At 60.7% G+C, this 43643-nt stretch carries 39 protein-coding genes (1 of these 39 cut by a window edge); 32 read left to right on the plus strand and 7 right to left on the minus strand.

The genetic code is table 11. The annotated features are described in order from the left end of the window. The 3 genes from FBX99_RS09305 to FBX99_RS09315 all read right to left on the minus strand — a co-directional run. Window positions 1-980 carry the 5' portion of an aminotransferase class V-fold PLP-dependent enzyme gene (locus tag FBX99_RS09305; RefSeq protein ID WP_144923380.1) on the minus strand. The gene continues 226 nt to the left of window position 1, outside the view, so only the first 980 of its 1206 coding nucleotides appear in the window; the start codon lies at window positions 978-980; its stop codon lies off the left edge, out of view. A gap of 73 nt (window positions 981-1053) precedes the next feature. Next, window positions 1054-2088, minus strand: a complete 1035-nt coding sequence (gene dapD / locus FBX99_RS09310; protein WP_047702245.1) for a 2,3,4,5-tetrahydropyridine-2,6-dicarboxylate N-succinyltransferase — start codon at window positions 2086-2088, stop codon at window positions 1054-1056. A gap of 33 nt (window positions 2089-2121) precedes the next feature. Further along, window positions 2122-2484, minus strand: coding sequence for an ArsC family reductase (locus tag FBX99_RS09315; RefSeq protein WP_256662461.1), 363 nt, complete (start codon window positions 2482-2484; stop codon window positions 2122-2124). A 452-nt stretch (window positions 2485-2936) separates the two neighbouring features. Here FBX99_RS09315 and FBX99_RS09320 point away from each other — a divergent pair, with 452 nt between their 5' ends. Then, entirely contained in the window at window positions 2937-3296 is a 360-nt protein-coding gene (locus FBX99_RS09320; RefSeq protein WP_144923389.1) for a DUF6124 family protein, read from the plus strand. A 203-nt stretch (window positions 3297-3499) separates the two neighbouring features. Here the strand turns inward: FBX99_RS09320 and dapC are convergent, their stop codons facing one another. From dapC to map, 3 genes are all read right to left on the minus strand, one after another. Then, window positions 3500-4699, minus strand: a complete 1200-nt coding sequence (gene dapC, locus FBX99_RS09330; RefSeq protein WP_144923395.1) for a succinyldiaminopimelate transaminase — start codon at window positions 4697-4699, stop codon at window positions 3500-3502. A gap of 135 nt (window positions 4700-4834) precedes the next feature. Then, entirely contained in the window at window positions 4835-7537 is a 2703-nt protein-coding gene (locus FBX99_RS09340) for a [protein-PII] uridylyltransferase (protein WP_145131305.1), read from the minus strand. Window positions 7538-7584: 47 nt separating this feature from the next. Further along, window positions 7585-8367 (minus strand): type I methionyl aminopeptidase, encoded by a 783-nt coding sequence (gene map, locus FBX99_RS09345; protein ID WP_047702012.1) that lies wholly within the window; start codon window positions 8365-8367, stop codon window positions 7585-7587. A gap of 446 nt (window positions 8368-8813) precedes the next feature. On the opposite strand from map, the gene rpsB reads away from it, so the two are divergent. The 23 genes from rpsB (at window position 8814) to ispD (ending at window position 35141) form a co-directional block, all read left to right on the plus strand. Next, window positions 8814-9551 carry a 30S ribosomal protein S2 gene (gene rpsB / locus FBX99_RS09350; RefSeq protein ID WP_033034560.1) on the plus strand — a complete coding sequence of 246 codons (738 nt, stop codon included), beginning with the start codon at window positions 8814-8816 and terminating at the stop codon, window positions 9549-9551. A 195-nt stretch (window positions 9552-9746) separates the two neighbouring features. Then, on the plus strand, window positions 9747-10613 hold the full coding sequence (gene tsf / locus FBX99_RS09355; RefSeq protein ID WP_144923405.1) for a translation elongation factor Ts: 867 nt from the start codon (window positions 9747-9749) through the stop codon (window positions 10611-10613). Between the two features lie 213 nt (window positions 10614-10826). Further along, window positions 10827-11570 (plus strand): UMP kinase, encoded by a 744-nt coding sequence (gene pyrH / locus FBX99_RS09360; RefSeq protein ID WP_003198235.1) that lies wholly within the window; start codon window positions 10827-10829, stop codon window positions 11568-11570. After that, the gene (gene frr, locus FBX99_RS09365) at window positions 11567-12124 is read left to right on the plus strand and encodes a ribosome recycling factor (RefSeq protein WP_144923407.1); all 558 of its coding nucleotides are present in this window, start codon (window positions 11567-11569) and stop codon (window positions 12122-12124) included. Before pyrH ends, frr begins: the two co-directional genes overlap by 4 nt. Before the next feature lie 13 nt (window positions 12125-12137). Then, the gene (gene uppS / locus FBX99_RS09370; RefSeq protein ID WP_144923410.1) at window positions 12138-12893 is read left to right on the plus strand and encodes a polyprenyl diphosphate synthase; all 756 of its coding nucleotides are present in this window, start codon (window positions 12138-12140) and stop codon (window positions 12891-12893) included. After that, on the plus strand, window positions 12893-13699 hold the full coding sequence (locus tag FBX99_RS09375) for a phosphatidate cytidylyltransferase (protein ID WP_144923413.1): 807 nt from the start codon (window positions 12893-12895) through the stop codon (window positions 13697-13699). Before uppS ends, FBX99_RS09375 begins: the two co-directional genes overlap by 1 nt. Further along, window positions 13696-14886: a 1-deoxy-D-xylulose-5-phosphate reductoisomerase gene (gene ispC, locus FBX99_RS09380; protein ID WP_145131306.1), complete on the plus strand. Its 1191-nt coding sequence runs from the start codon at window positions 13696-13698 to the stop codon at window positions 14884-14886. Before FBX99_RS09375 ends, ispC begins: the two co-directional genes overlap by 4 nt. A gap of 52 nt (window positions 14887-14938) precedes the next feature. After that, the gene (gene rseP, locus FBX99_RS09385) at window positions 14939-16291 is read left to right on the plus strand and encodes a sigma E protease regulator RseP (RefSeq protein WP_145131308.1); all 1353 of its coding nucleotides are present in this window, start codon (window positions 14939-14941) and stop codon (window positions 16289-16291) included. 74 nt (window positions 16292-16365) lie between these two features. After that, complete coding sequence (gene bamA / locus FBX99_RS09390) at window positions 16366-18741, plus strand: outer membrane protein assembly factor BamA (protein ID WP_145131311.1); 2376 nt, start codon at window positions 16366-16368, stop codon at window positions 18739-18741. Between the two features lie 45 nt (window positions 18742-18786). After that, window positions 18787-19290, plus strand: a complete 504-nt coding sequence (locus FBX99_RS09395) for an OmpH family outer membrane protein (protein ID WP_024779019.1) — start codon at window positions 18787-18789, stop codon at window positions 19288-19290. A 3-nt stretch (window positions 19291-19293) separates the two neighbouring features. Next, window positions 19294-20349: a UDP-3-O-(3-hydroxymyristoyl)glucosamine N-acyltransferase gene (lpxD, locus tag FBX99_RS09400; RefSeq protein WP_145131312.1), complete on the plus strand. Its 1056-nt coding sequence runs from the start codon at window positions 19294-19296 to the stop codon at window positions 20347-20349. Window positions 20350-20455: 106 nt separating this feature from the next. Beyond that, window positions 20456-20896 carry a 3-hydroxyacyl-ACP dehydratase FabZ gene (gene fabZ / locus FBX99_RS09405; protein WP_139647365.1) on the plus strand — a complete coding sequence of 147 codons (441 nt, stop codon included), beginning with the start codon at window positions 20456-20458 and terminating at the stop codon, window positions 20894-20896. Then, complete coding sequence (lpxA, locus tag FBX99_RS09410; protein WP_144923428.1) at window positions 20893-21669, plus strand: acyl-ACP--UDP-N-acetylglucosamine O-acyltransferase; 777 nt, start codon at window positions 20893-20895, stop codon at window positions 21667-21669. The genes fabZ and lpxA overlap by 4 nt, the downstream gene beginning before the upstream one ends. Window positions 21670-21671: 2 nt before the next feature. After that, window positions 21672-22802, plus strand: coding sequence for a lipid-A-disaccharide synthase (lpxB, locus tag FBX99_RS09415; protein WP_144923431.1), 1131 nt, complete (start codon window positions 21672-21674; stop codon window positions 22800-22802). Then, entirely contained in the window at window positions 22799-23458 is a 660-nt protein-coding gene (gene rnhB, locus FBX99_RS09420) for a ribonuclease HII (RefSeq protein ID WP_144923434.1), read from the plus strand. Before lpxB ends, rnhB begins: the two co-directional genes overlap by 4 nt. 241 nt (window positions 23459-23699) lie before the next feature. Then, the gene (dnaE, locus tag FBX99_RS09430) at window positions 23700-27221 is read left to right on the plus strand and encodes a DNA polymerase III subunit alpha (protein WP_144923436.1); all 3522 of its coding nucleotides are present in this window, start codon (window positions 23700-23702) and stop codon (window positions 27219-27221) included. 150 nt (window positions 27222-27371) lie between these two features. After that, window positions 27372-28319: an acetyl-CoA carboxylase carboxyltransferase subunit alpha gene (locus FBX99_RS09435; protein WP_144923440.1), complete on the plus strand. Its 948-nt coding sequence runs from the start codon at window positions 27372-27374 to the stop codon at window positions 28317-28319. A 152-nt stretch (window positions 28320-28471) separates the two neighbouring features. After that, window positions 28472-29797 carry a tRNA lysidine(34) synthetase TilS gene (gene tilS / locus FBX99_RS09440; RefSeq protein ID WP_145131314.1) on the plus strand — a complete coding sequence of 442 codons (1326 nt, stop codon included), beginning with the start codon at window positions 28472-28474 and terminating at the stop codon, window positions 29795-29797. Window positions 29798-30071: 274 nt separating this feature from the next. Next, entirely contained in the window at window positions 30072-31703 is a 1632-nt protein-coding gene (locus FBX99_RS09445; protein WP_144923446.1) for a CTP synthase, read from the plus strand. Window positions 31704-31707: 4 nt separating this feature from the next. Next, window positions 31708-32553, plus strand: a complete 846-nt coding sequence (gene kdsA / locus FBX99_RS09450) for a 3-deoxy-8-phosphooctulonate synthase (RefSeq protein WP_053152762.1) — start codon at window positions 31708-31710, stop codon at window positions 32551-32553. A 144-nt stretch (window positions 32554-32697) separates the two neighbouring features. Beyond that, window positions 32698-33987 (plus strand): phosphopyruvate hydratase, encoded by a 1290-nt coding sequence (gene eno / locus FBX99_RS09455; RefSeq protein ID WP_144923449.1) that lies wholly within the window; start codon window positions 32698-32700, stop codon window positions 33985-33987. A 171-nt stretch (window positions 33988-34158) separates the two neighbouring features. Further along, complete coding sequence (ftsB, locus tag FBX99_RS09460; protein ID WP_024779031.1) at window positions 34159-34437, plus strand: cell division protein FtsB; 279 nt, start codon at window positions 34159-34161, stop codon at window positions 34435-34437. Then, on the plus strand, window positions 34434-35141 hold the full coding sequence (gene ispD / locus FBX99_RS09465; RefSeq protein ID WP_144923452.1) for a 2-C-methyl-D-erythritol 4-phosphate cytidylyltransferase: 708 nt from the start codon (window positions 34434-34436) through the stop codon (window positions 35139-35141). Before ftsB ends, ispD begins: the two co-directional genes overlap by 4 nt. Window positions 35142-35297: 156 nt before the next feature. Here the strand turns inward: ispD and FBX99_RS09470 are convergent, their stop codons facing one another. Next, window positions 35298-36194, minus strand: a complete 897-nt coding sequence (locus FBX99_RS09470; protein WP_144923455.1) for a LysR substrate-binding domain-containing protein — start codon at window positions 36192-36194, stop codon at window positions 35298-35300. Window positions 36195-36301: 107 nt separating this feature from the next. Between FBX99_RS09470 and FBX99_RS09475 the strand changes: the two genes are divergently transcribed. From FBX99_RS09475 to rpoS, 8 genes are all read left to right on the plus strand, one after another. After that, complete coding sequence (locus tag FBX99_RS09475) at window positions 36302-37414, plus strand: S-(hydroxymethyl)glutathione dehydrogenase/class III alcohol dehydrogenase (protein WP_024779034.1); 1113 nt, start codon at window positions 36302-36304, stop codon at window positions 37412-37414. A 93-nt stretch (window positions 37415-37507) separates the two neighbouring features. Then, a complete protein-coding gene (gene fghA, locus FBX99_RS09480; protein ID WP_144923457.1) occupies window positions 37508-38353 on the plus strand; it encodes an S-formylglutathione hydrolase in 846 nt (281 codons plus the stop codon). A 43-nt stretch (window positions 38354-38396) separates the two neighbouring features. After that, window positions 38397-38870, plus strand: coding sequence for a 2-C-methyl-D-erythritol 2,4-cyclodiphosphate synthase (gene ispF, locus FBX99_RS09485; protein WP_144923460.1), 474 nt, complete (start codon window positions 38397-38399; stop codon window positions 38868-38870). Then, a complete protein-coding gene (gene truD, locus FBX99_RS09490; protein WP_144923463.1) occupies window positions 38867-39925 on the plus strand; it encodes a tRNA pseudouridine(13) synthase TruD in 1059 nt (352 codons plus the stop codon). The genes ispF and truD overlap by 4 nt, the downstream gene beginning before the upstream one ends. After that, window positions 39913-40662, plus strand: coding sequence for a 5'/3'-nucleotidase SurE (surE, locus tag FBX99_RS09495; RefSeq protein ID WP_144923466.1), 750 nt, complete (start codon window positions 39913-39915; stop codon window positions 40660-40662). Before truD ends, surE begins: the two co-directional genes overlap by 13 nt. 38 nt (window positions 40663-40700) lie before the next feature. After that, window positions 40701-41336, plus strand: a complete 636-nt coding sequence (locus FBX99_RS09500) for a protein-L-isoaspartate(D-aspartate) O-methyltransferase (protein WP_162843647.1) — start codon at window positions 40701-40703, stop codon at window positions 41334-41336. A gap of 211 nt (window positions 41337-41547) precedes the next feature. After that, a complete protein-coding gene (locus FBX99_RS09505) occupies window positions 41548-42393 on the plus strand; it encodes a peptidoglycan DD-metalloendopeptidase family protein (RefSeq protein ID WP_055127616.1) in 846 nt (281 codons plus the stop codon). 106 nt (window positions 42394-42499) lie between these two features. Next, window positions 42500-43507, plus strand: a complete 1008-nt coding sequence (gene rpoS / locus FBX99_RS09510; protein ID WP_041022899.1) for an RNA polymerase sigma factor RpoS — start codon at window positions 42500-42502, stop codon at window positions 43505-43507. The last annotated feature ends 136 nt before the right edge of the window (window positions 43508-43643 follow it).

The following is a 43643-nucleotide window of genomic DNA, read 5'->3' on the forward strand; positions in this document are numbered from 1 at the left end:
AGCCGTGGATTGCCCACCAGGCGCACGCCGTTGCGCGCCAGCAGGCCGTGGAGCAGGTAGTCGTGCAACGCGCGCTCATGGTCAATGACATCTTGTGCGTCGAGGCCGGACAGATAATCCAGGGTCGCCCCCAGGCCGATCACGCTGGCGATGGGCGGTGTGCCGGCTTCGAAACCCAGGGGGGCGGGGCGGAACGTGGCGCGGTGGTAGTCGGCCTGTTGCACCATTTCGCCGCCGAACTGCCAATGACGCAGCTCGCCAAGGGCTTCGTTGCGGCCGAACAGCGCACCCAGCCCTTCGGGCCCATAGAGCTTGTGGCTAGAAAATACGTAGAAATCACAGCCCAGGGCCTGCACATCGTGACGTCCGTGGACCACACCCTGGGCACCGTCGATGACCGTCAGGGCGCCTTGGGCCTTGGCCAGGGCCAAGAGCGGCGGCAAGGGTTGCCAGGTGCCCAGCACGTTGGACAGCTGGCTCACCGCCAGCAAGCGTGTACGCGGGCCAATCAGGTCGGCGGCGGCGTCGAGGTTGATGACGCCGTGGGTGTCGAGCGGCAACACCACCAGCGTCAACGAGCGGCGCTCGGCTAGTTGCTGCCAGGGCAGCAGGTTGGCGTGGTGCTCCAGGGCGCTGATGACGATTTCATCGCCTGGATTGAATAAATGTTCCAGCCCGTAGGCCAGGAGGTTCAGCGCCGAAGTGGCGCCGTGGGTAAACACGATCTGCCCGCATTCCCCCGCATTGAGCCATTGCGACACCTTGAGGCGACTGTCTTCGAACGCCTGGGTGGCATGGGCGCCCGGCAGGTGTTGCGCGCGGTGCACGTTGGCCGCGCCGTTGGTGTAGTAATGCGCCAGGGCATCCAGCAGGGCCTGGGGTTTTTGCGTGGTAGCGGCGTTGTCCAGGTAGGTCTGGCCTTGCCGTTGCAGGGCGGCGATGGCCGGGAAATCGGCACGCCAGGGGGATTGGATCAACATGCTTTCGGGCCCTGCCGGGTTACGCCGGACGCTGTGGGAGCGGGCTTGCTCCCACAGGTGACGGTGAAGCGGCTTAGTTATGCGCGTGCAGTGCTTCGTTCAGCTCGATGGCCGACTTGTGGGTCTTGCATTCCACCGCGCCGGTTTCGGAGTTGCGACGGAACAGCAGGTCAGGCTGGCCGGCCAGGTCGCGGGCCTTGACCACTTTGACCAGCTGGTTGTTTTCATCCAGCAACGCCACCTTGGTACCGGCGGTCACGTACAGGCCCGATTCCACGGTGTTGCGGTCGCCCAATGGAATACCGATACCGGCGTTGGCACCGATCAGGCAGCCTTCGCCGACCTTGATCACGATGTTGCCACCACCCGACAGGGTGCCCATGGTGGAGCAACCGCCGCCCAGGTCCGAGCCCTTGCCGACGAACACGCCCGCCGAGACACGCCCTTCGATCATGCCCGGGCCTTCGGTGCCGGCGTTGAAGTTGACGAAACCTTCGTGCATCACGGTGGTGCCTTCGCCCACGTAGGCGCCCAGGCGGATCCGTGCGGCATCGGCGATACGCACGCCGGCCGGAACCACGTAGTCAGTCATTTTCGGGAACTTGTCCACCGAGAACACTTCCAGCAACTCGCCACGCAGGCGGGCTTCGAGCTGGTGCTCGGCCAGTTCGCTGAGGTCGATCGCGCCCTGGCTGGTCCAGGCCACGTTCGGCAGCAACGGGAAAATGCCGGCCAGGTTCAGGCCATGGGGCTTGACCAGGCGATGGGACAGCAGGTGCAGCTTGAGGTAGGCCTCGGGGGTGGAGCTCAGTTGCGCATCTTCAGCCAGCAGGGTGGCGACCAGCGGCTTGTGGCTTTCGGCCAGGCGGGTCAGCAACGCGGCTTGTGCGGCATCGACACCCTTGAGGGCTTCAGCCAGTTGCGAAGCCTGGGCGGTGGTGAAGGTGATGGCCTGGTTGCCTTCGCTGTAGCCCAGGATCGGCGCGATGGCCTTGACGATATCGGCCGACGGGTTGAGCAGTGGCTGTGCGTAGAACACTTCCAGCCAGGCGCCTTGACGGTTTTGAGTGCCGACACCGAAGGCCAGGCTGAACAGGGTAGTGGACATGAACATTACCTCAACAAAATGGACTGGGCAGGCTTACTTGATTTCTGCCGCATAGATATCTGGCTTGAAGCCAATCAGGGTTCGGTCACCGAGATCGAGCACCGGGCGCTTGATCATCGAGGGTTGGGCGAGCATCAGTTCGATGGCTTTCGACTGGTCGAGATCGGCTTTGCGTTCGTCGTCGAGCTTGCGAAAGGTCGTACCGGCCCTATTCAACACCACTTGCCAGCCATGCTCGTTGCACCATTGGGTCAGGTGCTCACGGTCGATGCCGGCAATTTTATAGTCGTGAAAATCGTAGTGCACAGCGTGTTCATCGAGCCAGGTACGCGCCTTTTTCATGGTGTCGCAGGCTTTGATGCCGAAAAGGTGCAACGTTTTGCTTGAATCGGTCAAGGAACTGCCCCCTTTGCAGGTGCCGGAAATAAAAGGTGAAGGATTATGCCATGACCGGACGGTTTCGGCTGCGGCCTTCCAAATGCCATTTAAGGTTTGGTGGCGGTGTTGCAGAGCTAAATCCCCTCGCCACAGGAAGTGCGGTCTGACAGACGCACCGAAGTTTCCGACAAGTTTTTAAGGTTGTCCGTCGGAAGCGAGGGCTCTAGCCTCTGGGGGTCGCTGCCAATTCAGCGACCGGACGTGAGAATCCGATCTCCTCTAGGCGTGCAGGCGCCGACCATATAAAGTGCAGGCGCTTTTCGTCTGCGCATTGTTATGGCGGCTGTGCGCGGGCATGCTTCGGCATGGCCGGGTTCCTAGAGACTCGGATTCTCACCCCGCGTATGGCTGCCACCCTCCGGTCCGTGAGAAGACTCGGTGGCGGCTCCCAATTCTCTAGGAGCAATAACATGATCAAAGAAACGCCGAATCCCCCAAAACCAGCCTCCACGTTCCCCTACGGCGACTACGCCCCTGAAAAGCTGCAAGAAGCCGCTGATCGCGCGTTGGATCTTTACCTCAAGCCTGACGACTGCGAGTCTGCCCCCAAGCCCTCAGTACAGTTATTCACTGTGGCTGACGGTGTCGACACCGAAGTGTTACTGGCCAATCTCAGCGAAACCCTGGCGTCTGCCAATGCAATGCTCAATGACCTTGCCTTCGATCAGGACGGCTCGCGACGACATGTAGCATTGGGAGTGGCCCAGATGATTGAGTTGGGGATGTTGTTGGCGAACAAGTGCCTGGACCGGGTAGAGCTTCGGACTTGATGCAATAGATACCGACCACCCGGCCCACACTGATCGTTCCCACGCTCCGCGTGGGAATGCCGCCAGGGACGCTCCGCGTTCCGCTTCTGGAAAGTGACGCAGAGCGTCACGGGATGCATGCCCACGCGGAGCGTGGGAACGATCAATCCCGTTAGAGCAAGCTCTCTCGCCACAGAACTTCAGTGTTCAACCGAAACGGTCCATCACCCGCGCCGCTGAATGAACGCCCGAATCCGCTCCGCCGCTTCCACACATTCCGCCAGCGGTGCGACCAGGGCCATGCGTACGCGCCCGGCGCCAGGGTTGACGCCATCCACTTCTCGGGACAGGTAGGAACCCGGCACCACGGTCACGTGTTCCTGTTCGAACAGGTCCCGGCAGAAGGCTGCGTCGTCGCCCGCCACGTTCGGCCACAGGTAGAAGCTGCCGTCGGGGCGTTGAACGTCCAGCACCGGGCTGAGGATGTCCAGCACGGCGTCGAACTTCTCTCGGTACAGCGTCCGGTTGGCCCGTACATGTTCCTCGTCGTTCCATGCGGCGATGCTCGCCAGTTGGGTCTGCACCGGCATCGCGCAGCCGTGGTAAGTGCGGTACAGCAGGAAACCTTTGAGGATGTCCGCGTCGCCGGCCACGAAACCGGAGCGCAGGCCTGGCAGGTTGGAGCGCTTGGACAGGCTGTGGAACACCACGCAGCGCTTGAAATCCTGGCGGCCGAGTTCGACGCAAGCGCTGAGCAGGCCCGGGGGCGGGGTCTGTTCGTCGAAGTACAGTTCGCTGTAGCACTCGTCGGCGGCGATCACGAAATCGTACTCGTCGGCCAGGGCGATGAGTTTCTTCAGCACGTCCACCGGAATCAATGCGCCGGTCGGGTTGCCAGGGGAGCACAGGAACAGGATCTGACAGCGTTTCCAGATGTCCGGTGAAACGGCGTCGAAGTCCGGGTTGAAGCCGTTTTCGTCCAGGCACGGCAGGTAGTGCGGCTTGGCCCCGGCCAGGAACGCGGCGCCTTCGTAGATCTGGTAGAACGGATTCGGGCTGACTACCAAGGCATCGTCGCCACGGTTGACCACGGTCTGGGTGAAGGCGAACAGCGCTTCACGGGTGCCGTTGACCGGTAGCACATGGCGCGCCGGGTCGAGCCAGCCGTTCGGTACATTGAAACGACGTTCGCACCAGCCAGTAATGGCTTCGCGCAAGGTTGGAATGCCCAGGGTGGTTGGATAAACGGCCATCTGATCCAGGTTGGCGGCCAGAGCCTCGGCGACGAAGCTGGGTGAGCGGTGCTTGGGTTCGCCGATGGACAACGCAATCGGCAGCTTGTCCGGGTTGGGCGTGACGCTGCCCAGCAGGGCGCGAAGCTTTTCGAACGGGTAGGGCTGCAACTGGTTCAGGGCGTTGTTCATTGGGGCCTCTTCAATATGGGGCACTGTCCTGTGGGAGCGGGCTTGCTCGCGAAAGCGGTGTATCAGCTATAGAGAGGTCGACTGACACTCCGCTTTCGCGAGCAAGCCCGCTCCCACAAAAGGAAGTTTGTGGGTTCAGATGTTGATGCGTGTCAGGCTGGCATCGGGTTCCTGGTTGACGCTCAAATGCTGGACGATCGCGTCCTGCAGGCGACTGCACAGCAGGGGATCGGACAACGGCTGGTTATGGGCGTCGGTGATAAAGAAGACGTCTTCCACCCGCTCGCCAAGGGTAGCGATCTTGGCGTTCTGCAACGACAAGTCGAACTCCAGGAAAATATGACCGACCCGTGCCAGCAAGCCGGGGCGGTCCGGGGCGCTGAGTTCCAGCACCGTGATCTGGCGCTGGGCATCGTTGTGGATCGTCACCTGCGGGGCGAACGCGAAGTGCTTGAGCTGGCGTGGCACCCGCCGCTGGATGATGGTCGGGTAGTCCGCCGGGTTGCGCAAGGCTTCGGTGAGGCCGTCGCGAATCTGCTTGATCCGTGCAGGGTTATCGCCAATCGAATCGCCGTCGGTGTCGAGCACGATATAGGTGTCGAGGGTGAACTGGCTGCTGGACGTGATGATCCGCGCATCGTGGATGTTGAGGTTGAGCTGGTCCATCGCGGCCACGGTCACGGCGAAGAAGTCATGTTGGTCCGGCGCGTAGATGAAGATCTGCGTGCCGCCTTCGAACTCGCGCTGCGTGGTTTCCTTGATCAACACCAGCGGCCCGCCATCGGCCGGTTGCTGCAGGATCGCGTCGCTGTGCCAGGCCACGTCGCCAGCGGTGTGGCGCAGGAAATAATCGTCGCCCAGTTGCGACCAGAGCTGCTCGACGTCGTCCGGGTCGGTGCCACCGCGCACCAGGATATCCAGGGCAGCGCTTTGGGTGCGACGGATCTGCTCTTCGCGGTCCACCGGGTTTTCCAGGCCCCGGCGCAAGGCCCGCTTGGTCTCGGTGTAAAGCTGGCGCAACAGGCTGGCCCGCCAGGAGTTCCACAAGGTCGGATTGGTGGCGTTGATGTCGGCCACCGTCAGCACATAGAGGTAATCCAGGCGCGTTTCATCGCCGACGATCTGGGCGAAATCGTGGATCACCTGCGGGTCGGACAGGTCCTTGCGCTGGGCGGTGGTCGACATCACCAGGTGGTTCTGCACCAGCCAGACGATCAGCCGGCTGTCCCACAGGGGCAATTGATGGCGCTGACAGAACGCCTCGGCATCCACCGCGCCGATTTCGGAGTGGTCACCGTGGCGGCCCTTGCCAATGTCGTGGTACAGCCCAGCCATGTAGATCAGCTCGGGCTTGGGCAGCTTGCCCATGAGCTTGCTGGCCAGCGGGAATTTCTCCGACACCTGGGTGTACTGCAACTTACGCAGGTGCTTGATCAGGTTCAGGGTATGGGCATCGACCGTATAGATGTGGAACAGGTCATGCTGCATCTGCCCGACGATAAAGCCGAACTCCGGCAGGTAGCGCCCGAGGATCCCGTAACGGTTCATGCGTCGCAGGTTGCGGTGCACGCCGATCTTGCACTTGAACAGCTCGATGAACAGGCTGGTGTTGCGGATGTCGTGGCGGAAGTCTTCATCGATCAGGTGACGGTTTTCCCGCAGCAGGCGAATGGTATCGGCGCGTACACCCTTGATTTCCGGCTGCTGGGCCATCAGCACGAAGATTTCGAGCATGGCGAAGGGGGTGCGACGGAACACGTTGGCGTTGCGTGCTTCGATGTACCCGTCATGCAACTGGAACCGGGAGTTGATCGGCTGCGGTGGCGCACTGTCTTCCGGAGCGAGGATGACTTCCTCGAAATGCTGGATGATCAGTTCGCTGAGCTGGGCGATGCTCATCACCACCCGGTAATACTGCTGCATGAAGTTTTCGATGGCCTGCTTGGCATCCTGGCCCTCGAAGCCCAGCAGGCTCGCGATGGAGCGCTGGTGATCGAACAGCAAGCGGTCTTCAGAGCGCCCGGCGAGCATGTGCAATGCGTAGCGGACCTTCCACAAGAATTCCTGTGATGAAGCCAGCAAGGCGTTCTCGCTTTCCACCAGGAAACCCTCGCCGGCCAGGTTACGCAGGTTCAGCGTGCCGTACTGGCGGCGGGCGACCCAGAGGATCGTCTGGATGTCCCGCAGCCCCCCGGGCGAGCCCTTGACGTTGGGTTCCAGGTTGTACTCGGTGTCGTTGTATTTGTGATGGCGGGCCTTCTGCTCGGCGCGCTTGGCCAGGAAGAAATCCTTGCTCGGCCACATGTGCGCCGTGCTGGTCACCTCGAGCATGCGCTGGCGCAGCTGCTCGGGGCCGGCAATGGTGCGACTTTCCATCAGGTTGGTCACCACCGTCAGGTCGGCGCGGGCCTCATCGGCGCATTCCTGCACCGAGCGCACGCTCTGGCCAACCTCCAGGCCGATATCCCACAGCAGCGTCAGGAAACGTTCGATGGAGTCGCGAAAGATCTCATGATCGGCGCTGTCGAGCAGGATCAGCAGGTCGATATCGGAGTAAGGGTGCAATTCGCCACGCCCGTAGCCTCCCACTGCCACCAGGGCGATGTCGGCATCCAGGCTCCAGTCGAACTGCTCCCAGGCCTTCTGCAGGATATTGTCGACGAACCAGGCGCGGTCCTCGATCAGCCGGCGGATATCCCGGCCATTGCGAAAGCGCTGGTCGAGTACTTCGTGGGCCTGGCGGATCGCCTTCTTGAAGGCCGGGATGGGGCTTGCCTTCAGGGCCAGTTCAGCCTGGAACTGGCCACGGTCGAAGAGTTCGGGATCCACCTGCGGCATCGAATGGCTTTCCTTTCTATCTATCTATAGCGGTACGCTGGTTTCGCTCAGGCGGAAACGCGAGGGATGGTGTCGTCGCTGCGCAGGGTGAAGATCTCGTATCCGGTCTCGGTCACCAGCAGGGTGTGTTCCCATTGGGCCGACAGCTTGCGGTCCTTGGTGATGGCGGTCCAACCGTCGCCCAGGACCTTGGTGTCGGCGCGACCCTGGTTGATCATCGGCTCGATGGTGAAGGTCATGCCCGCCTGGAGTTCCATGCCGGTGCCGGCACGACCGTAGTGCAGGATCTGCGGCTCTTCGTGGAAGACCTTGCCAATGCCGTGGCCGCAGAACTCACGCACCACCGAAAAACCGTTCTTCTGCGCATGCTTCTGGATCACTTCACCGATGTCCCCCAGGCGGCAACCCGGCTTCACCAGTTCAATGGCCATGTACATGCATTCCTGGGTGACTTTCGACAGGCGCTGGGCCCACTCCGGCACGTTGCCGACATGGAACATGCGGCTGGTGTCGCCGTGATAGCCGTCCTTGATCACGGTGACGTCGATGTTCAGCGTGTCGCCATCCTTCAACGGTTTCTCGTTGGGAATGCCGTGGCAGACCACGTGGTTGATCGAAGTGCAGATCGACTTCGGGAAGCCCTTGTAGTTGAGCGGCGCCGGAATGGCTTTCTGCTCGTTGACGATGTAGTCGTGGCAGATGCGGTCCAGCTCTTCGGTGGTCACGCCCGGCTTGACGTAATCGGCGATCATTTCCAGGACTTCGGCGGCAAGCTTGCCGGCGACGCGCATTTTTGCGATGTCCTCGGGGGTCTTGAGGGTGACGGTCATACAGGCTCTCTCTGCGCCCGGCGGCGCTGTTCGAAACGAAATGGGCGGCGGATGATGACCAGCACGGCCCTGAAAACGCGATTCTAACAGACGAACCGTACAAAGAGCTCCCCAGCCCGAACTCAGTGGCGAGGGGATTTATCCCCGCGGGGGCGCGCAGCAGCCCCGAATCAGGCAGCATGGTGTATCAAGTCGATTGAATCGCCTGGTATGGGGCCGCTGCGCGCCCCCGCGGGGATAAATCCCCTCGCCACAAGAGGTTTTCAGAATCCGGGTTCCGTTTTCGCCCTTGCTGTGGTATAAAATGCGCCGCTTTCCGGGGATGACCCCGTGAGCTTAAATCCACACACGTGTCGACACGATGACCTGGGTGCCTTCGGTTTATATAGCCGCTGGTTGGTCATTGGGATACGTGGAGGCCAAACCCGACTTATCAAGGAACTATCATGTCCCAAGTCAACATGCGCGATATGCTGAAGGCCGGTGTGCACTTCGGTCACCAGACCCGTTACTGGAACCCGAAAATGGGCAAGTACATTTTCGGCGCGCGTAACAAGATCCACATCATCAACCTTGAAAAAACCCTGCCGATGTTCAACGAAGCACTGACCTTCGTAGAGCGCCTGGCCCAGGGCAAAAACAAGATTCTGTTCGTCGGCACCAAGCGTTCCGCTGGCAAGATCGTTGCTGAAGAAGCAGCACGTTGCGGTTCGCCGTACGTCGATCACCGCTGGTTGGGCGGCATGCTGACCAACTTCAAGACCATCCGCGCTTCCATCAAGCGTCTGCGTGATCTTGAAGTCCAGTCCGAAGACGGCACTTTCGCCAAGCTGACCAAGAAAGAAGCGCTGATGCGCACTCGCGATCTTGAGAAGCTGGACCGCTCCCTGGGCGGTATCAAGGACATGGGCGGTCTGCCTGACGCGCTGTTCGTGATCGACGTTGACCACGAGCGCATCGCGATCACCGAAGCCAACAAGCTGGGTATCCCGGTCATCGGCGTTGTCGATACCAACAGCAGCCCGGAAGGCGTTGACTACATCATCCCAGGCAACGATGACGCCATCCGCGCCATCCAGCTGTACATGGGTTCGATGGCTGACGCTGTTATCCGTGGTCGCAACAACGTTCAAGGCGGTACCGAAGTCTTCGCTGAAGAAGCTCCGGCAGCAGCCGCTGAGTAATTGACGCCCCTGGCGTTGACTCAGTAAGCAAAAAGGGGGCTTGGCCCCCTTTTTGCCACCTCGAAAACCATTTGTCGCCAGCGCAGCTACCTGTTTGTCATCTGTCGCGGTCTATAAACAACGGTTTTCCAGGAAGAATTGATCGCCCGTTCGATCGGGTGGAATGGTTGAAAACCTATCCAAGAGGATTTTGAAATGGCAGAGATTACTGCAGCGTTGGTCAAAGAACTGCGCGAGCGTACCGGCGAAGGCATGATGGACTGCAAGAAAGCCTTGACCAAGGCTGGCGGCGACATCGAGAAAGCCATTGATGACATGCGTGCTTCGGGCGCCATCAAGGCTGCCAAGAAGGCTGGCAACGTTGCCGCTGAAGGCGCCATCGCCGTCAAGGACAACGGTAAGGCCGCCGTTCTGCTGGAAGTCAACTCCCAGACCGACTTCCTGGCTCTGCAGGATGACTTCAAGGCATTCGTCGCTGCCAGCGTCGAGAAAGCCTTTGCTGAGAAAATGACCGATGCCGCTCCGCTGATCGAAGCTCAGGAACAAGCGCGCCTGGTGTTGGTTGGCAAGACCGGCGAGAACGTCAATATCCGTCGTCTGGTTCGCGTTGAAGGTGACGTGGTCGGTACTTACCTGCACGGCAACAAGATCGGCGTTGCGGTTGTCCTGAAGGGCGGCGACACCGAGCTGGCGAAAGACATCGCCATGCACGTAGCAGCGACCAACCCTGAGTTCCTGCTGCCTTCGGACGTTTCGGCTGAAGCGATCGAGCGCGAAAAAGCCGTTTTCCTGCAACTGAACGAAGAGAAGCTCAAGGGCAAGCCTGCCGACATCGCCGAGAAGATGGTGGCCGGTCGTATCTCCAAGTTCCTGGCTGAAGCCAGCCTGGTCGAGCAGGCGTTCGTCAAGAATCCTGAAGTCAAGGTCGGTGACCTGGCGAAGAAAGCCGGTGCTGAAATCGTCTCCTTCACCTACTTCAAAGTAGGCGAGGGCATCGAGAAGCCGGTCGACAACTTCGCCGAAGAAGTTGCCGCCCAGTTAGCTGCTGCCAACAAGCAATAAGACAGGTTTTACAACTGTCGCCCAGAAGAGGCTGCCCGCTCACGCGCGCAGCCTCTTTTCGGATGAGGATGCCGATTTTTATTGGTTTCCTGTCGGAACTGACTTACAAAGCCGTGTTCCGATGGCGCTGTGTCAGCGTCACGCTAGAGTGAGTGCAGGCTGCAAAATAGTCTGCCCAGAATTTTCGTAAATACGCCGCAGGAGAGATTCGCAATGGCTCAGCAGGGCAGTGGTTATCAGGCTCGCTATAAACGCATTCTACTCAAGCTTAGCGGCGAGGCCCTGATGGGCTCGGAAGAGTTCGGGATCGATCCGAAAGTGCTGGACCGCATGGCCCTCGAAGTAGGTCAACTGGTCGGGATCGGCGTTCAGGTCGGCCTGGTTATCGGCGGCGGCAACCTGTTCCGTGGTGCAGCGCTGAGCGCGGCCGGCATGGATCGGGTCACGGGCGACCATATGGGCATGCTGGCCACTGTGATGAACGCCCTGGCTATGCGCGACGCCTTGGAGCGTGCCAATATCTCGGCCATCGTGATGTCGGCCATTTCCATGGTTGGCGTGACCGATCACTACGATCGCCGCAAAGCCATGCGCCACCTCAACTCCAAGGAAGTGGTGATTTTTGCCGCTGGTACCGGTAATCCGTTCTTCACCACGGATTCGGCGGCTTGCCTGCGAGCGATCGAAATCGATGCCGATGTCGTGCTCAAGGCAACCAAGGTCGATGGTGTCTACACCGCCGACCCGTTCAAGGACCCGCATGCCGAGAAGTTCGATCATCTGACCTACGATGAAGTGCTGGATCGCAAGCTGGGTGTCATGGACCTGACGGCTATCTGTCTGTGCCGCGACCACAAGATGCCGTTGCGTGTCTTCAACATGAACAAGCCCGGTGCCCTGCTGAATATCGTGCACGGTGGCGCCGAAGGAACCCTGATCGAGGAAGTTCAACAATGATCAATGAAATCAAGAAAGACGCCCAAGCGCGTATGCAGAAATCCCTGGAGTCCCTGAGTCACGCATTTGGCCAGATTCGTACCGGCAAGGCTCACCCGGACATCCTGGGCAGCGTGATGGTCCCTTATTATGGCGCCGACACCCCTATCACCAGCGTCGCTAATATTACCGTAAAGGATTCGCGGACCCTGCAGGTCGTGGCCTTTGAGCGCAACATGCTCGCGGCGGTCGACAAGGCGATCCAGAGCGCCGGCTTGAATCTCAACCCGACCAACCTGGGCGAGTTGCTGCTCATCTCCATGCCTGCCCTGACCGAGGAAACCCGCAAGGGCTTCACCAAGCAGGCGCGCAGCGCTGCCGAAGATGCGCGCGTCGCCGTGCGCAATATTCGACGCGATGCCCTGGGCGAACTGAAGAAGTTGGCCAAGGACAAGGAGATCAGCGAAGACGAAGAACGTCGCGCGGCGGCCGATATCCAGAAACTGACCGACAAGGCAGAGGCTGATATCGATGCGGCCACCAAGCAGAAAGAAGCGGATCTGATGGCCGTATAAGGGTCTCGTTTTCATGGATAAGACCAAGCAGGCCGCGTCGTTCGCGGTGCCGCGCCACGTAGCGATCATCATGGACGGCAACAACCGCTGGGCCAAGAAACGCTTCATGCCCGGTGTCGCCGGGCACAAGGCGGGGGTCGATGCGGTTCGCGCGGTCATCGAGGTGTGCGCCGAGGCTGGCGTCGAGGTGCTGACCCTGTTCGCGTTTTCCAGCGAAAACTGGCAGCGCCCGGCCGACGAGGTCAGTGCCTTGATGGAGTTGTTCCTCAAAGCCTTGCGTCGTGAGGCCAAGCGCCTCAACGAGAACAGCATCAGCCTGCGCATCATCGGTGATCGCGCGCGCTTCCATCCAGAGTTGCAGGCTGCGATGCGCGACGCCGAGGCCGCGACGGCCGGCGCCGATCGGTTTGTCCTGCAGATCGCCGCCAACTACGGCGGTCAGTGGGACATTGCCCAGGCAGCCCAGCGGCTGGCGCGGGAAGTCCAGGCCGGGCACTTGCGGCCGGAAGACATCACGCCTGAACTGCTGCAGACCTGTCTGGCCACGGGCGACTTGCCCTTGCCGGACCTGTGCATCCGCACCGGTGGCGAACATCGCATCAGTAATTTCCTCCTTTGGCAGCTGGCTTACGCCGAGCTGTACTTCTCCGACCTGTTCTGGCCGGACTTCAAACACGAAGCCATGCGCGTTGCGCTGGCTGATTTCGCTTCCCGTCAGCGTCGTTTCGGTAAAACGAGCGAGCAGATCGAAGCTGGAGCCCGGGTTTAATGCTCAAACAACGAATCATCACTGCACTGATCCTGTTACCCATCGCCCTGTGTGGCTTCTTCCTGCTTGATGGTGCCGGCTTCGCCCTGTTCATCGGGCTGGTCGTGACACTGGGGGCGTGGGAGTGGGCGCGGCTGGCCGGCTTTGCCGCGCAGTCGGCCCGTGTGACCTACGCTGCCGTCGTGGCGGCGATGCTCTTTGTCATGTACGTGGTGCCCGGTATTGCGCCCTGGGTGCTGGGTGCTTCGGTGCTTTGGTGGACAGCGGCAACCTTCCTGGTGTTGACCTACCCGCAAACGACCCATCATTGGGCCAACGCCGCGACCAAACTGATGATCGGCCTGTTGATCCTGCTGCCGGCCTGGCAGGGGCTCATCTGGATCAAGCAAGGTGCGCTGGGCAACTGGCAGATCATGGCGGTGATGGTGCTGGTCTGGGGGGCTGACGTCGGCGCCTACTTCTCCGGTAAGGCATTCGGCAAGCGCAAGCTCGCGCCCAAAGTCAGTCCCGGGAAGAGTTGGGAAGGGGTCTACGGTGGCCTGGCCTTGAGCCTGGTGATTACGACGATCGTTGGCGTCATGCGGGAATGGACGGCCGGCCAGTTGCTGATCGGTCTGTTTGGCGCCGCCCTGATTGTCTTCGTTTCGGTAGTCGGGGACCTGACCGAAAGCATGTTCAAGCGCCAGTCCGGGATAAAGGATAGTAGCAATCTGCTGCCTGGCCACGGCGGTGTGCTGGATCGTATCGACAGTCTGACCGCAGCGGTCCCGATCTTCGCTGTGCTGCTGTGGATGGCGGCGTCGTGAGTCGCCCCCAGCAGATCACTGTCCTGGGTGCTACCGGTTCGATCGGCCTGAGTACGCTGGACGTCATCGGCCGGCACCCGGAGCGCTACCAGGTGTTCGCCCTCAGCGGCTTCACGCGCCTGAGCGAGTTGCTGGCGTTATGCATTCGTCACACCCCACGGTTTGCCGTGGTGCCCGAGGTCGGCGTGGCACGGGCGCTGCAGGATGACTTGCGTGCAGCCGGCTTGCAGACCCGCGTGCTGGTAGGTGAGGAGGGCCTGTGCGAAGTGGCCTCCGATCCTGAAGTCGATGCAGTGATGGCGGCGATCGTCGGTGCTGCGGGGCTGCGCCCGACGCTGGCTGCGGTGAAGGCCGGCAAGAAGATCCTGTTGGCCAACAAGGAAGCGCTGGTCATGTCCGGCGCGTTGTTCATGCAGGCAGTGGGTAAAAGTGGTTCGGTACTGCTGCCGATCGACAGTGAACACAATGCGATTTTTCAATGCATGCCACGGGATTTCTCCCGTGGCCTGGGCGCCGTGGGTGTCCGGCGGATCTTGCTGACCGCTTCCGGCGGTCCGTTCCGGCAGACGCCGCTGATAGAATTGGAACATGTTTCACCCGAGCAGGCCTGTGCCCATCCGAACTGGTCCATGGGCCGCAAGATTTCCGTGGATTCAGCCAGCATGATGAATAAGGGCCTTGAGCTGATCGAGGCTTGCTGGCTTTTCGATGCAAGGCCGTCCCAGGTCGAGGTGGTGATTCATCCGCAGAGTGTGATCCACTCGCTGGTGGATTATGTAGACGGTTCGGTGCTGGCCCAATTGGGCAACCCGGACATGCGCACGCCCATCGCCAACGCGCTGGCCTGGCCGGATCGAATCGATTCGGGTGTGGCCCCGCTGGACCTGTTTGCCGTCGCCCGCCTGGATTTCCAGGCACCCGATGAGCAACGCTTCCCTTGCCTGCGCCTGGCGCGGCAGGCGGCCGAGGCGGGCAACAGTGCCCCGGCCATGCTGAACGCCGCCAATGAAGTGGCGGTCGCCGCGTTTCTTGATGGGCGTGTCCGTTACCTCGAAATCGCGAGTATCATCGAGGAAGTCTTGAATCTTGAGGCTGTGGTTGCCCTCGATGACCTCGACGCGGTGTTCACCGCGGACGCCCGGGCCCGCGAGTTGGCGGGGCAATGGCTGAGGCGCCATGGACGTTGAGGCTGCGGTACGTTAGCCGGGACTGCCCTGGACAGGATTGCGGAGAAAACAGATGAGCGCGCTCTATATGATTGTCGGCACCCTGGTGGCATTGGGTGTGCTGGTTACTTTTCACGAATTCGGTCATTTCTGGGTCGCCCGTCGCTGCGGCGTGAAAGTCCTGCGGTTTTCCGTCGGCTTCGGCATGCCCTTGCTGCGCTGGCATGACAAGCAGGGCACCGAATTCGTCGTGGCCGCCATCCCGCTGGGCGGCTACGTAAAGATGCTCGACGAGCGTGAGGGTGAGGTGCCCGTCGATCAGCTCGATCAATCCTTCAACCGCAAGACTGTCCGGCAGCGCATCGCCATCGTGGCGGCGGGGCCGATCGCCAATTTCCTGCTGGCCATGGTGTTCTTCTGGGCGCTGGCCATGTTGGGGAGCGAGCAAGTACGTCCTGTCATTGGTGCGGTCGAGGCCGGCAGCGTCGCGGCCCGGGCCGGATTGAGCGCCGGTGAGGAAATCGTTGCCATCGATGGCGAGCCGACTTCCGGCTGGGCCGCCGTCAACCTGCAACTCGTGCGTCGCCTGGGTGAGAGTGGTTCGTTGCAGTTGATGGTGCGCGAGCAAGGCTCGACGACGGATTCTCCGCGGGAACTGGTTCTCGATAACTGGCTCAAGGGGGCTGATGAGCCGGATCCGATCCGTTCCCTGGGCATCCGCCCCTGGCGTCCGGCACTGCCGCCGGTATTGGCCGAGCTCGACCCGAAGGGGCCGGCCCAGGCTGCCGGGCTGAAGACCGGCGATCGCCTGTTGGCCCTTGATGGTCAATCGGTCACTGACTGGCAGCAGGTGGTCGACGCGGTTCGTGTACGTCCTGATACCAAAATTGTGCTGCGCGTCGAGCGCGACGGTGCTCCAATCGACGTCCCGGTGGCCTTGGCCTCCCGTGGCGAGAGCAAGACCCCGGCAGGCTACCTGGGGGCGGGTGTCAAGGCTGTCGACTGGCCGCCGGAGATGATCCGCGAGGTCAGCTTCGGTCCGGTTGCGGCGATTGGCGAGGGTGCACGTCGTACCTGGACCATGAGTGTCCTGACCCTCGACTCACTGAAGAAAATGTTGTTCGGCGAGCTCTCGGTAAAAAACTTGAGTGGACCGATAACCATTGCTAAAGTGGCGGGCGCTTCTGCCCAGTCGGGCGTTGCTGATTTCCTGAATTTCCTTGCTTATCTGAGCATTAGCCTGGGGGTTCTGAATTTGCTGCCTATCCCGGTATTGGATGGGGGGCATCTGCTGTTCTATCTGATCGAGTGGGCGCGTGGTCGTCCCTTGTCGGATCGGGTTCAAGGTTGGGGGATACAGATCGGTATCAGCTTGGTGGTCGGGGTGATGTTGCTTGCCTTGGTCAACGATCTGGGTCGTCTGTAACGCTTCGCTGAATTGCGAATCTGCCGCATTTTGCGGCAGTTTGTTTATTGCCAGTTGGAATAAGAAAGGACTTCATGAAACGTCTGCTGCTAACCGCGGTATTTACCGTGTTGATGATCGCCGAAGTTCACGCCGAGTCCTTCACTATCTCTGATATTCGTGTCAACGGCCTCCAGCGGGTTTCCGCGGGTAGCGTCTTTGGTGCCTTGCCGTTGAACGTCGGCGAGCAGGCGGATGATCGGCGCCTGGTGGAGTCCACTCGTGCGCTGTTCAAGACCGGTTTCTTTCAGGATATCCAGCTGGGCCGTGACGGTAACGTCCTGGTCATCACGGTCGTCGAACGGCCGTCGGTCGCCAGCATCGAGATCGAAGGCAACAAGGCGATCTCAACCGAAGACCTGATGAAAGGCCTCAAGCAATCCGGTCTGGCCGAAGGCGAGATCTTCCAGCGCGCGACCCTCGAAGGTGTGCGTAACGAGCTGCAGCGCCAGTACGTCGCCCAGGGTCGCTACTCGGCCACCGTCGACACCGAAGTGGTGCCGCAGCCGCGCAACCGTGTCGGCCTGAAGGTCAACATCAACGAAGGCACCGTGGCGGCCATCCAGCACATCAACGTGGTGGGCAACACGGTTTTCCCCGACGAAGACCTGATCGACCTGTTCGAACTCAAGACCACCAACTGGCTGTCGTTCTTCAAGAACGATGACAAGTACGCCCGTGAAAAACTCTCCGGTGACCTGGAGCGCCTGCGTTCCTACTACCTGGACCGCGGCTACATCAACATGGACATCGCTTCGACCCAGGTATCCATTACCCCGGACAAGAAGCACGTCTACATCACCGTCAACGTCAACGAAGGCGAGAAGTACACGGTTCGCGACGTCAAGCTCAGCGGTGACCTGAAGGTGCCTGAAGACCAGGTCAAGTCGTTGCTGCTGGTACAGAAAGGCCAGGTGTTCTCGCGCAAGTTGATGACCACCACGTCCGAGCTGATCACCCGTCGCCTGGGTAACGAAGGCTATACTTTTGCCAACGTCAACGGCGTGCCGCAGCCACACGATGAAGACCACACCGTCGACATCACCTTCGCCGTGGACCCGGGCAAGCGCGCCTATGTCAACCGTATCAACTTCCGGGGCAACACCAAGTCCGAGGACGAGGTGCTGCGCCGTGAAATGCGCCAGATGGAAGGTGGCTGGGCTTCAACCTACCTGATCGACCAATCCAAGACCCGTCTGGAGCGCCTCGGCTTCTTCAAGGAAGTCAACGTCGAGACACCGGCAGTGCCGGGCGTCGATGACCAGGTCGATGTGAACTACAGCGTCGAAGAGCAGGCTTCCGGCTCGATCACCGCCAGTGTCGGTTTTGCCCAGAGCGCCGGTCTGATTCTCGGTGGCTCGATCACCCAGAACAACTTCCTGGGTACCGGTAACAAAGTCAGCGTCGGCCTGACCCGCAGCGAATACCAGACCCGTTACAACTTCGGTTTCGTGGACCCCTACTGGACTGCCGACGGTGTGAGCCTGGGCTACAACGCCTTCTATCGCACCACCGACTATGACGAGCTCGACTCCGATATCTCCAGCTATGCGGTGGACAGCTACGGTGTCGGCGCCAACATCGGTTACCCGATCAGCGAGACCTCGCGCCTGACGTTCGGTCTGACTGCCCAGCAGGACAAGATCAACACCGGTAAATACACCGTCGACGAGATCTTCGACTTCGTCAAGAAAGAAGGCGACAGCTACCTGAACTTCAAGGCGTCTGCCGGCTGGTCCGAATCGACCCTGAACAAGGGCGTGCTGGCGACGCGTGGTCATTCCCAGAGCCTGGTCCTGGAAAGCACCATTCCTGGCAGCGACCTGTCGTTCTTCAAGCTCGATTATCGCGGCCAACTGTTCCAGCCGTTGACCGACACCTACACCATGCGCCTGCATACCGAGCTGGGTTATGGTGATGGCTACGGTTCGACAGATGGCTTGCCGTTCTACGAGAACTATTACGCAGGTGGTTTCAACTCGGTACGTGGCTTCAAGGACAGCACGCTGGGGCCGCGCAGTACCCCGAGCCGGGGCACCAACCCAGGTACCATCGCCGACCCGGACCAGGATCCGCTGCCCTTCGGTGGCAACGTACTCATCCAGGGTGGTCTTGAGGTTCTGTTCCCGATGCCGTTCGTCAAGGACCAGCGTTCGTTGCGGACCTCGGTCTTCTGGGACGTGGGTAACGTATTCGACTCCAAGTGCAGCGACACCACCAACGCTAACGGCACCAAGTCCAATACTCAGTGCAACGACATTAGCCTCAGCAACATGGCCAGTTCCGTTGGTGTAGGCGTGACGTGGGTGACCGCCCTCGGTCCTTTGAGCTTCGCGCTGGCGATGCCGATCAAGAAACCGGACGACGCTGAAACCCAAGTGTTCCAATTCTCCCTCGGCCAGACGTTCTAAGCGTCTGACCCAAGATAACGACAATGAATTTTGTAGGAGTACATCGTGCGTAAGTTGACTCAATTGGTTCTCCTGGCGACCGTACTGGTCGCAGGTCCGGCTTTTGCCGACATGAAGATCGCCGTACTGAACTATCAGATGGCCTTGCTGGAATCCGACGCGGCAAAGAAATACGCCGTGGACGCGGAGAAAAAGTTCGGCCCGCAACTGACCAAGCTCAAGAGCCTGGAAAGCAGTGCCAAAGGCATCCAGGATCGCCTGGTCGCCGGTGGCGACAAGATGGCCCAGGGCGAGCGTGAGCGCCTGGAGCTTGAGTTCAAGCAAAAGGCCCGTGACTTTCAGTTCCAGTCCAAGGAGCTGAACGAAGCGAAAGCCGTTGCCGACCGTGAAATGCTCAAGCAGCTCAAGCCGAAGCTCGACAGCGCCGTCGAAGAAGTCATCAAGAAAGGTGGTTTTGACCTGGTGTTCGAGCGTGGTGCAGTGATCGACGTCAAGCCTCAGTACGACATCACGCGCCAGGTCATCGAGCGCATGAATCAGCTGAAGTAATCCATGACAGCGACTATAAAACTCGGTCAGTTGGCCGAGTTCCTCGGAGCCACCTTGCGTGGCGACCCGGAGAAGGCAATCACTGGGCTAGCCACTTTACAAGAGGCTGGCCCAGCTCAGTTGAGCTTCCTGGCAAATCCTCAATATCGCAAGTACCTGGCTGATAGCCGGGCCGCCGCTTTGTTGCTCAAGGCTGCCGATGCCGAAGGTTTTGCCGGTGACGCCCTGATCGTGCCCGATCCCTACCTGGCGTATGCGCGGATTTCCCATCTGTTCGACCCCAAGCCCAAGGCGGCTGCCGGCATTCATCCCAGTGCGGTGATTGCGACGGATGCGGTGGTCGATCCGACGGCCAGCATCGGTCCTTTCGTGGTCATCGAGAGTGCGGCGCGGATCGGTGCCGGGGTCACGCTGGGTGCCCATTGTTTCGTCGGTGCCCGTAGTGAGATCGGCGAAGGTGGCTGGCTGGCTCCCCGGGTCACGCTGTATCACGATGTGCGCATCGGCAAACGGGTGGTGATCCAGTCCGGCGCGGTGCTGGGCGGTGAAGGATTCGGTTTCGCCAACGAGAAGGGCGTCTGGCAGAAGATTGCCCAGATTGGTGGCGTCACCGTCGGCGATGACGTGGAGATCGGCGTCAATACCGCCATCGACCGTGGCGCGCTGGCTGACACTGTCATCGGCAATGGCGTGAAATTGGACAACCAGATCCAGATCGCCCACAACGTCCAGGTCGGTGACCACACCGCCATGGCGGCCTGCGTGGGTATCTCCGGCAGCACCAGGATCGGCAAGCACTGCATGCTCGCCGGTGGCGTGGGGCTGGTGGGGCACATCGAGATCTGTGACAACGTTTTCCTGACCGGAATGACCATGGTGACCCACTCGATTACCGAGCCGGGTGCCTATTCTTCCGGTACGGCTATGCAGCCGGCGGCTGAATGGCGCAAGAGCGCGGCCCGTATTCGTCAGCTCGATGATATCGCGCGACGCCTGCGACAGCTGGAAAAGCTTGTAGGGGAAGTGACCCCTGACGGTAATGCTTCATCAGATGGCTGATACCATTTCCATATCAAGTGTGCACGGCCGCCAGGCTTCCTTGATTTGCTAGCGGAGCGCGCGTCTATCGCGCACCTCCCAATCTTTACATAGGCTTCCCCCCGAAATGATGGACATCAACGAGATTCGCGAATACCTGCCTCACCGTTACCCGTTCCTGCTTGTGGATCGGGTAGTGGAGCTGGATGTTGAGGGCAAGCGCATTCGCGCCTACAAGAATGTCAGCATCAACGAACCATTCTTCAATGGTCATTTCCCTGCGCACCCCATCATGCCCGGCGTGCTGATCATCGAGGCCATGGCTCAGGCTGCCGGGATCCTTGGATTCAAGATCATGGACGTGAAGCCCGCGGACGGCACGCTCTACTACTTCGTCGGGTCCGACAAGTTGCGTTTCCGCCAGCCGGTGACCCCGGGCGATCAGTTGATCCTCGAAGCCACGTTCATCAGTTGCAAGCGCCAGATCTGGAAGTTCGAATGCCAGGCTTCGGTCGACGGCAAGCCTGTCTGCTCTGCTGAAATCATTTGCGCGGAACGCAAGCTATGAGTTTGATTGACCCTCGCGCAATCATCGATCCGACGGCCGTCCTGGCCGACGACGTCGAGGTCGGCCCTTGGTCGATTATCGGCGCAGGTGTGGAAATCGGCGAGGGTACGGTGATCGGCCCGCATGTGGTGCTCAAGGGACCGACCCGGATCGGCCGGCATAATCGTATCTACCAGTTTTCTACGGTAGGCGAGGACACGCCCGATCTCAAATACAAGGGTGAAGAAACCCGCCTGGTCATCGGCGATCACAATGTGATCCGCGAGGGTGTGACGATTCACCGTGGCACCGTTCAGGATCGTTCGGAAACGACCCTGGGCGACCATAACCTGATCATGGCCTATGCCCACATCGGCCACGACAGCGTCATTGGCAACCATTGCATCCTGGTCAACAACACCGCGTTGGCGGGCCATGTCCACGTGGATGACTGGGCGATCCTGTCCGGCTTCACCCTGGTCCACCAGTACTGCCATATCGGTGCCCACAGCTTTTCCGGCATGGGCACCGCCATCGGCAAGGACGTCCCGGCGTATGTCACCGTGTTCGGTAATCCGGCCGAAGCCCGCAGCATGAACTTCGAAGGCATGCGTCGGCGTGGTTTCAGCGAAGACGCGATCACCGCATTGCGTCGCGCCTATAAGGTTGTGTATCGCCAGGGATTGACCATCGAACAGGCGCTTGTCGAGTTGGCCGAAGCATCGACCCAGTTCCCGGAAGTCGCGGTGTTCCGCGATTCCATCCAATCTTCGACCCGCGGCATCACTCGCTGACCATGGGCCATTTGCGTGTTGCGCTGGTGGCGGGCGAAGCTTCCGGCGATATCCTGGGTGCAGGCCTGATGCGAGCGCTCAAGGTGCAGCATCCGGCGGTCGAGTTCATCGGCGTCGGCGGGCCATTGATGCAGGCTGAGGGGCTGACCTCCTATTTCCCGATGGAGCGCCTGTCGGTGATGGGGTTGGTGGAAGTGCTCGGTCGGCTGCGAGAGCTGCTGGCCCGGCGCAAGAAGCTGATTGCGACCCTCATTGACGAAAAACCGGATGTGTTCATCGGCATCGATGCGCCGGATTTCACCCTCAACATCGAACTCAAGTTGCGTCAGGCCGGGATCAAGACCGTGCACTACGTCAGTCCCTCGGTCTGGGCCTGGCGGCAGAAGCGCGTATTGAAGATTCGCGAAGGCTGCGACCTGATGCTGACGCTGCTGCCGTTCGAAGCCAGGTTCTATGAGGAGAAGGGTGTGCCGGTGCGGTTTGTCGGGCATACCCTGGCCGACACCATTCCCCTGGAAGCCGACCGCGAGGCTGCCCGCCAGGCGTTGGGTTTGCCCGACGGACCATTAGTGGCCTTGATGCCGGGCAGCCGGGGCGGCGAAGTGAGTCGCCTGGGCGGCTTGTTTTTCGATGCCGCCGAACGCCTCCGGGCGATGCGTCCCGGCGTGCGCTTTGTGTTGCCGTGTGCCAGTGCGCAGCGGCGTGAGCAGCTCGAAGCATTGCTGGCCGGCCGCGATTTGCCCGTCACGCTGCTCGACGGTCGCTCCCACCAGGCGTTGGCGGCGTGCGACGCAGTGTTGATTGCCTCCGGCACTGCTACCCTTGAAGCGTTACTGTACAAGCGCCCGATGGTGGTCGCCTATCGTCTGGCACCGCTGACGTTCTGGATCCTCAAGCGCATGGTCAAGAGCCCTTACATCTCCTTGCCGAACCTGCTGGCCCAGCGTTTGCTGGTGCCCGAGTTGCTGCAGGACGATGCAACCGCCGATGCATTGGCCAACACGCTGGCGCCGTTGATCGACGGTGGCCAGGAACAGACCCGGGGCTTTGATGAAATTCACCGCACGTTGCGTCGCGATGCCTCCAACCAGGCGGCAGACGCGGTACTGACCTTGATCGGTGCCAAGCCATGAAGCATTCGAAGCAGCAGATGGGCCTGGACTTCAACCTGGTCGCCGAAGTCGAAGAGCTGGTAGCGGGCGTCGATGAAGTGGGCCGCGGTCCATTGTGCGGCGCAGTGGTGACGGCAGCGGTGATTCTCGACCCGAAGCGGCCGATCCTGGGCCTCAACGATTCCAAGAAGCTCACCGAAGCCCGTCGCGAGAAGCTCTACGACGAAATCTGCGAGAAGGCCCTGAGCTGGTGCATCGCCCGGGCCGAGGTCGAAGAAATCGACGAGCTGAATATCCTGCACGCCACCATGCTCGCCATGCAGCGTGCGGTACAAGGCCTGCACATCATGCCGAAGCTGGCGATGATCGATGGCAATCGTTGCCCGAAACTGTCGATGCGCGCCGAGGCGGTGATCCAGGGCGATGCGAAGGTGCCGGCTATCGCGGCGGCATCGATCCTGGCCAAGGTCAGCCGTGACCGGGAGATGAGCGCCTTTGAACTGATTTACCCAGGCTATGGCATTGGTGGCCATAAGGGCTACCCGACGCCGGTGCATCTGGAAGCCTTGGCGCGACTGGGGCCAACACCGATCCATCGGCGCTCGTTCGCGCCGGTGCGGCTGGCTTATGAAGCCCGTGAAGGGATGATCATAAACAGTCAGTACCCTGTTTCTTAAGACGAACGCTGCTTTTGTGGCGAGGGGATTTATCCCCGCTGGACTGCGAAGCAGTCCCGAAGTCTGTCAGACATAACGGGTTATCAGGTTTCAGGGCCGCTTCGCGCCCCAGCGGGGATAAATCCCCTCACCACAAAAGCCGTGTTCGGATTTTCAAGGTCCGACACTCTTGGCTGATGTTTTGCCCAAGGCCCGGTACAATCCGGGCCTAGTTGTTTTCATGACTTAACGCAGGATCACTATGCCGGCTTCATTCGTTCATCTACGCCTGCACACTGAATATTCCCTGGTCGACGGTCTGGTGCGGATCAAGCCACTGGTCAAGACCCTGGTGGGCATGAACATGCCTGCCGTGGCGGTCACCGACCAGAACAACATGTGTTCGCTGGTCAAGTTCTACAAGACCGCCATGGGTGGCGGGATCAAACCGATCTGCGGTGCCGACCTGTGGTTGTCCAGCAAGGATCCGGACGCACCGTTGAGCCGTATCAGCCTGCTGGTGATGAACGCCGTGGGTTACCGCAACCTGACCGAGTTGATCTCCCGCGGCTTCATCGATGGCCAGCGCAACGGCTCGATCATCATCGAGCGCGAATGGGTGGTCGAGGCCAGCGAAGGCCTGATCATGCTGTCGGCGGCCAAGGAGGGTGAAATCGGCCTGGCCCTGCTCAGCGGCAACACCGAGGAAGCCGAGACGCTGGCCCGTGACTGGATGACGGTATTTCCGGACCGCTTCTACATCGAGGTGCAGCGTACCAATCGCCCCAATGACGAAGAACACCTGCATGCCGCCGTGGCGCTGGCCGACAAGATCGGCGCGCCACTGGTAGCGACCAACGATGTGCGCTTCATCAAACAGGAAGACTTCGAAGCCCACGAAACCCGCGTCTGCATCGGCGAGGGCCGGGCCCTCGATGACCCGCGCCGGCCAAAGAACTACAGCGACCAGCAATACCTCAAGAGCGCCGAGGAAATGGCCGAGTTGTTCAGCGACCTGCCCGAGGCGCTGGAAAACACCGTCGAGATCGCCAAGCGTTGCAATATCGAAGTGAAGCTGGGCAAGCACTTCCTGCCTAACTTCCCGATTCCCGATGGCATGACCATCGACGAATATTTCCGCAAGGTGTCGTTCGACGGCCTCGAAGAGCGCCTGAGCGTCCTGTTGCCCAAGGACACCACCCCAGATTACGAAGCCAGGCGCCAGGTGTATGTCGACCGGTTGAATTTCGAACTGGATATCATCATCCAGATGGGTTTTCCCGGTTACTTCCTGATCGTGATGGACTTCATCCAGTGGGCCAAGAACAACGGCGTGCCGGTGGGCCCTGGCCGTGGATCGGGTGCCGGGTCGCTGGTGGCCTACGTGCAGAAGATCACCGACCTCGACCCGTTGGAATATGACCTGCTGTTCGAACGTTTCCTCAACCCGGAACGGGTATCCATGCCCGACTTCGACGTCGACTTCTGCATGGACGGCCGCGACCGGGTCATTGACTACGTGGCGGAGAAATACGGCCGCAACGCGGTGAGCCAGATCATCACCTTCGGTTCCATGGCCGCCAAGGCTGTGGTGCGTGACGTGGCGCGGGTGCAGGGCAAGTCCTACGGCCTGGCGGATCGTCTGTCGAAGATGATTCCGTTCGAAGTCGGCATGACCCTGGAAAAAGCCTACGAGCAGGAAGAGATCCTGCGGGACTTCATCAAGGTCGACGAAGAGGCCGCGGAAATCTGGGAGATGGCCCGCAAGCTTGAAGGCGTGGTGCGTAACGTCGGCAAGCACGCCGGTGGCGTGGTCATCGCGCCGACCAAGCTGACCGACTTCTCGCCGATCTATTGCGATGAAGAGGGCGACGGCCTGGTCACCCAGTTCGACAAGGATGACGTCGAGGCCGCGGGCCTGGTGAAGTTCGACTTCCTCGGCCTGCGGACCCTGACCATCATCGACTGGGCGCTGAAAACCATCAACCGCGACCGCGCCAAGCTGGGCGAAGAGCCGCTGGACATTGCCTTCATCCCGCTGGACGACAAGCCGACCTACAGCCTGTTGCAGAAGGCCGAAACCACGGCAGTGTTCCAGCTTGAATCCCGGGGCATGAAGGAGCTGATCAAGAAGCTCAAGCCCGACTGCCTGGAAGACCTGATCGCACTGGTGGCCCTGTTCCGTCCGGGGCCGCTGCAATCGGGCATGGTGGATGACTTCATCAACCGTAAGCACGGTCGCGCCGAACTGGCGTATCCGCACCCGGATTATCAGTACGACGGCCTCAAGCCAGTGCTGGCGCCAACCTACGGCATCATCCTGTATCAGGAACAGGTGATGCAGATTGCCCAGGTGATGGCCGGCTACACCCTCGGCGGCGCGGACATGCTGCGTCGAGCCATGGGTAAGAAAAAACCCGAGGAGATGGCCAAGCAGCGCGGCGGTTTCATCGAGGGCTGTGCGAACAACGGCATCGATGCGGACCTGGCCGGTAACATCTTCGACCTGGTGGAAAAATTCGCCGGCTACGGCTTCAACAAATCCCACTCTGCCGCCTATGGCCTGGTGTCGTACCAGACCGCGTGGTTGAAGGCTCATTATCCAGCGCCGTTCATGGCCGCCGTACTGTCGGCGGATATGCACAACACCGACAAGGTCGTGACCCTGATCGAAGAAGTGCGGACCATGAAGCTGCGCCTCGACGCACCGGACGTGAACGCTTCGGAGTTCAAGTTCACGGTGAACGACGAGGGCCGCATCATTTATGGCCTGGGCGCGATCAAGGGCGTGGGTGAGGGGCCGGTAGAAGCCATCACCGAGGCACGCCAGGATGGACCGTTCAAGGACTTGTTCGATTTCTGTGCCCGGGTCGACCTCAAGCGTATCAACAAGCGCACCCTCGATGGCTTGATCCGCAGCGGCGCACTGGACCGACTGGGTCCTTACTTCCATGACGAACCCAAGGCCTACCAGGCCAACATCGACCGCAACCGCGCGGTGTTGCTGGCGGCCATGGAAGAAGCGATCAAGGCCGCCGAACAGACCGCCCGCACCCATGACAGCGGCCACGCCGACCTGTTTGGCGGCCTGTTCGTCGAAGAAGACGCTGATGTCTACGGCAACCATCGCAAGGCCAAGGAGCTGACCCTCAAGGAGCGCCTCAAAGGCGAGAAAGACACCCTGGGGCTGTACCTCACCGGCCACCCGATCGATGAATACGAAGGTGAAATCCGCCGCTTCGCCCGCCAGCGCATCATCGACCTGAAGCCGGCTCGGGATACGCAAACCGTCGCCGGGATGATCATCGCCCTGCGGGTGATGAAAAACAAAAAGGGCGACAAGATGGGCTTCATCACCCTCGACGACCGTTCCGGGCGCATCGAGGCGTCGTTGTTTGCCGATGCGTTCCACTCGGCGCAGTCGCTGTTGCAGACCGACGCGATGGTGGTGGTGGAAGGCGAGGTCAGCAACGATGACTTCTCCGGTGGCCTCAGGCTGCGGGTCAAGCGGGTGATGAGCATGGAAGATGCCCGGACCAACCTCGCCGAGAGCCTGCGCCTGAAGTTGCAGACCCAGGACCTCAAGGGCGACCAGCTACGCTGGCTGGGCGAGTTGTTCAAGCGCCATCGCGGTGCTTGTCCGATCACCATGGAGTACGTGCGCCCCGACGCCAAGGCCGTGCTGCAGTTCGGCGAGGGCTGGCGGATCGATCCGGCGGATGCGTTGATTCAAGCCTTGCGTGACCAGTTCGGCAAAGACAACGTCTTCCTCCAATACCGTTGACGGCCAGGGGCCACTCCTGGACTTGGAGTGTCCCTGACCGCGACCCGAATTTTTAATCTCGACCTGAACGCGCCTCTCCCTTAAGGTAGGGCGCGAATAGACAACCGGCCGGCCCAAGCTTTCTTGGACGTCGACCCAAGACGGACGCCTATGAACCCGAATTTTCTAGATTTCGAACAGCCGATCGCCGACCTGCAAGCCAAGATCGAAGAGTTGCGCTTGGTCGGTAATGACAATTCGCTGAATATCGGCGATGAGATCTCTCGTCTGCAGGACAAGAGCCGTACGCTGACCGAAGACATCTTCGGCAAGCTGACCAGCTGGCAGATCGCGCGCCTGGCGCGTCATCCGCGTCGTCCATACACCCTGGACTACATCGATCACATCTTCACCGAGTTCGACGAGCTGCACGGCGACCGTCACTTCTCCGATGATGCCGCGATCGTCGGCGGTGTCGCCCGCCTGGACGACCAGCCGGTGATGGTCATCGGTCACCAGAAGGGCCGCGAAGTGCGCGAGAAAGTCCGCCGCAACTTCGGTATGCCGCGTCCGGAAGGCTACCGCAAGGCGTGCCGCCTGATGGAGATGGCCGAGCGCTTCAAGATGCCGATCCTGACCTTCATCGACACCCCGGGCGCCTACCCGGGCATCGACGCCGAAGAGCGCAACCAGAGCGAAGCGATTGCCTGGAACCTGCGGGTCATGGCACGGCTGAAAACCCCGATCATCGCCACCGTCATCGGTGAAGGCGGTTCCGGTGGTGCGTTGGCCATCGGCGTCTGCGACCAGTTGAACATGCTGCAGTATTCCACCTACGCGGTGATCTCGCCGGAAGGCTGCGCCTCGATCCTGTGGAAAACCGCCGAGAAGGCGCCGGACGCCGCGGAAGCCATGGGTATCACCGCCGAGCGTCTCAAAGGCCTGGGGATCGTGGACAAAGTGATCAACGAACCCGTGGGCGGTGCCCACCGTGATCCGGTCGCGGCTGCCGCGCTGATCCGAGCAGAGCTGAGTTCGCAATTGTCGATGCTGAAGAAGTTCGACAACGACGCGCTGCTGGCCCGTCGCTACGAGCGGTTGATGAGCTACGGTCTCTGATCTGACCAAGCTTCCAGCAGTTGTGTGGGGAGCCAGTGTGGGAGCGGGCTTGCTCGCGAAAGCGGTTTAACATTCAACCCATGTGTTGACTGATTCACCGCCTTCGCGAGCAAGCCCGCTCCCACATTTGATTTGTGCCAAGGCTGAAACCCATGAACACAAGCATCGACCTGCCAACCCGGCTCCTCACACAGCTATCTCCCTGGCGCAACGCCATCACCTGGCGCATCGCCTTCTCCGGCGGCCTCGACTCCACCGTCCTGTTGCACCTGCTCGCGACCCTTTCGCAACACCACGCCTTGCCCGCGCTGAGTGCGATCCATGTGCATCACGGCCTTCAGGCAGCGGCCGAGGCGTGGCCGGATCATTGCCGTTCGGTCTGCGCGACCCTTGGCGTACCGCTGGACGTGGTGAATGTACAAGTGCGTCCTGGCGCCAGCATCGAGCGTGCCGCTCGGGAGGCGCGTTATGGCGCGTTCGTGGCGGCCACCCATGGCAATGAAGTGCTGCTCACCGCCCAGCACCGTGATGATCAGGCCGAAACCTTGTTGTTTCGCCTGCTGCGGGGGGCAGGGGTGAGGGGCTTGGCGGCGATGCCACGGCAGCGGCCTTTGGGACTGGGGCATCTGCTGCGGCCCTTGCTCGAGGTATCCCGTACCGAGCTGGAAACTTATGCGACGCAACAGGGCTTGAGCTGGATCGACGACCCGTCCAACGATGATCACCGGTACGCGCGCAACTACCTGCGCCAGCGGGTTTTTCCTGCGCTGGCCGGGCACTGGCCGCAAGCCTCGGCAACCCTGGCCCGAAGTGCTGCGCATATGGGCGAAGCCCAAGGCTTGCTGGACGATTTGGCGCGGATCGACTTGGCCCAGGCCGTGACGCCGGATGCGTTCGACTGGCTTGGGCTGCAATCGCTGGTGCTGGCGCCGTTGCGGGCGTTGTCACCGGCCCGTCAGCGCAACGCGTTGAGCCACTGGCTGGCACCGCTGACCCTGCTGCCCGACAGCGATCACTGGGTGGGCTGGGACTCGTTGCGCGATGCCGCGGACGGTGCCCGGCCAATCTGGCGCCTGGCCGGCGGCGAGTTGCACCGGGCCGCCGGGCGGGTCTGGTGGTTATCCGACCACTGGCTATGTTCGCCGCCAGGCCCCGTCGACTGGGCGGATGCGGCGCTGCCGCTGCGCTTGCCGGGCAACGGTCGGTTGGCGCTTATCGGCCAGCCGCCTGCGGGGGCGTTTAGCGTGCGCTATCGTCAAGGCGGCGAGGTGCTGGCGTTAGCGGGTCGTGGCCATCGTGATCTCAAGCGTTTGCTCAATGAAAAGGGCGTGCCGGCGTTCGTTCGCGGCCGATTGCCGCTGCTCTATCAAGGCGAGCAATTGCTGGCGGTGGCCAACCTGGCCGGGCTTGATGCACAAGCGGATGGCAGTTGGCGATTGATCTGGACGCCAGGAAACCAAGATCTGGGTTTGAGCTGAAAGGGGCTTTCCGGTAGACTACGCTCCCTTCTTGATACAACTTCTGTGGATTCGCCTGAATTGCAGGAGTTGCCGATTACCAAGCAGTCTTTGCTGGGCGATTCCAAAAAATGTGTAGCGAGCAACGTACCGGTGATTTGTCTTCCGGTCTGTCCCAACGCGGCGGTTTTTTTGAAAGGTGCACTGTGATTAATGCAGGTGATCGGGGGCTTCGGCCTTCCTTCGCTTTCCCCGGCGGCTCGGACCGCTTTAACGCAGACTTCTAGGGTTTTTCATGACGCGCTACATATTCGTCACGGGCGGTGTTGTTTCTTCATTGGGGAAAGGCATTGCCTCGGCTTCATTGGCGGCCATCCTGGAGGCGCGGGGGCTTAAGGTCACCATGCTCAAGCTGGACCCGTACATCAACGTCGACCCGGGCACCATGAGCCCGTTCCAGCACGGTGAAGTGTTCGTCACCCACGACGGCGCCGAGACCGACCTGGACCTGGGCCACTACGAGCGGTTCATCCGCACGACCATGACCCAGAACAACAACTTCACCACCGGTCGTGTCTACGAACACGTGCTGCGCAAGGAGCGTCGTGGTGACTACCTGGGCGCGACCATCCAGGTCATCCCGCACATCACCGACGAAATCAAGCGCCGCATCATCAAGGGTGCCGGCGACGCCGACGTGGCGATGGTCGAAATCGGCGGGACCGTGGGCGATATCGAGTCCCAGCCATTCCTCGAAGCCATCCGCCAGTTGCGTTTCGAAATCGGCGCCAAGCGCGCGATGCTGATGCACCTGACCCTGGTCCCGTACATCGCCACCGCTGGCGAAACCAAGACCAAGCCGACCCAGCATTCGGTCAAGGAACTGCGTTCCATCGGCCTGCAGCCGGACGTGCTGATCTGCCGCTCCGATCACCCGATCGACATCTCGTCGCGCCGCAAGATCGCCCAGTTCACCAACGTTGAAGAGCGCGCGGTCATCGGCCTGGAAGACGCCGACACCATCTACAAGATTCCGGGCATCCTGCACTCCCAGGGTCTGGACGATTTCGTCGTCGAGCGTTTCGGCCTGCAATGCGCTGGCGCCGACCTGTCCGAATGGGACGCCGTGGTCGATGCCAAGCTCAACCCTGAGCACGAAGTCACCATCGCCATGGTCGGCAAGTACATGGAACTGCTGGATGCCTACAAGTCGCTGATCGAGGCGATGAGTCACGCCGGCATCAGCAACCGCACCAAGGTCAACCTGCGCTACATCGACTCCGAAGACATCGAGAACCAGGGCACCGGCCTGCTCGAAGGCGCCGATGCGATCCTCGTACCGGGCGGCTTCGGCTTGCGCGGCGTGGAAGGCAAGATCACCGCCGTGCAATACGCTCGCGAAAACAAGGTGCCTTACCTGGGTATCTGCCTGGGTATGCAAGTGGCGGTCATCGAATTCGCCCGTAACGTCATGGGCTGGAAAGACGCCAACTCCACCGAGTTCGATCGCGCCAGCGGCCACCCGGTCGTGGGCTTGATCACCGAGTGGGCAGACGCCACCGGCGCGGTGGAAATCCGTACCGAAGCCTCCGATCTGGGCGGCACCATGCGCCTGGGCGCCCAGGAATGCCTGCTCGAAGCCGGCTCCCTGGTGCACCAGTGCTACGCCAAGGACGTGATCGTCGAGCGTCACCGTCACCGCTACGAAGTGAACAACAACCTGCTGCCGCAACTGATCGAGGCTGGCCTGAAGATCTCCGGTCGCTCCGGTGATGGCGCGTTGGTGGAAGTGGTCGAGGCCCAGGACCATCCATGGTTCGTCGCCTGCCAGTTCCACCCCGAGTTCACCTCGACGCCGCGCGACGGTCATCCGCTGTTCAGTGGTTTTGTGAAAGCCGCTTTGGCCCAACACCAGAAAAAGGCATAAGACGATGGCCCAGAAGATCATCCGCGTCGGCGACATCGAGATCGCCAACGACAAGCCCATGGTGCTGTTCGGCGGCATGAACGTGCTGGAAAGCCGCGACATGGCGATGCAGGTCTGCGAAGAATACGTCAAGGTCACCCAGAAACTGGGTATCCCCTACGTGTTCAAGGCCAGCTTCGACAAGGCCAACCGCTCGTCCGTGACCTCCTACCGTGGTCCGGGCCTGGAAGAAGGCATGCGGATTTTCCAGGACATCAAGCAAGCCTTCGGCGTGCCGATCATCACCGACGTCCACGAGCCTGCCCAGGCCGCGGTCGTCGCCGAGGTCTGCGACATCATCCAGCTGCCGGCCTTCCTGTCGCGCCAGACCGACCTGGTGGTGGCGATGGCCAAGACCGGCGCGGTGATCAACATCAAGAAAGCCCAGTTCCTTGCGCCCCAGGAAATGAAACACATCCTGAGCAAGTGCGAAGAGGCCGGGAACGACCAGTTGATCCTCTGCGAGCGCGGTTCGAGCTTCGGCTACAACAACCTGGTGGTGGACATGCTCGGCTTCGGCATCATGAAGCAGTTCGAATACCCGGTGTTCTTCGACGTGACCCACGCGCTGCAGATGCCTGGCGGACGTTCCGACTCCGCCGGCGGTCGTCGCGCCCAGGTCACCGACCTGGCCAAGGCGGGCATGAGCCAGTCCCTGGCCGGCCTGTTCCTGGAAGCCCACCCCGATCCGGACAACGCCAAGTGCGACGGCCCTTGCGCCCTGCGCCTGAACAAGCTGGAACCTTTCCTGTCTCAGCTCAAGGCGCTGGACGAGCTGGTCAAGGGTTTTCCGACGATAGAAACCGCGTAACGCGGTTTTCTCCGGTAAAGTACCGCTCGATTATCGCTCTGGCTCGGGTGGCAGCAAGGCTTGCCCGCGATGGCGCCCTTGAACTTCCATCGTCATCCGGCAGTACCCCTACAGCGTTTCGTCAACTTTGGAGTGTTTACAACAATGGCAAAAATCGTCGACATCAAAGGTCGTGAAGTTCTCGACTCCCGTGGCAACCCCACTGTTGAAGCGGACGTGCTTCTCGACAACGGCATCATCGGCAGCGCCTGCGCGCCGTCCGGTGCTTCCACTGGCTCGCGCGAAGCGCTGGAGCTGCGTGATGGCGACAAGAGCCGTTACCTGGGCAAGGGCGTACTGAAGGCCGTTGCCAACATCAACGGTCCGATCCGTGACCTGTTGCTGGGCAAGGATCCTGCCGACCAGAAGGCCCTCGACCTGGCCATGATCAAGCTCGACGGTACCGAGAACAAAGCCTCCCTGGGCGCCAACGCGATCCTCGCCGTCTCCCTGGCCGCCGCCAAGGCTGCCGCCCAGGACCAGGACCTGCCGCTGTACGCGCACATCGCCAACCTCAACGGTACCCCGGGCGTCTACTCGATGCCGGTGCCGATGATGAACATCATCAACGGCGGCGAGCATGCCGACAACAACGTCGACATCCAGGAGTTCATGGTGCAGCCGGTTGGCGCCAAGTCCTTCTCCGAAGGCCTGCGCATGGGCACCGAGATTTTCCATCACCTCAAGGCTGTGCTGAAGGCCCGTGGCCTGAGCACCGCGGTGGGCGACGAAGGCGGTTTCGCACCGAACCTGGCGTCCAACGAAGATGCGCTGAAAGTGATCTCCGAAGCCGTGGCCAATGCTGGCTACAAGCTGGGCACCGACGTGACCCTGGCCTTGGACTGCGCCGCCAGCGAGTTCTTCGAAGACGGCAAGTACAACCTGTCCGGTGAAGGCCAGGTATTCACGGCCGAAGGTTTTGCCGACTACCTCAAGGGCCTGACCGAGCGCTACCCGATCATCTCCATCGAAGACGGTCTGGACGAGTCCGACTGGGCTGGCTGGAAAATCCTCACCGACAAGATCGGCGAGAAAACCCAGCTGGTGGGCGACGATCTGTTCGTGACCAACACCAAGATCCTGAAAGAAGGCATCGATAAGAAGATCGCCAACTCGATCCTGATCAAGTTCAACCAGATCGGCACCCTGACCGAGACCCTGGAAGCCATCCAGATGGCCAAGGCCGCCGGCTACACCGCGGTGATCTCCCACCGCTCCGGTGAAACCGAGGATTCGACCATCGCGGACCTGGCCGTGGGCACCGCGGCAGGACAGATCAAGACCGGTTCGCTGTGCCGTTCCGACCGCGTTTCCAAGTACAACCAACTGCTGCGGATCGAAGAGCAGTTGAATGGCAAGGCCAAGTACAACGGTCGCGGCGAGTTTCGCGGTTAAGCGGTAAATGGTAAAAAGACAGCGGGTTAGGACGGAAAACTCGCCTCGGTGGCGGTTTTCCCTCTAATCTGATGCCTTATCAAGCACAAGCCTGGGTTTTCCAGGCTTCGTGCTATCAGACGCTGCAAAGTTTGGCATGGCGGTCTTTTTTCACTGGATACCTGATATTCGATGCGCAGTCCCAATTGGTTGTTTCTTGTCTTGCTCCTGTTGCTGGCCGGCCTGCAGTACCGCCTGTGGGTGGGTAATGGCAGCCTGGCGCAAGTGGCCGACCTGACACAGCAGATTGCCGACCAGCACGCCGAGAACGAGGCATTGCTGGAGCGTAACCGGGTAATGGACGCCGAAGTGATGGAATTGAAAAAAGGCATGGAGACCGTTGAAGAGCGGGCTCGCCATGAATTGGGTATGGTCAAGGAGGGCGAAACCCTCTACCAGTTGGCCCAATGAGTATCCGCTTGCCGGCCTTCTGGGCCGTGATTCCTGCCGCGGGCGTCGGAGCCCGTATGGCCGCGGACCGTCCCAAGCAATACCTGCAACTGGGCGGACGCACAATTCTTGAACACAGCCTCGGCTGTTTCCTCGACCATCCGACCGTCAAGGGCGTGGTGGTCTGCATTGCACACGATGATCCGTACTGGTCGACCCTGGCCTGTGCCAGCGACACTCGCATCCAGCGGGTGGACGGTGGCGCGCAGCGTTCGGATTCGGTGCTCAATGCCTTGCTGCACCTGCATGCCCAGGGCGCCGACGATCACGATTGGGTACTGGTGCATGATGCCGCCCGGCCCAACCTGTCCAGGGACGATCTGGACACCTTGCTCAGCGAGCTGGCGAACGATCCGGTTGGCGGCTTGCTGGCCGTTCCGGCGCGCGACACCCTCAAACGCGTCGACAAGCACGGTCGTGTGCTGGAAACCGTTGATCGCAGCGTGATCTGGCAAGCCTATACCCCGCAGATGTTTCGCCTTGGGGCCCTGCATCGGGCATTGGCCGACAGCCTGGTGGCGGATGCGGTGATTACCGATGAAGCTTCGGCCATGGAGTGGGCGGGCCAGGCGCCTCGGTTGATCGAAGGGCGGTCGGACAACATCAAGGTCACCCGGCCAGAAGACCTGGAGTGGTTGCGCCAGCGTTGGGCGCATCGTCTCTAAGGGATTTATTGTTCGACCGGATACCGTGTTGCGCCCTTCGCGAGCAAGCCCGCTCCCACAGGGAATCTTGGTGGTATGAAAGATTGGTTTCACTGAAATCCCTGTGGGGCTTGCTCTCGAAGGCGATCGTCCAATCACCAAAAATGCTGCTGACAGCTACCCCCGATACTCCGGTCGCTGCGCCAACCCTTCCTTCAAGTAGTCCACCAGCTTGCGCACCTTCGGCGACAGATGCCGTTGCTGTGGATACAGCGCCCACACCGCCGTATTCGGTGGCTGATGCGCCTCCAACAGCGAGATCAGCGCGCCGCTGTGCAAATGCTCCAACACGTAGTAATCCGGCAACTGACACAACCCGACCCCTTGCAGGGTCGCCTCCAGCACCGCCTGGCCGCTGTTGCAACGCCAGTTTCCCTGCACGCGTTGGGAAAATTCCCGCCCGTTCTGTTCCAGTTGCCAGAGGTCGGAACTGCCGATCAGACAGTTATGACGGCTCAATTCCGACAGGCTATGGGGGCGGCCATAGCGTTCCAGGTAAGACGGTGAGGCGCACAGGTACATGCGACGCGGTGCGAGGCGCGTGGCAATCAGGCGTGAGTCCTGCAAACGACCCAGGCGAATCGCCAGGTCCAGCCCTTCGTGGACCAGGTCGAGGGGGCGATTGCTCAGTTCGATGTCTACCCGCAATTGTGGATAAAGCCCCATGAACCGTGTCACCAACGGCACGATGAACCGCTCGCCATAGGCTACCGCACAGGTCATTCGCAACATGCCCTTGGGTTCGCTGGTGAGATCGCCCACCGCCCGGAGTGCTTCCTCACGGCCATCCTGCAACCGTTGGCAATGTTGCAAAAAAGTCTGCCCAGCCTCGGTCAGGGTCACCCGACGGGTGCTGCGATACAGCAGCCGTGTCTGTAGCCGCTCTTCAAGCCGTACGATTTGTCGACTGATGTGAGAGGAGGAAACCCCGAGGCGTTCGGCGGCGGCAGTGAATTGGCTGCACTCGGCCACGGCGACGAATTCGTCGATCCCTTCCCAGCGGTTATCGGACATGAAGGATTATCCCTGTATGGCAATAATGTTTTGCTTTTGGCTGGATTATTCATCGTCCAGCGGCGGATTACACTCCCGGTCTTGTTTTTATTTGATGGAGAGACCGGATGATCAAGTCGCGCGCTGCCGTTGCCTTCGAGGCCAAGAAACCCCTGGAAATCGTTGAAGTCGACGTCGCCATGCCCAAGGCGGGTGAAGTGCTGTTGCGTGTGGTGGCTTCCGGTGTTTGCCATACCGACGCATACACCCTGTCGGGCGCCGACCCGGAAGGCATCTTTCCGTCGATCCTCGGCCACGAAGGTGGTGCAATCGTCGAAGCCATCGGTGAGGGCGTGACCTCGGTCGCGGTGGGTGATCACGTGATCCCGCTCTACACGCCGGAATGCGGCCAGTGCAAATTCTGTAAGTCGGGCAAGACCAACCTCTGCCAGGCCATTCGCGCCACGCAGGGCAAAGGTCTGATGCCAGACGGCACTTCGCGCTTTTCCTACAAGGGCGAAACCATTTTCCACTACATGGGGACCTCGACGTTCTCCGAATACACTGTGTTGCCGGAAATCTCCGTTGCGAAAATCCCGAAGGAAGCACCCTTGGAAAAGGTCTGCCTGCTGGGTTGCGGCGTCACCACCGGTATCGGCGCGGTGATCAACACCGCCAAGGTCAAGCCGGGTGACACCGTGGCCATCTTCGGCCTGGGCGGCATCGGCCTGTCGGCGGTGATCGGTGCCGTGAAGGCCAAGGCATCGCGCATCATCGCCATCGACATCAACCCGGCCAAGTTCGAGATTGCCAAGCAGTTGGGCGCCACCGATTGCGTGAACCCGAAAGACTTCGACCGTCCGATCCAGGAAGTCATCGTCGACATGACCGACGGCGGCGTGGACTTTTCCTTCGAATGCATCGGCAACGTCCAGCTGATGCGTGCCGCACTGGAGTGCTGCCACAAGGGTTGGGGCGAGTCGGTGATCATCGGCGTGGCCGGTGCCGGCCAGGAAATCGCCACCCGTCCGTTCCAACTGGTGACAGGGCGCGTCTGGCGCGGTTCGGCGTTCGGCGGCGTGCGCGGTCGCAGCGAGCTGCCCAGCTATGTGGAAATGGCCGAGAAGGGCGAAATCCCGCTGGATACCTTCATCACCCACACCATGGGCTTGGAAGATATCAACAAGGCATTCGACCTGATGCATGAAGGCAAGAGCATCCGTACCGTCATTCATTTTTAAGAGCAGCTGCAAGCTACAAGCTACAAGCGGCAAGTGAAGCGCGGTGCTTTTTCTTGCCGCTTGTGGCTCGCGGCTTACGGCTGAGGTGAAGTTATGAACCTCGAAAATATTTCCTGTCAGAAAAGCTTCGGCGGCTGGCACAAGCGTTACCGACACCGCTCCGAAGTGCTTGGCTGTGACATGGTGTTTGCCGTGTACCTACCACCGCAAGCCGAACAAGGCGGCAAGTTGCCCGTGCTGTATTGGTTGTCCGGGCTGACCTGCACCGACGAGAACTTCATGCAGAAGGCCGGCGCCCAGCGCATGGCTGCCGAGCTGGGGCTGATCATCGTCGCGCCGGACACCAGCCCGCGTGGCGCCGACGTGCCGGGCGATCCGGACAACGCCTGGGACTTCGGCCTGGGCGCGGGGTTCTACCTGAACGCCACCCAGGAACCCTGGGCGCGGCACTATCGGATGTATGACTACGTGGTGCAGGAATTGCCGGCGTTGGTCGAAGCGCATTTTCCGGCGTCGGACAAGCGCAGCATCAGCGGTCACTCCATGGGCGGCCACGGCGCGCTGGTCTGCGCCTTGCGCAACCCGGGACGTTATCGTTCGGTGTCGGCCTTTTCACCGATCAACAATCCGATGGATTGCCCATGGGGTCAGAAAGCCTTCTCCCGTTACCTCGGGGAAGACCGCTCGAAATGGCGTGAATGGGATGCCTGCGCGCTGATTGCCGAGGCTGATGAGAAGCTGCCGTTGTTGGTGGACCAGGGCGATCGCGATGATTTCCTGGCCAACCAGCTCAAGCCCGAAGCCTTGCAGCAGGCGGCGAAGGCGGCGGGTCATCCCTTGGAGTTGCGCCTGCAACCGGGCTACGACCACAGCTACTTCTTCATCGCCAGTTTCATTGATGATCATCTGCAACATCATGCGCGCGCTCTAAACGTCTAATGCAGGTAGAATCACGCCCTGACAGAAATCAGGGCGTTTTTTTATGCGTATTGGCCACGGCTACGATGTTCACCGTTTCACTGAAGGCGACTTTATTACCCTGGGTGGCGTGCGTATCGCGCACGGCTTCGGGCTACTCGCGCATTCTGATGGTGATGTCCTGCTGCACGCCCTGAGTGACGCATTGCTCGGCGCGGCGGCCCTGGGCGATATCGGCAAGCATTTCCCCGACACCGATCCTCGATTCAAGGGCGTCGACAGTCGTGTGCTGCTGCGTCATGTGGTCTCGCTGGTCCACGCTAAGGGCTGGAAGGTCGGCAATGTCGATAACACCATCGTCGCACAGGCGCCGAAAATGGCGCCGCACATCGAGGCCATGCGTCAATTGATTGCCGAGGATCTCCAAGTTGAGCTGGACCAGGTGAACGTGAAAGCCACCACCACCGAGAGGCTCGGTTTTGTCGGTCGCGAAGAAGGCATTGCCGTCCATTCCGTTGCCTTGTTGCTGCGCCCATGACCGAACTGGAACTGTTGGGGCCGCGTGCCTATGGCGAGTCGCTGGGCAGCGCGGTGCTCAAGGCCACTGCCGAAGATTTCCAGGTCGATGAAGTGCTCGACATTCCGTTGACCGGCGATGGCGAGCATTTGTGGATCTGGGTCGAAAAGCGCGGCTTGAACACCGAGGAGGCTGCCCGGCGAATTGCCAAGGCTGCCGGCGTGCCGCTGCGCACCGTCAGCTACGCCGGGCTCAAGGACCGTCAGGCCCTGACCCGGCAATGGTTCAGTGTTCAATTGCCGGGCAAGGCGGACCCGGACCTATCGGCGGCAGTGAACGACACGCTGAAGATCCTCAAGACCGTGCGTCATAGGCGCAAGCTGCAACGCGGCGCGCACTCGGCCAATGGTTTCACCTTGCGCCTGACCCAATTCAAGGGCGATCCGGCGGCCATCGACGCGCGCCTGCAACAGATCGTCCGCCAGGGTATTCCCAATTATTACGGTGCCCAGCGTTTTGGTCATGATGGCGGCAACGTCGTCGACGCCCGTGGCTGGGCGGCACGCAAGGCTTTGCCGGAGCAACGCAACGTGCGTTCGCGGCTGTTGTCCGCGGCCCGCAGTTTCCTGTTCAACCGTCTATTGGCGGCGCGGGTGGCCGACGGTACCTGGCAACAAGCCCAAGTGGGTGACTTGCTGGCCTTCACCGACAGCCGCAGTTTTTTCCCGGCCGGTGAGGCCGAATGCAACGATCCGCGCCTGGCGATCCTCGATCTGCACCCGACCGGGCCACAATGGGGCGAAGGCCCTTCACCGGCCTCGGGTGTGATCCACGATCTGGAACAGGCCGTCGCCGAGGGCGAAGCGGACTTGCGTGATTGGTTAGTCAACGCGGGAATGAATCACGAACGTCGCATCCTGCGACTGCCCATTAGCGGGCTGTCGTGGCATTATCCCTCGCCTGACATTCTGCAACTGGAATTCGTCCTGCCGGCCGGATGTTTCGCCACTGTCTTGGTGCGCGAACTCGTCGATCTGGTGCCGGTAGGGCAGACGGACAGCCCATGCGTATTCTGATTTCTAACGACGACGGGGTGACAGCCCCCGGTCTTGCCGCGCTTTATGCTGCGCTGGCGGATTTTGCCGAGTGCGTGGTGATCGCCCCGGACCAGGACAAAAGCGGCGCCAGCAGCTCGCTGACGCTCGACCGTCCGTTGCACCCCTGCTATCTGGATAACGGTTTCATCAGCCTCAATGGCACCCCGACCGATTGCGTGCATCTGGGCATCCATGGGTTGCTGGAGCGCGAGCCGGACATGGTGGTCTCGGGCATCAACCTGGGCGCGAACCTGGGGGATGACGTGCTGTATTCCGGTACGGTCGCCGCCGCCCTGGAAGGTCGCTTCCTGGAGCACCCGTCGTTTGCCTTTTCGTTTGTTTCCCGGCAGGTCGATAACTTGCCCACCGCCGCCTACTTCGCCCGCAAGCTGGTAGAGGCCCATGGCGAACTGGATCTGCCGCCGCGCACGGTGCTGAACGTGAATATCCCGAACCTGCCCCTGGATCACATCCGTGGCATCCAGCTTACGCGCCTGGGCCATCGTGCCCGCGCCGCCAAGCCCATGCACGTGGTCGACCCGCGAGGCAAGGCCGGTTACTGGATCGCCGCCGCCGGCGATGCGGAGGACGGTGGGCCGGGCACCGATTTCCATGCGGTGATGCAGGGATACGTCTCGATCACCCCGTTGCAGCTCGACCGTACCTTCAACGATGCCTTTCGACACCTCGATGGCTGGCTGGAGGGACTGCGTTGATGCGCGAGCAAGACGATATGCTGCGCCGGGGGATCGGCATGACCTCCCAGCGTACCCGAGAGCGACTGATTCAGCGGCTCTACGAAGAAGGCCTGTCCAACGCCCAGGTGCTGGAAGTGATTCGCCGTACGCCTCGGCATCTGTTCGTCGATGAAGCCCTGGCCCATCGCGCCTATGAAGACACGGCGTTGCCGATCGGCCACAACCAGACCATTTCCCAGCCTTATATGGTGGCCCGCATGAGCGAGTTGCTGCTGGAGGCGGGACCGTTGGACAAGGTGCTGGAAATCGGCACTGGCTCGGGCTACCAGACGGCAGTGCTGTCGCAACTGGTGGAGCGGGTGTTTTCCGTGGAGCGGATCAAGGTGCTGCAGGATCGCGCCAAGGAACGCCTGGTTGAACTGAACCTGCGCAACGTGGTGTTTCGCTGGGGCGATGGCTGGGAGGGCTGGCCGGCGCTGGCGCCTTATAACGGCATCATCGTTACCGCGGTGGCCACCGATGTGCCCCAAGCCTTGCTGGATCAACTCGCCCCCGGCGGGCGGATGGTCATTCCGGTGGGTTCCGGTGAGGTTCAGCAGTTGATGTTGATCGTGCGTGAAGAACACGGTTTTTCACGCCATGTCCTGGGAGCCGTACGGTTCGTGCCGCTGCTCAACGGGCCATTGGCCTGAGCATTGATAAACGGACGCTGAATTCCACGGCGTGGGTTGTGTCTTACAGCGGCACCCCAGTGCCGAACAAGACCCAATGGCGTCGAGCAAACGTGTGCGACAGTGCTTGGCGCTTCATTAATAGAGGCATGATCGTGCCTCGTTATAGTTGCATCGTGTCTGCCTGGGCAGGCAGTTTCCAATTTTTCAGCCACCACAAAGGGAGCAGCGGGTGAGTCTCACAGTCATTGCGCAGCGTATGGGTATCACGAGCTTTCAGCGCCTGGTGACTGGCCTTGTCTTGAGTACGTTGCTGGTCGGTTGTTCCAGTACACCGTCCGGTAATGTCCGGGTTGTCGATCGCAACAATGCTGCACCGCAGCGTCCTACAGTAACGACCGGTCAGTATGTAGTCCGTCGTGGCGATACACTGTTTTCCATCGCTTTTCGCTACGGTTGGGACTACAAGTCCCTTGCGGCGCGGAACAATATTCCTGCGCCTTATACGATTCATCCAGGTCAGACGATTCGCTTCGATGGTCGCAGCGGCTCAACGCCTACCGCGGTCGTCACGCAGTCGGATTCGACCCCTTCATCTTCGAGCAAAACCACGGTCATTCGCCGGCCGGTCGGGGCTGCGACGCCGCCAGTACCGTCCGTCGCGAGCAAACCGGCGCCTGCTCCACTGCCGCCTGCAGGCCCCGCCCCGACTGGCTGGGGATGGCCTTCTAATGGCGTTCTCATTGGAAAATTCTCTTCAAACGGTAGTTTGAATAAAGGAATTGATATCGCCGGGGATTTGGGACAGCCTGTTTTAGCCGCGTCTGATGGCACGGTTGTGTACGCCGGGAGTGGTTTGAGGGGCTACGGCGAACTCGTGATCATCAAACACAGCGATACCTACGTCAGTGCCTACGGTCACAACCGCAGGCTGTTGGTTCGGGAGGGGCAGCAGGTCAAGGTCGGACAGACAATTGCCGAAATGGGGTCAACGGGTACAGACCGGGTGAAACTGCACTTTGAGATTCGCCGACAAGGTAAACCGGTAGATCCACTGCAATTCCTGCCACGTCGTTGATTTGGTTGTCAGCCTGTTCCGTCACGTAGAGGGAACAGGCTCCAGCGTTGCCAAGGATAAAGGCGTCGCTTGAGCTTGAGGTCGAACTCACCAAAGGACTATAACAATGGCTCTCAGTAAAGAAGTGCCGGAGTTTGACATCGACGATGAGGTTCTCCTGATGGAGACCGGCATCGCTATGGATTCGATGTCGAATGATGAGGGAGCGTCTCCTCCTTCCGTTCGTGCCAAATCCAGACACTCCGCTTCACTTAAACAACATAAGTACATCGATTACACCCGGGCGCTGGACGCCACTCAGCTGTACCTCAACGAAATCGGTTTCTCGCCGCTGCTCTCCCCCGAGGAAGAAGTTCATTTTGCGCGCCTGTCGCAAAGCGGTGACCCAGCGGGTCGCAAACGCATGATTGAAAGCAACCTGCGCCTGGTGGTGAAAATCGCCCGACGCTACGTCAATCGTGGGCTTTCGCTGTTGGACCTGATCGAAGAGGGCAACCTGGGGTTGATTCGCGCCGTGGAGAAATTCGATCCCGAGCGAGGCTTCCGCTTCTCGACCTACGCCACCTGGTGGATCCGCCAGACCATCGAACGGGCGATCATGAATCAGACGCGCACCATCCGGTTGCCGATTCATGTTGTCAAGGAGCTTAACGTCTACCTGCGAGCCGCCCGTGAGCTGACCCAGAAGCTCGATCATGAGCCTTCACCCGAAGAGATCGCCAACCTGCTGGAAAAACCGGTGGGCGAGGTCAAGCGTATGCTTGGGCTCAATGAGCGGGTTTCCTCGGTGGACGTCTCGCTGGGCCCGGACTCGGACAAGACCCTCCTGGACACCCTCACTGACGAGCGCCCTACGGACCCTTGTGAATTGCTTCAGGACGACGACTTGTCCCAGAGCATCGACCAATGGCTTTCGGAACTGACCGACAAGCAGCGGGAGGTGGTAATCCGCCGCTTTGGCCTGCGTGGCCATGAGAGCAGCACCCTGGAAGACGTAGGCCTGGAGATTGGTTTGACCCGTGAGCGGGTGAGACAGATTCAGGTGGAGGGCCTCAAGCGTTTGCGCGAGATCCTGGAGAAGAATGGCCTGTCGAGCGAGTCGCTGTTCCAATAGACAAGCCGGCAAATGCAGCAGGAAAAGCCCCGACCGGTTCGTAATGCTGTTCACTTAAGCATTTGAGTCCAAGCCGGGCTTTCTAGAAAATCCGATACCAGTCCTCTGGTATCGGATTTTTTATGCCCATTCAGCA

Origin of the sequence: Pseudomonas sp. SJZ074 (assembly GCF_007828215.1) — a bacterium.
Taxonomy (GTDB): Bacteria; Pseudomonadota; Gammaproteobacteria; order Pseudomonadales; family Pseudomonadaceae; genus Aquipseudomonas.

What these genes read in the sequence shown, in the direction of transcription:
- rpsB (WP_033034560.1), top strand. Translation starts at nt 8,814, where the DNA reads ATGTCCCAAGTCAACATGCGCGATATGCTGAAGGCCGGTGTGCACTTC.
- rseP (WP_145131308.1), top strand. Translation starts at nt 14,939, where the DNA reads ATGAGCGCGCTCTATATGATTGTCGGCACCCTGGTGGCATTGGGTGTG.
- truD (WP_144923463.1), top strand. Translation starts at nt 38,867, where the DNA reads ATGACCGAACTGGAACTGTTGGGGCCGCGTGCCTATGGCGAGTCGCTG.
- FBX99_RS09475 (WP_024779034.1), top strand. Translation starts at nt 36,302, where the DNA reads ATGATCAAGTCGCGCGCTGCCGTTGCCTTCGAGGCCAAGAAACCCCTG.
- kdsA (WP_053152762.1), top strand. Translation starts at nt 31,708, where the DNA reads ATGGCCCAGAAGATCATCCGCGTCGGCGACATCGAGATCGCCAACGAC.
- FBX99_RS09375 (WP_144923413.1), top strand. Translation starts at nt 12,893, where the DNA reads ATGCTCAAACAACGAATCATCACTGCACTGATCCTGTTACCCATCGCC.
- uppS (WP_144923410.1), top strand. Translation starts at nt 12,138, where the DNA reads ATGGATAAGACCAAGCAGGCCGCGTCGTTCGCGGTGCCGCGCCACGTA.
- ispF (WP_144923460.1), top strand. Translation starts at nt 38,397, where the DNA reads ATGCGTATTGGCCACGGCTACGATGTTCACCGTTTCACTGAAGGCGAC.
- lpxD (WP_145131312.1), top strand. Translation starts at nt 19,294, where the DNA reads ATGACAGCGACTATAAAACTCGGTCAGTTGGCCGAGTTCCTCGGAGCC.
- eno (WP_144923449.1), top strand. Translation starts at nt 32,698, where the DNA reads ATGGCAAAAATCGTCGACATCAAAGGTCGTGAAGTTCTCGACTCCCGT.
- frr (WP_144923407.1), top strand. Translation starts at nt 11,567, where the DNA reads ATGATCAATGAAATCAAGAAAGACGCCCAAGCGCGTATGCAGAAATCC.
- fabZ (WP_139647365.1), top strand. Translation starts at nt 20,456, where the DNA reads ATGATGGACATCAACGAGATTCGCGAATACCTGCCTCACCGTTACCCG.
- FBX99_RS09435 (WP_144923440.1), top strand. Translation starts at nt 27,372, where the DNA reads ATGAACCCGAATTTTCTAGATTTCGAACAGCCGATCGCCGACCTGCAA.
- FBX99_RS09320 (WP_144923389.1), top strand. Translation starts at nt 2,937, where the DNA reads ATGATCAAAGAAACGCCGAATCCCCCAAAACCAGCCTCCACGTTCCCC.
- tsf (WP_144923405.1), top strand. Translation starts at nt 9,747, where the DNA reads ATGGCAGAGATTACTGCAGCGTTGGTCAAAGAACTGCGCGAGCGTACC.
- surE (WP_144923466.1), top strand. Translation starts at nt 39,913, where the DNA reads ATGCGTATTCTGATTTCTAACGACGACGGGGTGACAGCCCCCGGTCTT.
- bamA (WP_145131311.1), top strand. Translation starts at nt 16,366, where the DNA reads ATGAAACGTCTGCTGCTAACCGCGGTATTTACCGTGTTGATGATCGCC.
- dapD (WP_047702245.1), bottom strand. Translation starts at nt 2,088, where the DNA reads ATGTCCACTACCCTGTTCAGCCTGGCCTTCGGTGTCGGCACTCAAAAC.
- dapC (WP_144923395.1), bottom strand. Translation starts at nt 4,699, where the DNA reads ATGAACAACGCCCTGAACCAGTTGCAGCCCTACCCGTTCGAAAAGCTT.
- FBX99_RS09470 (WP_144923455.1), bottom strand. Translation starts at nt 36,194, where the DNA reads ATGTCCGATAACCGCTGGGAAGGGATCGACGAATTCGTCGCCGTGGCC.
- tilS (WP_145131314.1), top strand. Translation starts at nt 28,472, where the DNA reads ATGAACACAAGCATCGACCTGCCAACCCGGCTCCTCACACAGCTATCT.
- ftsB (WP_024779031.1), top strand. Translation starts at nt 34,159, where the DNA reads ATGCGCAGTCCCAATTGGTTGTTTCTTGTCTTGCTCCTGTTGCTGGCC.
- rpoS (WP_041022899.1), top strand. Translation starts at nt 42,500, where the DNA reads ATGGCTCTCAGTAAAGAAGTGCCGGAGTTTGACATCGACGATGAGGTT.
- ispD (WP_144923452.1), top strand. Translation starts at nt 34,434, where the DNA reads ATGAGTATCCGCTTGCCGGCCTTCTGGGCCGTGATTCCTGCCGCGGGC.
- lpxB (WP_144923431.1), top strand. Translation starts at nt 21,672, where the DNA reads ATGGGCCATTTGCGTGTTGCGCTGGTGGCGGGCGAAGCTTCCGGCGAT.
- rnhB (WP_144923434.1), top strand. Translation starts at nt 22,799, where the DNA reads ATGAAGCATTCGAAGCAGCAGATGGGCCTGGACTTCAACCTGGTCGCC.
- pyrH (WP_003198235.1), top strand. Translation starts at nt 10,827, where the DNA reads ATGGCTCAGCAGGGCAGTGGTTATCAGGCTCGCTATAAACGCATTCTA.
- FBX99_RS09340 (WP_145131305.1), bottom strand. Translation starts at nt 7,537, where the DNA reads ATGCCGCAGGTGGATCCCGAACTCTTCGACCGTGGCCAGTTCCAGGCT.
- dnaE (WP_144923436.1), top strand. Translation starts at nt 23,700, where the DNA reads ATGCCGGCTTCATTCGTTCATCTACGCCTGCACACTGAATATTCCCTG.
- lpxA (WP_144923428.1), top strand. Translation starts at nt 20,893, where the DNA reads ATGAGTTTGATTGACCCTCGCGCAATCATCGATCCGACGGCCGTCCTG.
- FBX99_RS09445 (WP_144923446.1), top strand. Translation starts at nt 30,072, where the DNA reads ATGACGCGCTACATATTCGTCACGGGCGGTGTTGTTTCTTCATTGGGG.
- FBX99_RS09500 (WP_162843647.1), top strand. Translation starts at nt 40,701, where the DNA reads ATGACCTCCCAGCGTACCCGAGAGCGACTGATTCAGCGGCTCTACGAA.
- map (WP_047702012.1), bottom strand. Translation starts at nt 8,367, where the DNA reads ATGACCGTCACCCTCAAGACCCCCGAGGACATCGCAAAAATGCGCGTC.
- fghA (WP_144923457.1), top strand. Translation starts at nt 37,508, where the DNA reads ATGAACCTCGAAAATATTTCCTGTCAGAAAAGCTTCGGCGGCTGGCAC.